This window comes from Microbacterium sp. NPDC058389, assembly GCF_042722305.1.
In the GTDB taxonomy this organism is placed as follows: domain Bacteria; phylum Actinomycetota; class Actinomycetes; order Actinomycetales; family Microbacteriaceae; genus Microbacterium.
Map to the genome: position 1 here is coordinate 134,496 of NZ_JBHXJQ010000007.1, position 56,578 is coordinate 191,073.

Consider the following 56,578-nt stretch of genomic DNA (forward strand, 5'->3'; position numbering starts at 1 on the left):
GCACCGCCCGGGCGCGGGGCGCCGGGACGCGGGGCGCCGGGACGCGGAGCCTGCGGACGCGGGATGTTGCCGGGCGACGGGCGCTGGCCCATGCCCTGCGCCGACGCGAACGGGTTGTTGCCCGGACGCGGGCCGGCGGGACGCTGACCCATGCCCTGCGACGAAGCGAAGGGGTTGTTGCCGGGGCGCGGCGTGCCACCCGGACGCGGCGCCTGCGGCGTCGCGCCGGCGGGGCCGGGCTTCGGGGCGCCGGGCTTGGCACCCGGGGCAGCAGGAGCCGCGGGAGCGGCCTTCGCCTCGGGGGCGGCCGGAGCCGCCGGTGCGGCGGCAGCCGGAGCCGCGGGAGCCTCGGCGGCCGGAGCCGCCTTCGCCGCGGGAGCGGCCGGTGCGGCCTTCGCCTCGGGGGCGGCGGGCGCCGCCGGGCGCGCCGGACCGGGCTTGACGGCCGGGCCGGGCTTGGCCGCGGGACCGGGCTTGGCAGCCGGGGCGCCGGGCGTCGCGGCGGGGCGCGCGCCGGGCTTGGCAGCCGGAGCGGCCGGAGCCGCTGCGGACGCGCCGGAGCCGTCGGCTTCGAGCGCAGCGCGAAGCTTTCGCGCCACGGGGGGTTCGATGGTGGACGAGGGGCTCTTGACGTATTCGCCGAGCTCCTTCAGCTTCTCGAGCGCGACCTTGCTGTCGACGCCGAGCTCGGAAGCGATCTCGTGCACGCGTGGTTTGGCAGCCACAAATTCTCCTGTCTGGGGTCTGCCCAGACAGGGCAGACCGTTATCGGCGGACGGGTCTCATTTCGAGCCGTTCACTTTGTTTCCATAGCCGTTCAGCCTTTTCGCTGGATGTGCTCTTCGATGGTCTGCGTGTCAAGCGGGCCTGACACACGCAATGCCCGTACGAAGGCGCGGCGCCGGATGGCGGCATCCACGCATTCCCGCGTCTCGTGCACCCACGCGCCTCTTCCGGGCATCGATGCGCGCTCGTCGACGACGAGAGCGGAATCAATGGAGACCACCCTGAGGAGGGTGGACCGGAGAGCACGCGTGCGGCATCCGACGCACGTTCGTACGGCTTCCATCCTACACCGACTCGCTGCGCGGCCGCGCCGCGGGGCTCAGCTGTCCTCGAGGATCGAGTCGGGCTGGATGTCGATCTTGGCACCCGTGAGCTTGGCGGCCAGACGCGCGTTCTGCCCCTCCTTGCCGATGGCGAGCGACAGCTGGTAGTCGGGCACAAGCGCGCGGACGGCCTTGTTCGAGGCATCCAGGATGAAGCTCGACGTCACCTTCGCCGGCGACAGCGCGTTGGCGACGAACTTCGCGAGCTCCGGGTCGTAGTCGACGATGTCGATCTTCTCGCCGCCGAGCTCCTCGGTGACGGCGCGCACGCGGCGGCCGAGCTCGCCGATGCAGGCGCCCTTCGCGTTGATCGACGGGTCGTTGGCCTTGACGGCGATCTTGGTGCGGTGGCCCGCCTCGCGCGCGAGCGAGACGATCTCGACGAGACCCGCGGGGATCTCGGGGACCTCGAGCGCGAACAGCTTGCGGACGAGGCCCGGGTGCGTGCGCGAGACGGTGATCTGCGGGCCCTTGGTGCCCTTGGCCACCGACGTCACGTACACACGCAGGCGTGCGCCGTGGGCGTAGTCCTCGCCGGGCACCTGCTCCTCGGGAGGCAGGATCGCCTCGACCGAGCCGAGGTCGACGTGCACCATGCGCGGGTTCGGGCCCTGCTGCACGATGCCTGCGACGATGTCGCCCTCCTTGCCGCGGAACTCGCCCAGCACGGCGTCGTCGGCGATGTCGCGCAGACGCTGGCTGATGACCTGCTTCGCGGCGAACGCGGCGATGCGGCCGAAGTCCTCGGGGGTCGACTCCTCTTCGCCGACGACCGCGCCCTCGTCGTCGAGCAGCGGGATGAACACCGCGACGTGACCGGTCTTGCGATCGAGCTCGGCACGCGCACCCTCGGGCAGCTCGCCGGTGGGCGACGTGTGCTTGGCGTAGGCGGTCAGGATCGCCTGTTCGATGATGTGCACGAGCTCGTCGAAGGGGATCTCCTTCTCGCGCTCGACGGTCCGCAGAAGTCCGAGATCGATGTCCACAACAGCCTCCGTATTCAGCTCTCACCGGAGCGTCTACGCGCGCCGGAACCCTCCAACATTACCGGATGCCGCGGCCCGCCGCCCTGGGAGTCGCCTGACGCCCCTCTCCGCGAGAGCGTGGGGCCCTCATCCAGCGCCGCAGTCGTCCACGTGGGTGTCGGCGTGGCGGAACCTCGCGTCGGTCCAGGTGAGCAGCACCGGGATGAAATGCGACCCGGGCAGGAGCGTGCGCAGGTGGTCGTAGCCCTGGTACTGCAGACTGCGCACCTGCTCGCCCTGCGCGCACAGGGTATCGACGAACTCCCGCTGCAGGTGCGGCGGGATGACTTCGTCCTCGCTCCCCCAGGCGATGAGGATCGGGGTGCCCCACGGTCCGTTCGGCGTGTTGTCGGCCAGGCGCTTGCCCAGTGCCCCGGCGGTCAGATCGCCGACGTACAGCGGACGGTCCTCCGAGACGCCGAGTGCTGCGGCGACCGACACGATCACGCCCGGCTCCGTGGGGCAGCGCTGGGTCATCTCGCGCACGATCGACTCCGCCCCGGGAGCGATGTAGTCGGTGAGCTCCACGTCGTCGTACGTGTCGGCGTAGGGCACGAGCACCCACGAGATGAGGATCGACAGCAGCGCGTTCGCGTCGCCCGTCGTGAGCTCACGCGCCAGCTTCACCGGCTCCGCGGCGGGCGCAAGCACGGCGGTGCCCCGGATGTCGAGGTCGGGCGCGTAGTCCGGCGCGAGCTGCGTGGTCCACAGTGCCGCGTGGCCGCCCTGAGAGTGACCCCACACGACCGTGTGCGCAGAGAGCGTGAGACCCTCGAGCTCACGCGCGGCGATGACGGCGTCGAGCGACGAGCGCGCCTCGCCGCGGCCGATCAGATAGGGGAACTCGCCGGGCGCGCCCTGCCCCGAGTAGTCGGAGGCGACGACCACCCATCCCTTCTCGATCGCCTGGTCGAGGCCCGGGATCGCCCATTTCGTCGCCGACGCGTCGCGCAGGCTCGGCGCGCAGCCGCGCGCGACGCCCGTCGTGCCGTGGTTCCAGATCACGACGGGGCGCGGACCGGGCGGGGGGTCGTGCGGCACGATGACCAGTCCGCTGGCGACGGCGGGCTGCCCGTTGGCGTCGCGGGTGGTGTACAGGGTGCGGTAGACGTCCGCGTTCGCGGGCTTCTGCCCCGTGAACTCGTCCCACCGGATCAGCTTGCCGTGGTCGTACGGCACCACCGCGGGCGGGTCGTAGAAGGCGTCGACGACCTGGGCGCCGTCCTCGAACCACGAGTTCGCCCACCATCCCCCGGCGGCCAGCACGATGAGCAGCACCGACAGCGCGTAGCGCCCCGCCGCCAGCCACGCCGCACGGGCACGGCTCGGCCGCGCCAGGACGACGTCAGGGGATGCCGGCGGCCGAGGCGCCGCCGGATCCTCGCCCTCGGCGAGTCCTGGCGACGCGGCGGCGTCAGGGTCCGGGGCGGGAACGGCCGCCGGCTCTTCGCTCGGGGCGGGCTGGGCGGTCGCGGGCACCGAGCGCCGACCTTCGACGTAGGCGCGCACGGCGCGCACCAGCAGGGTGGCGCCGAACACGATGGTGCGCACACCGAAGACGAGCGCGACCACCAGCACCGTCACGTCGGGCCAGGCGTACGACAGCACGCCGAACGCGACCTGCGCCGCGCCCCACACCGCCGACAGCACGCGCTGGCTCACTCGGCCGCGCGAGAGCGCGTCGTACAGCGAGGCGAGGCCGCCGAGCACGAGCAGCACGGCGATCAGCTCCGGAAGCAGCTCCAGCGTGCGCCCGAGGCCGACGAGGACCGCGAGACCGAGCGCGATCCACAGCCCGCCGAACGTCACGCGCGACCACAGCGGCGTCTCGGGGGCGGCGAGCATGCGGGCCAGGCCCGACAGGATCGCGCTGATGCCCACGTAGATCGTGAGCACGAGCAGCGACGTCAGCGGCCGCGTGACGATCAGCAGGCCGACCAGGAGCGAGAGCGCGCCCACGACGACGAGCACGACCGGCGGGGCTCCGCGGACCAGTCGCGGCACGATGCTCCATCCGGCCGTGGGCCGGCGCGTGCCCTCGCGGATCATCCGGCCCATGTTAGGCGGCGTTCCCGTGCGTCCGGTCAGAGCCGGCAGCGTGCGGCGCGGCGCCGCAGCACAGCGCGACGCGGCGGCGCAAGCCCCTCGGCGCCCTGGACGGGCATCGCCTAGCGTGGCTCTCATGTCGTCCGACACCGGTTCCGCGGCGCGCGCCGAGGTGCGCGGCGCCGCCCGTCGCGCCGAATCGAACCCGGTGTTCGAGACGCTCGCGCGCGCCGGCTTCGTCGCCGACGGCGTCGTCCACATGCTGATCGGCGTGCTCGCGATCGTGGTGGCGTTGGGCGGCCAGGGCGAGACCGATCAGTCCGGTGCACTGCTGACCATCGCCGGGGCGCCGCTCGGCTTCGTGGTGCTGTGGGTCGCCGCCCTCGCCCTGGCGGCCCTCGGCGTCTGGCAGCTGTTCGACGGCATCCTGGTGCGCCGCGATTCGCCGGCGCGCACGTGGGGCGCGCGGCTGATCGAGTGGGCCAAGGCCGCCGTGTTCTTCGCGCTGGCGATCGTCTCCGCCGCGGTAGCCGTGGGCGCACGCCCCGACCCCGACGACAGTGTGCAGGAGGCGAGCCGGGGCGTCCTGTTCGTCCCCGGCGGTCCGATCGTGCTCGGCATCGTGGGCGTGGCCATCGGAGCGGGCGGCGTCGGGTTCGCCGTCATCGGTCTCACGCGCCGTTTCGTCCCGCGGCTCTCGCTGCCCTCGGGGCGGCCCGGCAGCATCGTGACCGGCATCGCCGTCGTCGGCTACATCGCGAAGGGGCTCGCCCTGCTGGCGGTCGGAGTGCTGCTCGTCGTCGCCGCCGTCAAGGTCGATCCCGGCGACACCGGCGGTCTCGACGCCGCGCTGGACGGCCTGATCGCACTCCCCCTCGGTCCGCTGCTGTGCGGGGCCATCGGGGCGGGGCTCGTCGCGTACGGCGTGTACCTCGTGCTGTCGGCGCGCTACCGCCGCCTCTGACGGACGGCGCGCGGTGCGGCATCCCTCCGCTCTTCAGTCGCGCGGTGCGGACCCCAGCGCGTTCACGGCGCGGATGAGGCGGTACAGGTCACCCACCCGGAACTGGTTGAGCCGCAGCACCAGCCGCGGCAGCGCGACGGCGTCGTCGTCCTCGCGTTCGGCCGTCAGCGCGCCGCGGCTCTCGATGCGGCCCTCGGCGACGAGATCGGCGAAGCGCTCGTTGAGCTCGTCGACCTCGGCCTCGGTGGGCTCGGCCTTCAGCCGCAGCACCAGGCGCTTGCCCACCCAGCGCAGCGAGTCGTAGTTGCGGTAGAACCCGGTGATCTCGTCGACCGCCGCCTCGACCGAGTCTGTGACGAGCACACGATCGAAGTCGCCCTTCGAGATCACCCCCGACGGCAGCAGGTGATCGTCGACGAACCGCTGCAGCCCCGCCCAGAAGGTGCCGCCGGGAGCATCCAGCAGCACGATGGGCGTCGGGTCGGCCTTGCCCGTCTGCTGCAGCGTCAGCAGCTCGAACATCTCGTCGAGCGTGCCGAAGCCCCCGGGGACGCACACGAACCCCGCGGACTCCTTGACCAGCATGAGCTTGCGCGTGAAGAAGTACTTCATGGCGACGTTGCGCGCGTTCGCGCCGACGATCGCGTTCGGCCTCTCCTCGAACGGCAGCCGGATCGACACCCCGAGCGAATGGTGCGGACCGGCGCCCTCGGCCGCCGCCTCCATGATCCCGGGGCCTGCCCCGGTCACGACCATCCAGCCGCGTTCGGCGAGCACGGCGGCCGTCTCGGACGCCTGCCGGTACAGCTGGTCCTCGGAGCGCGTGCGCGCCGACCCGAAGATCGTGACCTTGGGGATGCCGCGGTACGGCGCGAACAGCCGGAATGCGGCGCGCATCTCGCTCAGCGCCGCCGACGTGATCTTCAGGTCGAGGCGGTCGGTGTCGTCGAGCCCCAGGCCGATGCCGGTGGCGAGGATGCGTGCGATGAGGTCCGCGTCGTGCGAGATGCCCGCGGCGGCCATGGTGGCACGCAGCTCCTCGGTGACGGGGTGCGGGATGGTTCCGGTGTCGCTCTGGCCCATGACGCCAGCGTGCCACGTCACGCCGCCGTCCGGTGACCGGAACGTGAACGGTGGATGCCGCCGCCTCCGCTTCGCCGCCGACCCGGGGACGTGCCGACGCAGGATGGCACGATGCGCCGCACCCTCGGCATACTGGGCGGGAACGACGCGGGCGGGCACGGCGCACGGGAAGAGGCTTCGCATGACCGACGGCACCACGAACATCGCGATCACCGACGCGATCCGCGTCCCCCGCACGGGTGGCCTGCGCGTCGCGGACCCCGGTCTCATCGGCCTGCTGGGGTTCGTGATCGCCACCGTGATCGCCCAGCTCGCGCACCTGGGCCTGCAGGACGACGCGCCGGTGTTCTGGATCGGGGCCGCCTTCGGCGGCGTCGTGCAGGTGACCGCGGGCATGCTGTCGTACTTCGCGGGCGACAACTTCCACTTCATCGTCTACAACGCGTTCGGCTGGTACTGGATCGTCGTACCCGGATTCCTGCTGGGAGAGGAGCTCGGTTTCTTCGAGGTCACCGCGTCGGCGCGGGGCCTGTTCTCGCTCGTGTTCGCGATCCTGGCGCTGCTGTTCGTCCCCGCCGGAGCCGCGCACAACACGGTGCTGCCGATCACGCTGCTGTGCGTGTCGTTCGGGCTGGGCTTCCAGGCGATGGGTGCCTTCACCGGCGCGGAGGGCCTCGCGATCACCGGCTCGATCGTGCTCATCGTGGCATCGGCGCTGGCCGCCTACATGCTCGTCGAGAAGTTCTACTGGCGCACGATCGGCCGACGCATCGTTCCCCTCGGCCCGCCCTGGCTGGACGCGGACCCCAACCCGGAGTCCTGACGCGCGGCCACCCGTGCCGACGCGTGGTCCACCGTTCTCAGACCATGCCCTCGATGAGCTCGGCGGCACGCGCGGCGCCCCCGAGCGTGCGCAGCTCGGCCCCGACCCGCCCGGCCGCTTCACGGAACGACGGCTCGGCGAGCACCCGGTCCGCCGCCGCCTGAACCGCGGACGCCGTGGGCCTTCCGGTGCGCAGATTCACGCCCGCTCCGCTCCACGCCACCCGCGCGGCCACCTCGGGCTTGTCGAGATCGCCGCCCGCGATGACGAGCGGGATCCCCTGGCCCAGCATCGCGATCGTGCCGCCCCAGCCGCCGTTGGTGATCGCGAGATCGACACGGGGCAGCAGGGCGCCGAACGGCGCGAATCCCATGACACGCACGTTGGCGGGCACCGGGAACGGGAACTCGTCGCGGCCGGCCACCCCCGTCGTCGCGACGACGAGGACGTCGCGCCCCTGCAGTGCCGCCAGCGCGGGTCGCACCAGATCGTCGGGGTCGATGTTCTGCGTGCCCTGCGTCACCAGCACGACACGACGTCCGTCGAGGTCGCCCCACCAGGGCGGCAGTTCCGCGGCGGTGCCGGGCGCGGCCTGCGCGGCCACTTCGCCGACGAAGTGCACGTGCGCCGGCCGGTCTGTGCGGCCGTAGTCCAGCAGAGGCGAGCCGCTCGCGGCGATGAGAGTCGGTGAGAAGACGATGCGGTCCATGCTGCGGCCTCGCGTGGAGAGCCCGATGGCCGCCTGCGCCCTGTCGAGCGCGGTGACCAGCGGCCGCGAGATGAGGGGCACGAGTCCGCGCAGCGCCGCGTCACGCGTCCTCATGATCGGATTGGTGCCCGGACGCAGGCCCATTCCGCTCGGCGGTCCGCCCGGGCCCACCAGATTCAGCGGCACCACCGAGACCGTGGCCCACGGCATCCCGGATCGCTCACTGAACAGCACGGCGCCGATCGACACCTCGTCGGCGGCGAGTGCGTCCCACGGCTCGCGCTCCCACTCTGCGGAGAGGTCGGCGACCTGCGCCGGGGCGGTGGCGATGAAGCAGTCGACGACGTTGACGAGCATCTGCTGCATGCCCTTCTTGCCGACGAGGCGCGGGAACGTCGCGGCCAGGTCGTTCTCGTCGAAGTCGGGAGCCTGCTGCCACGGGATCAGCCGGGCCCCGGCCGCCTCGACCTTCGCCCGGAACCGTGACCCCGTGTAGAAGCGCACGTCGTGGCCCCGATTAACGAGCACGCGGGCGACCGCAGCCAGCGGTGCGACGTGACCGGTGAAGGGCATGGCCGTCAGCAGGTATCGACCCATGCGCGACATCCTCTCCTACCCGGATTCCGGTAGGCCAGAGGACGGACACGCGAGCTCTGATACTTCACCGGCTGTCTCGCACGGTGCTCGACGCTCGGTGCGTTCCCCTCGCCGCCGCTCGATCGCAGGGAGCCGTCCCGCAGCCCCGGAACGTGCGGGCTAGGCGCGCAGACGCGCGACGGCCTCCGCCGCGGGCACGACCTCGCGGTCGCCGGTGCGGCGGTCCCACAGCTCGACCTGACCGTCGGCGGCACCGCGGCCGACGACGACGATCTGCGGCACGCCGACGAGTTCGGCATCGCCGAACTTCACGCCAGGCGACACCTTCGGGCGGTCGTCGTAGAGCACGTCGAGCCCGGCAGCCTCGAGGTCGGCCGACAGCTGCGCGGCCACCTCGAACGCGACGGCGTCGCGGCCCGCGGCCACGACGTGCACGTCGAACGGCGCGACGGCGGCCGGCCACACGAGGCCCTTGTCGTCGTTGTTCAGCTCGGCGAGGTTCGCGAGGATGCGGGTGACGCCGATGCCGTACGAGCCCATCGTGACGGTCACGAGCTTGCCGTTCTCGTCGAGCACCTTGAGCCCGAGGGTCTCGGCGAAGAAGCGGCCGAGCTGGAAGACGTGTCCGATCTCCATGCCGCGGGCGAGCTCCACGGGGCCGGAGCCGTCGGGCGCGGGGTCGCCGGGGCGCACGTTCGCGACCTCGACGAAGCCGTCGCCCGCGAAGTCACGGCCCGCGACGAGGGTGTGCACGTGCTTCTCGTCGATGTTGGCGCCGGTGACCCACGAGGTGCCGTCGACCACACGCGGGTCGAGCAGGTACCGTATGCCCGTGGCCGACTCCTCGCCGAGGATCGCCCCGGTCTCGGACCAGGGCCCGATGTACCCCTTCACCAGCAGCGGGTTCTTCTCGAAGTCCTCCGCCGTCGCGGCCTCGACCGCGGCGGGCGCGAAGGCCACCTCGGCGCGCTTGTCGTCGACGTCGCGGTCGCCGGGGATGCCGACGATCACGAGTTCGCGCGTGCCGTCGAGGTGCGTGAGGGCGAGCACCACGTTCTTCAGCGTGTGCGCCGCGGTCCACTCACTCGCATCGGCCGTCGCGGGACCGGCGATGCCCGGTGCCGGCGCGTCGAGGTGCGCGTTGGAGTGGTCGACCAGCGTCTGGATGGTGGGCGTGTTCGGCGAATCGAAGATCACCGGGGCGCCCAGTCCGTCGAACGGGAGCGCGTCGGGCACGACGGTCGTGAACGCCTCGACGTTGGCGGCGTAGCCGCCGGCGGAGCGCACGAAGGTGTCCTCGCCGACGGGGGTCGGGTGCAGGAACTCCTCGCTGCGGGCGCCGCCCATGAGGCCGTTGTCGGCGGCGACGATGACGTACTCGAGACCGAGACGCTGGTAGATGCGCTCATAGGCGTCGCGCTGCGCCTGGTACGAGGCATCCTGGCCCTCGTCCGTGTAGTCGAACGAGTAGGCGTCCTTCATCGTGAACTCGCGGCCGCGCAGGAGGCCGGCACGCGGACGCGCCTCGTCGCGGTACTTGTCCTGGATCTGGTAGATCGTCAGGGGCAGGTCCTTGTACGACGAGTAGAGGTCCTTGACGAGGAGGGTGAACATCTCCTCGTGCGTGGGCGCCAGCAGGTAGTCGGCGCCGCGGCGGTCCTGGAGGCGGAAGATGCCGTCGCCGTACGAGGTCCAGCGGCCGGACGCCTCGTAGGGGTCGCGGGGCAGCAGCGCCGGGAAGTGCACCTCGAACGCGCCCGCGTTCGCCATCTCGTCGCGGATGATCGCCTCGATCTTCGCCTTGACCTTCAGCCCCAGTGGCAGCCACGTGAAGATGCCCGGCGCGGCGCGGCGGATGTAGCCGGCGCGCACGAGCAGCCTGTGGCTCGTGACTTCGGCGTCGGCGGGGTCTTCACGGAGGGTGCGGAGGAAGAAGTTCGACAGACGGGTGACCACGATCGTCAAGTCTAGGGCCCGTGCCTACACTGATCGGGTGCCCGCCCGCCGCCCTCGACTCGCTCCAGACCGTGCGCACGACGAGCTGATCGACTCTCTGGCGCGGCTGCGCGTCGACCTCGGTCTGCCGACCGCCTTCCCGGAGGAGGTGGATGCCGCGGCCGCCCGCGCCGCCCGGTCGGTGCCGACCGACCCGGCCCTCGCCGGACGGGACGACCTCCGTGACCTCGAGTTCCTGACGATCGACCCGGCCGGCTCGACGGACCTCGATCAGGCGATGCACCTCGAGCGCACCGCGACCGGCGGCATCCTCCACTACGCGATCGCCGACGTCCCGGCCTTCGTCGAGCCGGGCGGTCCGGTCGACGCGGAGGCGCGCCTGCGTGGGCAGACGCTCTACGCGGCGGACAGGCGCATCCCCCTGCACCCCGTCGTGATCAGCGAGGATGCCGCGTCTCTCCTTCCGGATCGCGACCGGCTCGCGTACGTGTGGCGGTTCGAGCTCGACGACGGCGCACGTCCGGTCGCGACGACGCTGCGGCGCGCGGTCATCCGGTCGCGGGCGCAGTGGACGTACACCGGCGCGCAGGTGGCGATCGATGCCGGCGCCGCGCCGCCTACGCTGCAGGCGCTGGCGTGGTTCGGGCCGCAGCGGCTGGAGCGCGAGGCCGAGCGCGGCGGCGCGAGCCTCAACGTGCCCGAGGCACGCGTGGTGCCCGGCGACGACGGCGGGTACCGGCTCGAACGCGAGGCGCCCCTGGTGGTCGAGGACTGGAACGCCCAGGTGTCGCTGCTGACCGGCATGGCCGCCGCCGAGCTCATGCTGCGCGGCCGCGTGGGCATCCTCCGCACGATGCCGGCGGCCGAGCCCGACGACGTCGCGGCGTTCCGCGCGCAGACCGTGGCGCTCGGCCTGCCGTGGCGCCTGGACGTCGCCTACGGCGACTACCTGCGCGCGCTCGACCGCCACGATCCGTCGGCGCTCGCGATCCTGGATGCCGCGACCGGCCTCTTCCGCGGTGCGGGGTACGTCGCCTTCGACGGCGAGCCGCCGACCGACCCCGTCCAGTCCGCGATCGGGGCGCCCTACGCGCACACCACCGCGCCGCTGCGCCGGCTCGTGGACCGCTGGTCGCTCATCGTGTGCGAGGCGATCGCGAACGACCGCGAGGTGCCCGGATGGGCGCGCGAGAGCCTGCCGTCGCTGCCGAAGATCATGGGGCGCAGCGATGCTCTCGCCAGCCGGCTCGAGACCGGGACGCTCGACCGGGTCGAGGCCGCTCAGCTGGCGGGCAGGGAGGGCCGGACGTTCGATGCGGTCGTGCTGGGCAGGCGCAACGGCACCGCCCGCGTGCAGCTGACGGATCCGCCCGTCGCCGCGCGGGTCGAGGGCCTGGATGCGGCCGCGGGGACGACCGTGCGGCTGCGCCTCACGTCGGCCGACATCGCGACCGGCGAGATCGCCCTGGCACCCGCTCCCGCGCCTTGACTGCATAGCCTGGAGGCATGACGACCGTCCTCCTCACCGGCTTCGAACCGTTCGGCGGCGACGCCGCCAATCCGTCCGGCGAGGCGGTGCACCTCGTCGCGTCGCGCTGGACGGGTCCCGAGGTGCTCGTGACCGCCGTCCTGCCGGTGACGTTCGCAGGCGCCGCGGAACGTCTGCGCGAGCTGATCTCCGAGCATCGGCCGGACGTCGTCATCGCCGCCGGGCTGGCCGGCGGCCGCGCCGCGATCGGCGTGGAGCGCGTGGCCGTCAACCTCGTCGACGCCCGCATCCCCGACAACGCCGGCGAGCAGCCGGTCGATGTGCCGAGCGTTCCGGGTGCGCCGGCGGCGCACTTCGCGACCCTCCCCGTCAAGGAGATCGTCGGGCGCATCGCGGCCGCGGGGATCCCCGCCGAGCTGTCGTACTCGGCCGGGACGTTCGTGTGCAACCACGTGTTCTTCACGGCGCTGGAGGCCGCGGCATCCCCGGTCCGCGCCGGATTCGTGCACGTGCCCTGGTCGACCGAGCACGCCCCCGCCGACGCGGCGACGCTCCCGCTGCGCGAGATCGCCGACGCGCTGGAGATCGCGGTGCGCACGAGCGTCGAGGTGACCGAGGACGCCGTCGTACCGGGCGGCACTCTGCACTGACGCGGCCCCCTGCGCGGAGGCGCGGTCCGGACGTCAGTCGCGGGCGGCATCGATGGCGGCGGCCGCCGCCGCCGTCACCGTGGCGACGATCGCGGCGCGTCGCGCGGACGCCCGCGTCGCGGCAGCGGCCGGAACCATGAGCTCGTCGAGCTGCGGCAGTACCGGCCAGGCGTTGACGAGGCTCACGATGGTGAGGAGCAGCTCCCCCGCAGCCTCCCGGCCGACGCCGGGCAGCATGGTCTGCAGCCGCGTGACCTTCTCGGCATGGTAGGCGACGCGGGCCGGGTTCTCGGCGGCCGCACGGCCGCGCTCGAGGCCCTCCCAGAAGATGAGCCGCGGGATGACGCCGTCCGCGAGGTGGTGGTCGAACAAGCGCCCGGCGTAGTCGCCGGCGGCCTCGGGGCCGCTGCCCACCGGGGCGACGGCATCCATCGACTCCCGCAGCACCTCGGCGAGGACGGTCGCGAACAGCTCGTCCTTCTTGCCGAAGTACTGGTAGATGCGCTCCTTGTTCACGCCCGCGGCCGCCGCGATGCGGTCGACGCGGGCGCCGGCGAGGCCGTGCTCGCTGAACTCCGCCGTCGCGGCGTCGAGCAGCAGCTGCTTGGTGCGTTCGGTGTCCCACGCCATGTCGCCATGCTATCCCGGATTCCAACTGAATGGTTGCGGAATACTCGACGGCGTGATTCACTTGCAACCAACCAGTTGCAACCATTCGGTTGGATTCTTGGAAGGATGCCGCACATGCCCGCTTCGACCACCTCCACGCCCACCCGGGCCGACGCCTCCGCCACTCCCGCACCTGTTCCCGCTCACGTCCCCTCCATCCACGTCCGCGCCGCGATCACGTGGCTCGCCATCTTCCCCCTCGTCTCGGTCGGCATGCTGCTGCTCGCCCCGGTCTCGGAGTCGTGGCACCCGGTCCTGCGCGCGCTCGTGCTCACCGCCGTCGTCGTCCCGCTCGCGGTGTACGTCGTGGTTCCTCGGCTGCTGCGAGTGCACGGAGCGATCGTGCGCCGGCGGCGCGCTCGCTGACCTGCGAGGACGTCGTGGGTCGGCGTCGCTCGGTGTGAGGTCAGTGTCCTCCGGCCTCAGCCACGGCGTCGGCCCAGGTGCAGCACCTCACGGACGACCAGCCCGGCAACGAGTGCCCAGAACGCCGCGCTCACACCGGCGATCGCCACTCCGGACGCCGCGACCAGGAACGTCACGACCGCGGGCAGCCGCTCCCCCGGGTCGTCGATCGCCTGCTGCACCGCCGAGCCGAACGCCCCGAACAGCGCGATGCCGGCGACGGCCGGGATGACGGCATCCGGGGCCACCACCACCAGCGCGACGAGCGCTGCCGACAGACCGCCGAGGACGATGCCCGAGGCGCCCGTCGACACCCCCGCCACCCACCGGCGCTTCGGATCCGGATCCGCGTCGGGAGCGGCGGCGAGCGCGGCGCTGATGGCGGCCAGGTTGATCGCGTGCCCGCCGGCGGTCGCACCCAGCGCCGTGCCGACTCCGGTCACGAGCATCGCGGGTCGCCACGGCACCTCATAGCCGAAGCTGCGCATGATCGCGACGCCCGGGACGTTCTGCGACGCCATCGTCACGAGGAACAACGGCAGCGCGAGACCCACCACAGCGCCGAGGGTCAGGGCGGGCGCCGTGAACTCCAGCCGCGGCACCAGCACCCCCGGGTCGATCGAGGCGCCCGTGACCACGACGTCCACGCCGACCACGACGGATGCCGCCACGAACGCCAGCGGCACGGCCCAGCGCGGGGCGAACCGCACCCCGATGAGCCACACGATCACGACCGGAGCGACGCCCCACGGGTTCGCGACGATGCCGGTGACGGGCGCCAGGCACAGCGGCAGCAGCACGCCGGCGAGCATCGCCTGCGCGATCGACGGCGGGATCCGGGCGATGAGGCGGCCGAGCTGGGGCCACAGCGCGGTCAGCAGGATCAGCCCCGCCGTCACGAGGAACGCGCCGACCGCGGCCGGCCAGCCCCCGTCGACGGCGCCCGTCGCCGCGAGCACCGCGGCTCCGGGGGTCGACCACGCCACCGTGATCGGCATGCGGTAGCGCCACGCGAGGACGATGGATGCCGCACCCATCGTGAGGCACAGCACGAGCAGTCCGCTCGCCGCCTGCGCCGGGGTCGCGCCGACGGCGTCGAGCCCGGTGAGCACGACGGCGAACGAGCTCGTGACCCCGACGAGCGCCGTGACGATGCCGGCGACGATGGGGCGCGAGAGCGGCGCACGAGGCGGAGGGGCATCCCCGGCGCCGGCGTCCGCCCGCGGCTCGACGGCGTCGCTCATGCGGCCTGCCGCCCGCGGTAGACGGCGGTGCGCAGCTCGACGGCCCACACGTCGGCGCGAGGCATCCCGAGCTGCTCGGCGACCGCGATCTCGGACTCGACGTCGTACGGCACGCGCACGAACCGCACCTCGAACGGCGCGGGGCCGACCGCATCGGGCACCCCCTCGAGGATCACGTAGCTCGGCGTCGGCTCGTCCAGCGGATTGCCGACGCTGCCGACGTTGAAGAGGGTCCGGCCGTCGCGGGACTCGATGTAGGCGTCGTGGATGTCGGCGTACCCGACGACGGTCGGCTGGGGCCCCTCACCCGTCATCGCCGTGGCCCGGAACATGCCGTCGAACTCCTCGTCGGTGTGGTGGAAGTGCACGCGGACGTGGGGGCTCTCGGCCGAGGCGTGGAAGAGCCGCACGCGCCGGCCGCTCAGCGTCACGTCGTGGCTGAGCGGCAGCGTGCGCAGCCACGACCGCTGCGCAGGCGACAGCTCATCGCGCCACCACCGCATCTCCTCGGGCTCGTCGTCTCCGATCCCGTCGAGGAAGTCGTCCCAGTTGCCGCGGATGTTCACCTCGCACACCTCGCGCACGCGGTCGACGACCGCACCGCCGCGGGGTCCCTTGCCGGCGTTGTCGCCGAGGTTGACGATGCGCGTGATCCCCCGGCGCGCGATGTCGTCGAGCACGGCCTCGAGCGCCGTCAGGTTGCCGTGGACGTCGGAGATGAGGGCGATCCGTTCGAGGGGCACTCTCGTGATCCTGCCACGTCCGCGAAGCCGGGATGCCTCTAGTGTCGGGGTGTGCGTCGCCTGCTGCTGATCCTGACCGCCGTGGCGGCGGGCGCCGCCGCGGGCCTCCTGGCGTGGGCCGAGGCGGTGGACCGGCGCACGTCGCGCGCGGCGCTCGGCGACGCGTCCGTGCCCGGCGGGCGCGAGGCCGTCGTCGTGCTCGGCTACCGCGACGCGGGACCGCGCGCGAACCTCGTCAACCGGTACCGCGTGCGGGTCGGGCTGCGATCGCAGAGCTCGCAGGCGTCCGAGAGCGTGCTGGTGCTGTGCGGAGGCGCTGTCGGCGGCGCCGTGCCCGAGGCCGAACTCATGGCGCGGTACGCGCGCGAGCGCGGGTACACCGGCCCAGTGCGGCTCGAGACGGCGAGCCGCACGACGGCCGAGAACATCCGCAACGCGATCCCGCTGATCTCCGACGCCGACACGATCAAGGTCGTGTCGAACGCGCCGCACGCCGTCGTCGGCCGCGAGTACCTATGGGAGCTGCGTCCCGACCTCGCCCGCCGCCTCGCCCGCGGCGACGACGCCCGCCTCGGCGAGGCTCCGATCCTCAAGGTCGCCGCCGCGATCATCGCCGCGCGGCACCGCGCCGCGCAGCGCCGCTGAGCCTCGACGGTTGCGCCGCACGCACCGCGAATGGTGGGATGACCAGCGGAACATCTTCCTCGGGGGTCCGGTGCGTGCGCCGGAAGGACGGAGAATCGGATGCCGAAGCCTGCCTCGCGCGTGCTGCTGCTGTCGACCGCACTGGCGCTCGCGGGCGTCGTCGTCCTGGCGCCGGGCGCCGGCGCGGTCGAGCCCGGCCAGGTCGGGGTCTTCCCGACCTGGAGCGTCTCGGGGTCCGCCGGCGCATACACGGCGACGCCGACGTTCCCCGCCTCAACCGGCTTCCCCGCCACGACGGTGACGTCCACCGGGTCGACGCTGGGCTCGCCGTCCGGCGTCACGGCCTTCCTCGGCGCCGGCACGGACTTCGGTGCGGAGTTCGGCACGAGCCGATCCCAGCCCTATCTCACGCTGTCTCCGGCGGGGACCGACAGCTCCGCGACGACGATCTCGTTCGACGCCGCGCCTCCCGCGGGGTGGGGCTTCGCGTTGGGCGACATCGACGCCGACTGGGCGTACATCCAGGCTTTCGCGGACACCGCCCAGACCTCGCCGCTGCCGCTCTCAGCGCTCGGCTTCCAGTCCGCGGGCAACTACTGCGCCGCGACCCCGAAGCCCGGCACCTGCGGGAGCGCGCCGTACACGGACGCACCGGTGTGGGTCACGGCACCCGAGCTGTTCGACGGCATCAACTATCTGCCGGGGACGCTGCGCGGCAACAGCCTCCCCGGCGCGCCCGCCGCCACCCGTGACACGTCGGGCGCGTACGGCTGGTTCCAGCCGGACGCCTCCGTGCGCAGCATCCGGATCCTGTTCGGCATCCGCGACGGCTTCCCGACCGCGCAGCTGTGGCTGGCGAGCCCGGCGCCGAAGGTCGTGATCACCGGCACGGTGACGACCCCCGACGCTCCTGCCGGAGCGGCGGTACCGGACGGGACCATGGTGCAGGTCGAGCAGCCAGATGGCCAGCCGCTCCTCGACATCGAGGACCAGCCGCTCACGGTGCCCGTCGACCCCGCGACCGGCACATACACGATCGAGCTCCCGCAGGCCGAGGAGGGCTACATCGCGACCGTGATCGTGCCGCCGGACTTCGTCGCGCCCGATCCGGTACCCCTGCCCGGGCTGCCCGACGACCCCGAGACGCTGGTGGCGACGGCACCGCCCGTCGTCATCGTGCCGGTGGCCGTCACGCCGCCCCCGGAGCCGCCCGCGCCACCGGCCCCTCAGCCACCTGCACCCGCGCCCGCGCCGGCCGTCGGACCGCAGCTCGCGGAGTCCGGCGTCACCGTCGATCCTGTGCTCCTCGGCCTCGCCGGCACGCTCCTCGCCGCAGGGCTCATGCTCGCCCTCGGCACACGATCCCGCGCCACCCACTGACCTTCGCCTTCGGGTGTCCCGATTCGCGGCGTCAGCTCGCCTCGTACTCGGCGAGCGCGTCGGCGATCATGCGATGCCCCTGGGCCTCGAACGCGACGTCGCCGACCTGGTGCGCCCACGCGGCGGTGCCGATCGCCTCGCGCAGCCGCATGAGGAGCCAGTGCGAGGGATGCCGGGGGTCGCTGCCGTAGCCCTCGAAGAACGCCGCTTCGCACGCGGGGCTCTCGCGCCACTCCTGCACCGACAGGCGTGCGAAGTCCGTCGCCGCGGGCCGGAACGCGAAGCGGCCGAAGTCGATGATCCGCACCTCGTCGCCGTCCACGAGCCAGTTGCGCGGCTGCCAGTCTCCGTGTGTCGGCACGAGGTCGGCCTCCACGGGCTCGAGCGCCGCGAGCACGGCGCGCAGGCGCGCTTCGATATCGGGCGAGATCGCGTGCGGGGCGTCGAGCCAGCGCAGCGCTCGGGCGGTGGCGGCGGCATCCACCCCGTCAGACGGACGCGCCGCCTGCCCGTGGAAGTCTCGCAGCAGGCGGCCCGCCCGACGATGCACCTCGGGGTCGAGCCCCGCCGGCGTGCGGTACGCGAGCGCGCCCGGCAGCCACCGCGTCACGAGCACGCGGGCGTCGCGGTCGTGATGACGCAATACTGCCGCGTGGCCGGTCCGCGCCCACGTGTCGACGAAGCCGCCGAGGTGCGCGTCGAGCTCACGCCCGAAGTGGTGCCCGTCGGGTCCGGCCGCCTTGACGACGAACTCCTCGCCGCCGCTGCGCACCCGCAGCACGAGCGTCTCGACCTGGTTCCAGCTCAGGTCGGCGACGAACTCCGCCTCGGGCAGCCACGTGTCGACGAGCGACCGCTGACCGGTCGACAGCCGGCCGAGCGTCATCAGGACGTGATGACCTGTGCGGTGCCGACGGCGGCGTCCGGACCCATCTCGTCGGCGATGCGGTTCGCCTCCTCGATGAGGGTCGCGACGATCTCGGACTCGGGCACGGTCTTGATGACCTGGCCCTTCACGAAGATCTGGCCCTTCCCGTTGCCCGACGCCACACCGAGGTCGGCCTCGCGCGCCTCGCCGGGGCCGTTCACGACGCAGCCCATGACCGCGACGCGCAGCGGGACCGTCATGTCCTTGAGGCCCTCGGTGACGTTGTCGGCCAGCGTGTAGACGTCGACCTGGGCGCGACCGCACGACGGGCACGACACGATCTCGAGCTTGCGCTCGCGCAGGTTGAGCGACTGCAGGATCTGGTGGCCGACCTTGACCTCTTCGGCAGGCGGCGCCGACAGCGAGACGCGGATCGTGTCTCCGATGCCCTCGGACAGCAGGATGCCGAAGGCGGTGGCGGACTTGATCGTCCCCTGGAAGGCGGGACCGGCCTCCGTCACGCCGAGGTGCAGGGGCCAGTCGCCCCGCTCGGCGAGCAGCCGGTAGGCCTTCACCATGACGATCGGGTCGTTGTGCTTGACCGAGATCTTGAAGTCGTGGAAGTCGTGCTCCTCGAAGAGGGATGCCTCCCACACGGCGCTCTCGACGAGCGCCTCCGGCGTCGCCTTGCCGTACTTCTCCAGCAGACGCCGGTCGAGCGAGCCCGCGTTCACGCCGATGCGCAGCGACACGCCCGCGGCCTTCGCGGCCGCGGCGATCGCGCCGACCTGGTCGTCGAACTTGCGGATGTTCCCCGGGTTCACGCGCACCGCGCCGCAGCCGGCGTCGATGGCCTGGAAGACGTACTTCGGCTGGAAGTGGATGTCGGCGATCACGGGGATCTGGCTCTTCGCCGCGATGATGTGCAGCACATCGGCGTCGTCCTGCGACGGCACGGCGACGCGCACGATCTCGCAGCCCGAGGCCGTCAGCTCCGCGATCTGCTGCAGCGTCGCGTTGATGTTCGTCGTCGGCGTCGTCGTCATCGACTGGACGCTCACGGGGGCGTCGCCGCCCACCAGCACCTTGCCCACCTTGATCTGGCGGGTCTTGCGACGGGGGGCGAGCGTTTCGGGGACCTTGGGCATCCCGAGATTCACGGCTGGCACGCTCCCAGCCTACGCGGGTGGCGGTGCCCGGGCGTCGGTAACCGGGCGGGAGGCGGCATCCCGGGTCTGCTAGGGTGACCGCATGTCCGCGCGACTTCTTTGGTGGCCCACCGCATAGGCGGTGGGTTCGCGCGACCGACGACCGCCCCCGGGGCGGTCTTCTTTTTCGTAAGGGACGCCTCCCCCACGACGAAAGAACTGCAGCCATGACCGGCCTCGCCCACCGCTCCCTCCGCGAGATCGCCCAGAGCGGCCTCCCGTTCGCCCTCATCGCCCGCGACGGCACCACCGTCGAGGTGCTCGCCGGCGACGTCGTCGACGTCGACCTGCTGGGCGACATCCCGCTCGTCGACGCCGGCGGCACGCCGCGCGAGGTGCTGGCGCTCGTGCCCTTCCGCCAGGTGCGCGAACGCGGCTTCGAGTGCCACGACGACGGCGCGCCGCTGCGCTGCCTCGTCGTGACCGAGCGCGCCTCCATCCCCCGCGACGACGCCCTCGCACAGCTGCCCGCCGAGCCGATCGCGCTCGACGGAGCCGGCTTCGACATCGCCGACGAGGACTACGCCGACATCGTGCGCCGCGTCATCGCCGACGAGATCGGCCGTGGCGAAGGCGCGAACTTCGTCATCCGCCGTGACTTCACGGCGGGAGTGTCGACGGATGCCGCCACCGCCGCGCTCACGTGGTTCCGGGCGCTGCTCGAACACGAGCGGGGCGCGTACTGGACCTTCGCGGTCGTCACCCCTGGTCATGTCGCCGTGGGAGCGAGTCCCGAGGCGCACGTGAGCGCGCGCGACGGCGTCGTGACCATGAATCCCATCTCGGGCACCTTCCGTCACCCCGCGGGCGGCGCGACCGTCGAGACGCTCACCGAGTTCCTGCGATCGACGAAGGAGACCGAGGAGCTCTTCATGGTCGTCGACGAAGAGCTGAAGATGATGAGCGCCGTGTGCTCCGACGGCGGCCGCATCACCGGCCCGCACCTGAAGGAGATGTCGCGCCTCACCCACACCGAGTACGTGCTGCGCGGCCGCAGCAAGCTCGACCCACGCGACATCCTGCGCGAGACGATGTTCGCCCCGACGGTCACCGGATCGCCGATGCAGAACGCGTGCACGGTGATCACGCGCCACGAGACCACTCCGCGCGGGTACTACTCGGGGGTGGCGGCGCTGTTCACGCCCCGTGAGACCCTCCTCGCCGACGAGCCGACCCACGATCTCGACGCACCCATCCTGATCCGCACCGCGTACCTGCAGGACGGGCGCCTGCGCGTCCCCGTCGGCGCGACACTGGTGCGGCACTCCGACCCGTACGGCGAGGTCGGCGAGACGCACGGCAAGGCGGCCGGAGTCCTCGGCGCGATCGGCGCCGTGCCCCGCGACGTCGCCGCCGAGCAGGCCGCCGGCAACGCCCCCGAGGCGGGCGGTGCGGCCGTGCTCGACGCGGTCGCGGGCGGCACCGCAGAGATCGACGAGGATGCGCCGGCCGCCGCTCCCCGGCGCCTCGCCGACGACCCCGCGATCGCCCAGCTGCTCGCGTCGCGCAACGCCCGTCTCGCCGAATTCTGGCTGAACCCGCAGGGCACGACGGGCCCGGCACCCTTCGCCGGCCGCTCCGCCCTGGTCGTCGATGCCGAGGACCGCTTCACGACGATGCTGGCGCACCAGCTGCGCCACCTCGGACTCGACGTCGCGATCGTCCCTTGGAACGAGGTCGGCGACGAAGAGATCGCCACTGCCGAGCTGCTCGTGTCGGGTCCGGGGCCGGGCGATCCCCGGGATGCCGCGAACCCCCGTATCCGGCGCATGCGCGAGGTCGTCGCGCGGCGACGGGCGGCCGGCGCGCCGCTGCTCGCGGTATGCCTCAGCCACCAGATCCTCGCCGACTCGTTCGGCGTCGAGCTCGCGCCCCTCGACGCGCCGCACCAGGGCCTGCAGAAGACGGTCGACGTGTTCGGCGCTCCGGCCTCGATCGGCTTCTACAACACGTTCACCGCACGCGTCCCGGCCGGCACGACGCGCGCCGGCGAGGCCGAGGTGGCGGCCGACGGCGCCGGCGACGTCTACGCGCTGCGCGGACCCGGCTTCGCCTCGGTGCAGGGCCACCTCGAGTCGATCCTGTCGCGCGACGGCATGACGACGCTGCAGCGCCTGGTCGAGCAGGCCTTCGCCTGACGCCCCGGTCCGGCACCGGGCGGGCAGGATCGCCCGGGTTGCGCTTCGTCTCGCTCGTTCCTCGCTCGCTCAGCGACCGGAACAGCAACACCCGCACGCTGAGCGAGCGCCAGCGAGACGAAGCGCATGCACGGAAACGCCCAGGGCTGCCACTGATCAGCGGCCGGCGCGGGTCGCGAGCAGACGCCGCTCAGCCTCGTTGGCGGTCAGCTCCAGAGCCCGCAGATCGGCGGCGAGCGCTTCGTCGTCGCGGCCCAGGTCGCGCAGCAGCGATGCGCGAACGGCGTGCCACAGGTGCGAACGTGAGAGCGGGTCGGCGAGAGCGTCGACTTCGGTGAGCGCGACGTCAGCACCGTCGACCCGGGCAAGGGCCACGGCGCGGTTCAGGCGCACGACCGGCGTGCGGTCGTACGCGAGCAGCATGTCGTAGAGGGTGAGCACCTGCAGCCAGTCCGTCGTCGCGGCGTCCGGGGCATCGGCGTGGCACGCGGCGATGGCCGCGTGCAGCTGCCAGCGCCCGGGCCGGCGCAGCCGTGCCGCGCGTTCGAGCTCGTCGCGTGCGCCCGAGAGCAGCGCAGGGTCCCAGCGGGAGCGGTCCTGATCGGCGAGCAGCACGAGCTCGCCGTCGACGGAGCGCGCCGACTCGCGCGCCCGGTGGAACCGCAGCAGCGCCAGCAGTCCATGCGCCTCTGCAGCCCGCGGGAGCGCCCGGGCGATCACCTCGGCGAGCCACAGCGCGTCGTCGGCGAGATCGCGGTCTGCGGCGGCATCCCCTCCCGCGACGAAATGCGCCTCGCTGTACATGACCGACACGATCGTGAGCACGAGGTCCAGCCGGGCCGCCGCGTCGGGACCCGACGGCACGCGCAGCGGGATGCCGCTGTCGGCGATCTTGCGCTTCGCCCGAGAGATGCGCTGCCCGGTCGCCGGCTCCGTCGAGAACGTGGCTCGCGCGATCTGCGCGGTCGTGAGGCCGCACACCGCGCGGAGCGTCAATGCGAGCTGCGCCTCGGGGGCGAGGGCGGGGTGGCAGCAGCCGAACAGCAGCGGCAGCCGCTCGTCGGCGGCGGCCGAGCCGTCCTGGGGTGTCGGGTCCGGCAGCAGGGCGACCTTGTCGCGCAGGACCCGCGCGCGCCTCACCCTGTCGAGTGCGTTGTGCCGCGCCGCCTGCATGAGCCAGGCACCGGGCTTCGGCGGGATCCCGCGCCCCCGCCACTGCGTGAGAGCCTCCTCGACCGCCTCGGCGACGGCCTCCTCTGCCACGTCGAAGCTCCCGAACGAGACCGTGAGGGCCGCCGTGATGCGGGCGGACTCCTCGCGCACGACGCTCGCGAGAAGACGATCGGATGCCGCGACCCCGGCCGATCCCGAGGCCACGGGGCCACCCGCGGCATCGGGACCGCCGCGGGCCGCGGCATCCGCCTCGCTCACTGCTCGAACTGGCTGTAGTCGGTCACCATGGGGCGGATCTCGATCGCGATGCCCGGCAGCTCCATCGACGGCCACGTCTTGACGAGCGCGATGGCGGCGTCCAGGTCGGGGACGTCGAGCACGCTGAAACCGCCGACGACCTCCTTCGCCTCCGAGAACGGTCCGTCCACGACGACGGGACCGTCCGGGCCGTGCTTGACCGTCGTGGCCGTGTCGACGGGCAGCAGCTCCGCGCCGCTGTCGGCGATGTGGTCGGAGTTGGTCTGGAACCACTCCCATATGCGCCCGTAGACCGCCTGGGCGCGCTCCTCGGGCACAGCCGCGTCGAGCTCCGGCGTCGAGGTGAACATGATGACGTACTTCATGGCCCGTGTCCTTTCGTCAGGGGAACCGTTTCATCCCCACAGCGAACGGACAAGGGCGTTTTCGACAGCCTCGCCGAAAATCGCGACGAGCGTGTCAGCCGAGCGTCACCGGATTGAAGAGGTCTGCCAGCACGAGCACTGCTCCCATCGCGATCAGGGCGATCACGACGATGAACGTCAGCGGCACCAGCTTCGTCGCGTCGACGGGCTTCGGCGGAGGCCGGCGGAAGACCTTCGCCCATACGCGCTTGATGCCCTCCCACAGCGCGACCGCGATGTGTCCGCCGTCCAGCGGCAGCAGCGGGATGAGGTTGAAGACGAACAGCGCGATGTTCAGCGATGCCAGCAGCGACAGGAAGCCGGCGATCCGGTTGAGCACCGGGGCGTCCGCCGCCGCGACCTCGCCCGACAGCCGGCCCGCCCCGACGATGCTGAGCGGCCCGTTGGGGTCGCGCTCCGCGCCGGTCACGAGGTCGACGGCCGTGTCCCACACCTTCGCCGGCAGCTGCCAGATGATCCCGGCGACCGCGCCGACGTTCTGCACCGCCGCCTGCGGGCCTGCCCAGATGGGCTGCGTGACGTACTCGACGGTGGGGCCGATGCCGACGAAGCCGACCTCCTCGGTCGTGGTCGATCCGTCGGCCGCCGTCACGGTGGTCTCGATGGTGGCCGGCGTGACCTGGATGGTGTGCTGCTCGCCGTCCCGTTCGATCACGAACCGCAGCTGCTCACCGGGAGCCGAGCGGATGATGGCCGATGCCTCGGCGAAGTCCGCGACCGGCTCCCCGTCGATCGACACGATCGTGTCGCCGGGCTCGATCCCGGCCGCGGCCGCCGGGGCGGTGGGATCGGCGGACGTGCACTCGCTCGTCGTCGTGGACGGCACGCACTCCGACAGCCGCGAGACCGTCGTGGTGGCCGTCTGCAGCCCGATGCCCGAGAACAGGATCGTGAACAGGACGACCGCGAACAGGAAGTTCATGAGCGGGCCGCCGAGCATCACGATGATGCGCTTGTAGATCGGCAGGCGGTAGAAGACGCGCGTATCGCCCTCGCCCTTGAGGGTGTCGTCGTTCGCGTCGCGGGCGTCCTGCACCATCGTGGCGAAGAAGCCCCCCGCAGCGCGACCGCTGCGGCTGGTCGCCTCCTGGAGTGCAGGAGACGGCGGGTACATGCCCGCCATCGAGATGTAGCCGCCCAGCGGGATCGCCTTGAACCCGTACTGCGTCTCGCCTCGACGGCGCGACCACAGGGTGGGCCCGAACCCGATCATGTACTGCCCGACGCGCACGCCGAACTTCTTCGCCGGCCACAGGTGGCCGAGCTCGTGGAGCGCGATCGACACCGCCAGGCCCACGACCATGAGCACGACGCCGATCACGAACGCAAGGATCTCCACACGATCACGGTACCCGCGCCAGCCTTTGAGTTGGGTGTGACGGTGTCGCGTAGGCTCGGCTGGGGGCAGCCTGTCGACAGAAGCGAGGAGCCGTGACGCCACGCCACGTCCGCGCGCTGCGCGGCACCGCAGCTGCGTGGGTCGCGACCGTCGTCGCCGCCACCGCCCACACGCTCGCGGGCGGCGGTGCGCCCGCACCGTTGCTCGTCGCCGCCGTCGGGATCCTGGCCGCGCCCTTCGGTGTGGCCGTGGTCGGGCGCCGCCTGTCGGCCTGGCGCCTCGGGGCCACGGTGCTCGCCAGCCAGAGCCTCTTCCATCTCGCGTTCGCCCTCACCGCGGGCGCCGACCCGTCCGCCGCCCACAGCCACCACGTGACGGTGCTCGCCGGCGGCATCACCCCGGTCGCGCTCCCCGACGTCCCGATGCTGGTGGCGCACGTTCTCGCCGCGATCGCCACCGTCGCAGGTCTCTACGGCGGCGAACGGATGCTGCGCGCCCTGGGCCGCGGCATCCGCTCGGTGCTCGCGCGCGCCCGCGTCGTCGTCCCCTCGCCGCCCGTCCCCGCGCTCGTCGCGGCGGAGCGGGAGCGCACGATCCGCCCGGCGCGGACCGTGCTGTCGGGCCTGTCCCGCCGCGGACCGCCGGCTTTCGTCACCGCGACGCACTGAGCGTCGCTCGCCACCGCTCGAGCACCCGTTCGGGCGGTGATCTCCGCCGTGCGCACGGCGGCTCCGCCGCGCGCCGAAGACGAAAGACGAAAGACATGAACAGCACCACCACCCGCTCCCCCCGCCGCGCGCTCGCCCTCGGCGCCGTCGCCCTCGGCGCCGGCCTCACCTTGGCCCTCGGCGCGCCCCTGGCCGCCTCCGCACACGTGCACGTCGACCCCGAGACGGCCGCAGCCGGCGCCACCGAGACGATCGGCTTCTCGTTCGCGCACGGATGCGACGGCTCCCCAACGACGGCGCTCGCGATCGACATCCCCGAGGGCGTGGCCAACGCCACCCCCGTCGTGCAGGGCGGCTGGACCATCACGCGCGAGCTCGGGACGAACGGCGTGCCGACCCGTGTCGTCTACACGCCGGACACGCCCGTCGAGGACGGCCTGAAGGCCTCCGTCGCGATGGACGTGCTGTTCGCGGAGTCGGCCGCCGACTCCGCGCTGGCCTTCCCCGTGACGCAGACCTGCGCGGTCGGCGAGACCGCCTGGACGCAGATCGCCGCGGACGACCAGGATCCGGAGGAGCTCGACGCCCCCGCGCCCGTCGTCACGGTGGGCGCGATGGCCGACGCGGACGCGGACGGCGACCACCACGGAGGTGCGTCGGAAGCCGCTGACCACGACGACACGGCGGCCGCGGCATCCACCGATGCGGCCGACCCGGTGGCACGCTGGCTCGCCGCCGGCGGCCTCGTCGCGGGCGTCGCCGCGCTGATCGTCGTGCTGGTGCGGGGTCGCCGCCGCGCCTGATCGCCCGGAGCATGGCGCCCGCCCGCGCACCGGGCGGGCGCCATGCGAAGATGGATGCGCCATGCCGACCGACGCGCCTTCGAACCTGCCCCCGGTACTCCGCCCCGACGCGCCGCCGACCCACTCCGTCGCGGATCTCGCGACGCGCTTCGCCGCCGACGTGCGCGGCGACGTCGAGGGCGCGATGCTGACCGGCCTCACCCTCGCGACCGCGGACCTGCGTCCCGGTGACGTGTTCGTCGCCGTGCAGGGGGTGAATCGACACGGCGCCGAGTTCGCCCCCACCGCGGCCGAGAAGGGTGCCGTCGCGGTCGTCACCGACGCGGCAGGCGCCGACGCCGCCGCCGCGACGGGGCTGCCGGTGCTCGTCGTGGAGAACCCGCGGGCACTGCTGGGCGACCTGTCGGCATGGGTGTACAGCACCGGCCGCGACGACCACCTGCCGACGCTGTTCGGCACCACCGGCACCAACGGCAAGACGAGCGTGTCGCACCTGCTCGAGGGCATCCTCGGCCAGCTCGGCGTGACGACCGGCCTGTCGTCGACCGCCGAGCGGCACATCGCCGGGCAGATCATCGTGTCGCGCCTGACGACGCCCGAGGCGTACGAGATGCACGCCCTCCTCGCCCTCATGCGCGAGCGCGGCGTCGAGGCGGTCGCCGTCGAGGTCAGCGCCCAGGCGCTCAGCCGTCGTCGCGTCGACGGCATCGTGTTCGACGTCGCCGGGTTCACGAACCTCACCCACGACCACCTCGATGACTACGCCGACATGCGCGAGTACTTCGAGGCGAAACTGCCGTTGTTCCGCGCCGACCGCTCTCGTCGCGCCGTCGTGTGCGTCGACTCGGCCGCCGGCGCCGAGGTCGTCAGCCGCAGCGAGGTGCCGACCATCACGGTCGGGACGCCCGCGCTCGCCTCGGACCCGGATGCCGCGGCCGCCGCGGACTGGGTCGTCGAGATCCTCGACGAGCGCCAGGTGGGCACGGAGTTCCGCCTCACCGCCCGCGACGGGCGCACGCTCACCACCCTGGTCCCCGTGATCGGACGCCACATGGCCGCCAACGCGGGCCTCGCGATCGTCATGATCCTCGAGGGCGGCTACGCGTGGGAGCGTCTCGTCGACGCGCTCGACGGCGACCGCATCGAGGCGTACCTGCCCGGACGCACCGAGCTCGTGTCGGGCGAGACGGGCCCCGCCGTGTACGTCGACTTCGGCCACTCCCCCGACGCGTTCGAGAAGACGCTCGCCGCGGTCCGCCGCGTGACGCCCGGCAAGGTCGTCATGCTGTTCGGCGCCGACGGCGACCGCGACGCCACGAAGCGGCACGACATGGGCCGCACCGGGGTCGAGGGCAGCGACATCCTCGTCATCACCGACCACCACCCGCGCCACGAGGACCCGGACTCGATCCGCGCGACGCTCGTCGAAGGCGCACGCCGCGCCCGCCCGGAGGCCGAGATCCACGAGTTCTCGCCGCCCGAGCGCGCGATCATCGAGGCCGTGGCGCTCGTCGGCGACGGCGACGCGATCCTGTGGGCCGGTCCCGGACACCAGGACTACCGCGACATCCGCGGTGTCCGCACGCCGTACTCCGCCCGGGAGCTCGCCCGCCGCGCGCTGCGCGCGGCCGGCTGGCCCGTCCCCGAGCCGCACTGGCCGGTGCCCTACCCGGAGCACGAGACACCGGTATCCGACCCCCTGCGTCCGGTCTACCCGCAGGCCTGACGCCGGCGGGCGGGCTCAGGACGCCCGGGCGATCGCCTTGTCGGCGGTCCGGCGCGCCCACGCCTCGGCGTCGGCGAGCGCTTCGCGGGTGAGAGTGTCGGGCGCGTCGTGCGCGTCGACCACGCGGGCGATCGTGTCGACGATGCCGAGGAAGCTCAGCCGGCCCTCGTGGAACGCGTCGACGGCCTGCTCGTTGGCCGCATTGAACACGGCGGGGTAGGTGCCGGCGGCGCGTCCGACCTGCTTCGCGAGACGCACCGACGGGAAAGCGGCATCGTCGAGCGGCTCGAACGTCCACGCCGTCGCCTTCGTCCAGTCCAGCGGCGCGCCCACGCCGGCGACCCGGTTCGGCCAGTCCAGGCCGAGCGAGATCGGCAGCCGCATGTCGGGGGGCGACGCCTGGGCGATCGTCGACCCGTCGACGAACTCGACCATCGAGTGCACGATCGACTGCGGGTGCACCACGACGTCGATCTCGGCGTACGGGACGCCGAACAGCAGGTGCGCCTCGATCACCTCGAGGCCCTTGTTGACGAGCGTCGCCGAGTTCGTCGTCACGACGCGGCCCATGTCCCACGTGGGGTGCGCGAGGGCCTCCGCGGGGGTGACGTCCTCGAGGGAGGCGCGGCTCCGGCCGCGGAAGGGCCCCCCGGATGCCGTCAGCACGAGCCTGCGGACCTCGTGACGCTCCCCCGACCGCAGCGCCTGCGCGAGTGCGGAATGCTCGGAGTCCACGGGCACGATCTGGCCGGGCCGCGCCAGCGCGGTGACGAGATCGCCGCCGACGATCAGCGATTCCTTGTTGGCCAGCGCCAGGGTGCGGCCGGTCTCGAGCGCGGCGAGCGTCGGACCGAGCCCCACGGAGCCGGTGATGCCGTTGAGCACGACGTCCGCCTCGACGTCACGCACGAGCTGCTCCGCCTCGACGGCGCCGAGCGCCGTGCTCTCGACGCCGAACTCGGCCGCCTGGGCCTCCAGTCCGGCGCGGTCGGAGCCCGCGGCGAGTCCGACGATCTCGAACCGCCGGGGATTGGCCCGCACGACGTCGAGCGCCTGCGTGCCGATGGATCCTGTGGAACCGAGGATGAGGACGCGCCGCATCCGGCCAGCCTACCCGCGAGGCCGGATGCGGCTGCCGACTACTGCTGCGGCGTGTGCTGCACGCCGAGGATGTCGACGACGAAGATCAGCGGCGAGTTCGCGGGGATCTCACCCTGCGCCTGGTCGCCGTAGCCCTCGGCCGCCGGGATGACGGCGACGACCTGCGAACCGACCGTCTGGCCTTCCAGGGCCTTCTGGAAGCCCTGCACCACGCCGGTCGTCTGGAACGAGGTCGGCTCTCCGCGGCTCCAGCTGGAGTCGAACTCGGTGCCGTCGGGGAGGACGCCCAGGTACTGCACGAAGACCTGGTCGCCCGAGTTCACGGTCGGACCGTCGCCCTTCTTGAGGACCTCGATCTGCGTCGTGTCCGGCGCGGTGAAGTCGTCCGCGACGGTGATGGTGGGCTTGCCGTCCTCGTCGAGCGCGACTTCCGGCATTCCGGCGACGGGCTCCTGGTCGGCGCCCGTGGCGATCGTCGGCAGCTGCTCGACCGTCTGCATCACCACGACGACGTTCGAGGCGCCCTCGCTGAGCATCGAACCAGGGATGGTGAGCGACGTCGTCGAGCCGAGCGGAGTGCACAGCACGCCGGTGCCGAAGATGCTGCTGGCGTTGACGATGATCGGGACGAGCCCCGAGTCGTCGGGGGACGTCGTGGCCGAGTCCATCGCGACCTCGCCGGTCGACGGGTCCAGCACGATGTACTGGCCCGACACGAGCTGACCGGAGGCGAGGTCGTCGCCGTCGCCCTTCGTCGCCGTCGTGCGCTGCAGTTCGGTGAAGGCGAGATCGGTGGGCGCCTGGGCGGTGAGCGACGGGGCGCTGCCCGACACGGTGATCGCGTCAGAGTCCGAACCCGACTTCGGGTCGAGGCCGCAGTCCGAGGACGTCGCGGTCGGCGTGGGCGTCGAGTCGGCATCGGGCGTGTTCGACGACGAACAGCCGGCGAGCAGGACGGCCGACAGCGCGGCGACGGAAAGAGCGGCGAGCGGACGAATGCGCACGGAACAACCTCGAGTAGATGACAGGGGAACCTCCATCTTTTCGCATCTTTGCTCCGCCCGTGCTGAATGTTCGCTATGTCGGGCGGGAACGCGCCATGCCGTTACCGGAATGCAATCAGGAGTACCCTCTACGGGTGACTTCCGACCTCGTTCCCGGCGCCGACCACACCGCAGACGAAGTCACCCCCGAGCAGGAGTCGCCCGAGCCCTCGGAGGCTCCCGCCCGTCGGATGGGCTTCACCTACGTGTTGGGCCGCATGATCATCACGCCTCTCGCGCGCATCGTGTACCGTCCGCGTGTCGAGGGCAAGGCGAACGTGCCGAAGTCCGGACCGGTCATTTTCGCGAGCAATCACCTGTCGTTCATCGACTCGATCGCGATCCCGGTGGCCGCGCCACGGCCCGTCCACTTCCTCGCCAAGGCGAGCTACTTCGAGAAGCCGGCATCCCGCTGGTTCTTCACCGCCATCGGGGCGATCCCGGTGCAGCGCGGAGCCGGCCAGGCCGCACTCGACGCGCTCGATCAGCAGCGCGAGCTGCTCGACGAGGGCAGCACGGTCGCGCTTTACCCCGAGGGCACGAGGTCGCTCGACGGCCGCCTCTACAAGGGCCGCACGGGCGTCGCGTTCCTCGCGCTGCAGACCGGTGCCCCGGTCGTGCCGGTCGGCCTGATCGGCACCGACAAGGTGATGCCGGTCGGAGCGAAGATGCCCTCGACGACGCACCGGGCGACCGTGAAGTTCGGCGCGCCGCTCGATCTTTCGCACCACGGCCCCGCGACCTCGGGCAAGGCGCGACGGCTCGCGACCGACGAGATCATGGCGGCGATCCACGCCCTGTCGGGCCAGGAGCTCGCCAACGCCTACAACGAGGTGCCGGCGCAGAATACGATCGACCGCATCAAGCAGGTGCTCCCGCACGAGCGCCGCTGACCCTTCGGCAGGCTCAGGGACCGGGCGCGGAGCCACCGGTCAGGAGTCTGCGACGACGACCGTCGGCTCGTGGCGGACCGGGAAGTTCACCGAGTTCGCGATGAAGCACCACGCGTTCGCCTGCGCGTGCGCGGCGGTCGCGGCCTCGGTCATGGACGCATCCGCCACCGTGACGCGCGGACGCAGCACGACCTCGCGGAACGCGCCGCCGCCGCGACCGTCCTCGACCATGAGGCCGGATGCCTCGTCCTCGTACCCGACGACCACCACACCCGCCTGCACGCACGCGTGCAGGTACGACAGCAGGTGGCACTCGCTGAGCGAGGCCAGCAGCAGGTCCTCGGGGTTCCACCGGGAAGGGTCTCCCCGGAACGGCTTGTCGGACGACGCGAGCACCGTCGGCTTCCCGGCGATCTCGAGCGTCACGGCACGGTCGTAGTCGCGGTAGCCGGAGGTGCCGCTCCCGCGGTCGCCGGTCCACGTGCTCCGGACGGTGTATCGGTGCTCACCCAGCATGCGGACAGTCTGACATGACGGGCGAGGCCGAGGACGGCGGTAGGCTTGCGGGGTGCCGCAGACCTTCGCCGCAGCCGACGCCGTGGAACTTGCCGTCGTCGAGCGCAGTGGATTCGTCGAGTCGCGGCATTCCGGCATCGCGATCGTCCTGGCCGCTGACGGCACCGTCAGCGAGAAGCTCGGCGACCCGACGGCGCTGATCCTCCCCCGCTCCAGCCTCAAGCCCCTCCAGGCGCTCGCGTGCCTGTCGGCGGGTGCGCCGCTGGAGGGCGAACGTCTCGGCCTGTCGACCGCGAGCCACGCCGGGACCGACCGCCACGTCGCCGTCGTGCGCGAGATCCTCGCATCCGCCGAGGTGGGCGAGGATGCGCTGGGGTGCCCGCCGGCCTGGCCGAGCGACACCGCGACGCGCGACGAACTGGTGCGCGAGCTCGGCCAGCCGCAGCGCATCCGTATGAACTGCTCGGGCAAGCACGCCACGATGCTGCTCACGAGCGTCGTCAACGGGTGGGACACCGAGGGCTACCTGTCCCCCGAGCATCCCGTGCAGCTCCTCATCCGCGAGACGATCGAGCGGCTCATCGGCGAGAAGGTCGCCGCGACGGCCGTCGACGGCTGCGGTGCGCCGGTGTACGCGATGACGCTTTTCGGCCTCGCCCGCGCGATCCACCGCATCGGCAACTCGTCCACCACGTCGCCCTTCGCACTGCACCGCAGCGCCGGGGCGCTCGTCGAGGCCGTGCGCGCGAACCCGTGGACGATCGACGGCCCCGGCCGCGCCGACACCATCGCGATCGAGAGCCTCGGCGTCTTCGCCAAGGGCGGGGCGGAAGGCGTCATGGTCATGGTCGCGCCCGACGGCACGACGGTCGCCCTCAAGATGCTCGACGGCAGCGGCCGCGCCGCCACCGCCGTCGCCCTGCGCCTGCTGGAACGCCACGGCGCATTGGACTCGTCCGCCGTCACCGAGACGATGTCGCGGCTTCCGCTCGCGGTCTCCGGCGGCGGACAGGATGTCGGGGCCATCCGCCCCGCTTTCTAGAGGCGCTCCCAAGAGGAGCCCGAGCGCTCCAAAGGCGGAGCGGAAAGGATCGCGCGATGAGGATCAGTGTCCCCACCGAGGTCAAGAACAACGAGTATCGGGTCGCCCTCACGCCGGCGGGCGTGCACGACCTCGCCTCGGCCGGGCATGAGGTGTTCGTGCAGCGAGGCGCCGGCGACGGCTCGTCGATGCCCGACGCCGAGTACGAAGCGGCCGGTGCCGTGCTGCTCGACGACGCCGCAGAGGTGTGGGCGCGTGCCGAGCTGCTGCTGAAGGTCAAGGAGCCGATCGCGTCGGAGTACGGATACTTCCGTGACGACCTGGTGCTCTTCACCTACCTGCATCTCGCCGCGGACCGCCCGCTCACCGATCGGCTGGTGGCCGACGGCGTCACGGCGATCGCGTACGAGACGGTGCAGCTCCCCGGCGGCGGGCTGCCGCTGCTCGCCCCCATGAGCGAAGCGGCCGGACGCCTGGCCCCCATGGTGGGCGCGTCGACGCTCATGCGCTCGGCGGGCGGCCTCGGCCTCCTGATGTCGGGTGTCCCCGGAACCCGCCCGGCGACCGTGACGGTCATCGGCGGCGGCGTCGCGGGAGCGAACTCGGCCTACATCTCCGCCGGAATGGGCGCAGACGTGACGATCTTCGACACCAACATCCAGCGCCTGCGGTTCCTCGACGACCACTTCCAGGGTCGGGTCAAGACGGCGGCTTCGAATCCGCTCGATCTCGACCGCGCGGTCGTCGCCTCGGACCTCGTGATCGGATCGGTGCTCATCCCCGGCGCCAAGGCTCCGAAACTGGTGACGAACGACATGGTGTCGCGCATGCGGCCCGGCTCGGTGCTGGTCGACATCGCCGTCGACCAGGGCGGCTGCTTCGAGGACACGCATCCGACGACCCACGACGACCCGACGTTCCGCGTGCATGACACGGTGTTCTACTGCGTCGCGAACATGCCGGGGGCCGTGCCGAACACGTCCACGTCGGCGCTCACGAACGCGACGATGCCGTACATCCGCCAGATCGCGCGCCACGGCTGGCGCGAGGCGCTGCGCGCGGACGCCGCCCTCGCCGCAGGCCTCAACACGCAGGGCGGGCGCATCGTGAACCCCGGCGTGGCGACCGCGCACGGCCTCGACCTCGCGCCTCTGGAGTCCGCACTGGCCTGACCTCCGACGACGGGATGCCGCCTTCCCGGGCTCTGCAAGAGCCTGGGCAGGCGGCATCCCTCGTTGCGGGGTCCGCCGTCAGCTCAGCCCGCCGTCGATCGAGCGGGTGAACTCGGCAGGGTCCTCGGGCACGAGCACGGGCGTCTCGCGGTTGAGGCTCTCGCCGCGGAAGAACGGCTTGGCGCCCGGGAACATCCACCACACCAGCATCAGGACGACGCCGAGCAGGAGCGAGCCGATGCCGAGGACGAACGTCCCGCCGATGCCGAACAGCACCGTGTAGCCGTAGTCGACGTCCCACATGTCGATCGCGGACTGGACGAAGGCGTACGTGAGCATGAGCGCGCCGAGCAGCGGGAAGATGCCCTTGAACCACAGGTTTCGCGCTGAGGTGAACAGGTCCTTGCGGAAGTACCACACGCTCGCGTACCCGGTGATGCCGTAGTAGAACGCGATGGCGAGACCGAGCGAGAGGATCGAGTCCTGCAGGATGTTGTCGCTGATGAGCGTCATGCCGATGTAGTAGACGCTGGCCACGATGCCCATGACGATCGTCGAGAACGACGGCGTCTTGTACTTCGGGTGCACGTTCATGAACCTGCGCGGCAGCGCGCGGTACGCCGCCATCGCGAGCGTGCCACGGGCCGTCGGGAGGATCGTGGTCTGGGTCGACGAGACCGCCGAGATCAGCACCGCGACGACGAGGACCCAGCCGAAGGGGCCGAGCAGGCCGTCCTTGATGGACAGGAAGAAGTCGTCGGCGTTCGCCTCGTTGCCCAGGCCCGTCCCGGTGTCGCCGAGTCCGGCGTACATCATGGCGGCCACCGTCACACCCACGTAGGTGACGAGGAGGATGACGCACGTCAGGAGCGCCGCGCGACCGGGGATGCGCTTGGGGTCCTTCGTCTCCTCGTTGAGCGCGAGGCACGTGTCCCAGCCCCAGTAGATGAACAGCGCCAGCAGCACGGCCTCCGTGAAGCCGTGCCAGTCGGTGAACGCCGCCGGGTTGAACCACGACCAGTCGATGGGGGTGGGGTTCGGCGCCGTGCCGGTGAAGTACTGCCACACCGCGGCGATCACGAAGATCACGAGCGCGAGGTACTGGATGCCGAGCAGCACGTTCTGGATGCGTTCGCCGATCTCGACGCCGCGCCAGCTGATCCAGGTCATCGCGAGGATGAACACGACGCCCGTCGCCGTCACGAGCGGGACGTTGTCGGACAGAAGGGCGTCCTCGGGGCTGCCGATGATCCCGTCGACCAAGGCCCACAGGTAGATGCCGCCGATCTGCGCGAGATTGGCCAGCACGACCATGCCGGCCACGGCGACGCCCCAGCCGCCCAGCCAGCCGGTGATCGGACCGAACGCCTTGGTGCCCCACGTGAACGTGGTGCCGCAGTCGGGGACGTCGTTGTTGAGCTCGCGATAGGCGAAGGCGATGAACAGCATCGGGATGAACGCGATGATGAACGCGATCGGCGCCTGGGCGCCGACAGCGAGCACCACCCAGCCGAGCGTCGCGACGAGGGAGTAGACCGGTGCGGTGGACGCGAGGCCGATGACGGTGGAACCCCATAGTCCCAGCGTGCCGGCCGCGAGCCCCTTGCCGTCCGGTCGATCGAGATCGATGGGTGAAGTGGCCACAGTGCGACGTTAAGTGCCCGGAGAGGGCCCGGTCAACGCGGGGTCCTGACGGATCGGCTGGAATCGGAGGCGGGCAGGACGATGCGGACGGGGTCGGCGCCCGCCGACATCAGCCATGCCCGGCCGCGCCCCGGCTCGCAGAACGGCGGCACGCCGCGGTACCCGGCGAGGATCCGCAGCTCGGCGGCGCACGACGTGTCGACGACGAGATCGTGGTCGCCACGCACGTCGGCGAGGAGGCGCCAGTGCCGTTGCCAGTCCTCGGGCTCGCCGATCAGCACGAGCCGACCGGTCGCCGCCGTGGAGGGATCGGCGGCGTACTCGTCGAGCGCACAGACCCGTGCTCCCCCTGCCTCCCACGTCGCGAGGGCCTGGCGGCTCGATGGTGACCGGCGGGCGACGACGCCCGTCAGTCGGGTCGACGGCTCCCACGGGGCGATGGCGGGGGCGGCTTCGTGGGACCCGCGCTGCATCGGGGACGCCAGCGCCACCTGGATCGTGCGGCCGTCGAGCCGACCGCGCCCGGCCGGTGCCCCCGCATCGAACGACGAAGGATCGCCGCCCGCCCCGGCGTGATCGATGCGGGTGGGGTACGGCAGCACCAGCCGCCGCGGGAACAGCTCGGCCAGCCGCGCCACCGCTCCGGGCATGCGGTGCGCCCCCGCGACGACGAGAGCGCCCGCGTCTCCTGCCCGCCGGATCGTGAGGTCGAGCCGCTCCCACACCGCCGCCGCGTAGTCGGCGGGGAACCGGCCGGAGATCGCGTCGAGGTCGTCGGCCACCACGAGTGTGCCGGCCGCCGGAGGCTGCTCGGCGAGCGCGGCGACGGCGTCCCACAGCCCCTCCGGGTCAACGGGCAGCCGCAGGGATCGCGCCGCCTGCGCGCACACGAGGTCGAGGACGTTCGACACGCCCGATCCCGGGCCGCCCAGCACGAGCAGCGCGCGATCGGCGGGGGTCAGCGCGACCACGGGCTGACGCTGACGTTCGGGCTCGTCGGCGACACCGAGCAGCACGGCGCCGGTCGGGGCGTCCGGGCGGTCGGCCAGCTCGGCGAGCGGCACTCGATCGGGCAGCTCGGGCAGCCACGGTCGACGTGGAGTCTCCTCGCCACCGCGCGCCGAGGCGGCTGCGACATCCTCCGGTCCCGACAGCGCGATGCGCACGGGAACGGGCTGCGCGTCGGCGGAGCGCCGGATGAGGGCGCTGCCACGGCCGGCTGCACCGCCCGGCAGCAGCGCGGCGTCGTCCACTCCGAGGAGAGCCCGGCTGTCGGCCGCGTCGGTGACGCGCAGGCTGAGTCGCAGCGGGCAGTTCGCCAGCAGGTTGTCTCGGATCACTCCGGCCGCCCGCTGCGTTCCGAGCACGAGGTGGATCCCCAGCGCCCGCCCCCGCGCCGCCAGATCGGCGAACACGGCGTGCAGCTCGGGGTGGTCGGCCAGGAGTGCCGCGAACTCGTCGACGACCACCACGAGCCGCGGCAGCCGCACGCGCGGGTCGAGGATGTCGCGGGCACCCGCCGTGGCGATGGCCGACTCGCGTCGACGCAGCTCGGCCCGCAGGCTCTCGATCGCCCGGCGCGCGCCCGCGCCGTCGAGGTCGGTGATGACTCCCGTGACGTGCGGTACACCCGCCAGCGCGTCGAAGGCGGTGCCGCCCTTGAAGTCCGCCAGCAGGAAGGTCACCTCATCGGCCGACCGCGTCGCGCACAGCGACAGGATCCACGTGATCAGCAGCTCGCTCTTGCCCGAACCGGTGACGCCGGCGACGACCGCGTGCGGCCCGTCCTGCACCAGGTCGACGACGAACGGCTCGGCGCCGACGCGACCGATGACGGCGGGCAGGCCTCCTCGGGTCTGGCCGGGCGTCGGATGCCCCGCCCGCAGCGCGGCCAGGAGGATCGGCTCGGACGCGCCACGGGCGATGCCGAGGCTGTGCTCGGCACGCGCGGCGAGTCCGGTGGCGACCGCCACCGCCTGCGCGAGCGACACCGCCTCGACCGCCAGCGGAACCTCCTCGCCCGAGAACTCGAGTCGCGCAGCGCCGGGCGAAGCGACGGTCACCACCGCGGCGCAGCGCGGCGGCAGCGGGTCACCGGGCCGGCAGCGGGCCACGGCGATGTCGGCATCCGCGGGGACTCGACCTCCTGGCCCGACGATCGCGAGCCGGACGCCGGAGCTGGCCGAGCCGTGCGGGAGCACGGCTGCCCGCTCCTGCTCGCCGTCGCACGGACCCACGATCCGCAGGTCGCCGGGAGCATGCGCGAGACACAGCTGCAGCACGAGGGCGCGCTGCACGGCAGCGGCGACCGTGTCAGGGCCGACCACGACGACCCCTCCCTCGGCGGGCACGGTCACCGGTGCCGATGCGAGGCGGGCGGCCCGGCGACGCAGGGCCGCGGCATCCACGTCCCCGTCGCCCCCGGTGATCCTCACGCCGCTCGCCCGTTCGCCCGCGCCGACCACGATCGATCCGACCGCGCCGCCGCGCCACACATCGTCCTCGCGGACGTCGAACCGTGCGACGTCGGGATGGCGCACCCACAGCTGGGCGCGCTCGGCGTCGTGGCGCACGGTCACCGTGGCCGCCACGCGCGCACGGGCCCGCGCCGCATCGACCGCGGCGCGTCGCCCGTCGCGACGTGCGACTCGCCGTGCATCGAGCAGCGTCGCTGCCGCGATCAGGGGGCCGAGCAGGGCGAACCACAGCGAGAAGGCCGAACCGGTGAAGAGCCACAGGGCGACGGCTCCGACGACCGGCACGACGGCGGCGACGAACGGCAGCGGAGGGCGGGCGGGGGCCGTCCACGCTGCAGGAAGCGTCAGCGCCTCATCGTCCGGCAGGCTCGCGGGGAAGCCGTCGCGCGGCACGACGTCGACGGGCGAGAGGGAGCGGGGAGTCGGTCGCACCCCCACAGTCCACTCCCCGGCCGGCGACCGCGGGCAGCACGAGCGCGGTCCTGGGGAGAACCCGCGTCAGTCGTCGTCTGTGGAGGAGGCCGCGCCGTCCGCGGCGGCGGCGGCCGCGGCATCCACGTCGATGGGTCCGGTGTCGGCGTCCGCTGCGTCGGCCGCGTCGTCGCGCTCGCGGGCCGCGGCAGGGTCTTTGACGTCGAGCACGACGATCGTGATGTTGTCGCGCCCGCCGTTCTCGAGCGCGGCCTCGAGCATCGCCGTCACGGCGGCGGCCGGGTCGGCGTTCTCGTCGAGGAAGTGCCGGATGCCGTAGTCGGTCAGCTCTTTGGTCAGGCCGTCGGAGCAGATCACGAAGCGGTCGCCGTCGGCGACGTCGAGGCGGACGTAGTCCGGCTTCACGCCGTCGCTCGGCCCGACGGCACGCGTGATGACGTTGCCGTACGGGTGGTTCTCGGCCTCTTCGGGACTCAGGCGGCCGGCGGCGACGAGCTCCTGCACGACGGAGTGGTCGGTCGTGATCTGCACGATCGCGCCGTCGCGCACGAGGTACACGCGGGAGTCGCCGATGTTGAGCGTCACCCAGTGGGCCGCCTCGCCGGTCGTGTCGAGGAAGACGCCGGTCACCGTCGTCCCGGTGCCGTCGTCGGTCGCCTCCGGATGCGACGCGATGTCCTTCACCGCACGGGCGAGCGCCTTCTCGATCGTCTTCGGGTTCACGAGGCCCGCATCGGCGACCGCCGTGAGGCGCTCGATGGTACTCGCGCTCGCGATCTCGCCGCCGACGTGCCCGCCCATGCCGTCGGCGACGACGAACAGCGGGTAGTCCGCGAAGAACGCGTCCTGATTCACCTCTCGGCGACGACCGGTGTCGGTCGCCGCGGCCCATGAGAGCTCGAGCACGCCACCGGGAACCGGGACGGTGCGCGATTGGGTGGATACCTCAGGCACGCCCTGTCCTCCCGATCGACGGCATCGAGACCGGGCGGCCCCGCGTCTTCACATACTAGTGGGTCACTCCGTCGCGTCCTCGGACTCGGCGAGTGCGTCGACGACGATCTGCGTCGTGGTCGGCGGCGGGCCGAGCGGCACCGTGGCGACCGCGAGCGGCTCGTCCTCGTCGATGGCGCCCTCGAACTGCGCGTTGTACAGGCGCCAGTAGGCGCCCTTCGCAGCGAGCAGCTCGTCATGCGAGCCCTGCTCGACGATCGCGCCGTTCTCCATCACCAGGATGAGATCGGCATCGCGGATCGTCGAGAGCCGGTGGGCGATGACGAACGCGGTCCGGTCCTCGCGCAGCCGCGACATCGCACGCTGGATGAGCAGCTCGGTGCGCGTGTCGACCGACGACGTCGCCTCGTCGAGGATCAGGATGCGCGGATCGGCGAGGAACGCGCGCGCGATCGTGACGAGCTGACGCTCGCCGACGCTGAGATTGGTGGCCTCGTCGTCGAGCAGCGTGTCGTACCCGTCCGGCAGCGCGTGCACGAACCTGTCGACGTAGGCGGCGGTCGCGGCCGCGACCAGCTCCTCCTCGGAGGCGTCGGGTCGTCCGTAGAGGATGTTCTCGCGGATCGTGCCGGCGAACAGCCACGTGTCCTGCAGCACCATGCCGGTGCGGCGGCGCAGGTCGTCCCGCGTCATGTGCAGCGTGTCGACGCCGTCGAGCGTGATGCGCCCCGAATCGACGTCGTAGAACCGCATGATGAGGTTCACCAGCGTCGTCTTGCCGGCACCTGTCGGACCGACGATCGCGACCGTGCTCCCCGGGCGCGCCGCGAGGGTCAGCCCGTCGATCAGCGGCTTGTCGTCGACGTACCGGAACGAGACGTCCTCGAACTCCAGTCGGCTCGCGGTGTCGCCCACGGTCTGGGCGTCCTCGTCGTCGGGAGTCTGCTCGTCCTCGTCGAGCAGCTCGAACACGCGCTCGGCGCTCGCGACGCCAGACTGCAGCAGGTTCGCCATCGACCCGAGCTGGCTGAGCGGCTGCGTGAACTGGCGCGAGTACTGGATGAACGCCTGCACGTCGCCGATCGTCATGAGTCCCGCGGCCACCTGCAGGCCGCCGACGACCGCGATCGCGACGTAGACCAGGTTGCCGATGAACATCATGGCGGGCATGATCACGCCCGACAGGAACTGCGCGCCGAAGCTCGCACGGTACAGTTGCTCGTTCTCGCGCAGGAAGTCCGCCTCGACCTCCTGCTGGTGGCCGAACACCTTCACGATCGAGTGGCCGGAGAACGTCTCCTCGACACGGGCGTTGAGCACGCCCGTGTGCGCCCACTGCTGCACGAAGAGCTTCTGCGACCGTCGCGCCACCAGCACCGTGATGAGGAGCGTCAGCGGGATCGTGACGAGCGCGATGACCGCCAGGAGCGGCGAGATGACGAACATCATGACCAGCACGCCGATGACCGTCAGCAGCGAGATGACCAGCTGCGACAGCGTCTGCTGCATCGTCTGCCCGATGTTGTCGACGTCGTTGGTGACGCGGCTCAGCAGCTCGCCGCGCTGCACGCGGTCGAAGTACGACAGCGGCAGGCGGTGGATCTTGTCCTCGACCTGCAGGCGCAGCCGGTGCATCGCGCGCTGCACGATGCCGTTGAGGATGCGGGCCTGCAGCCACCCGAACACACTCGAGAAGAGGTACACCGCGAGCACGGCCGAGAGGATCCACGCCAGCTGGTCGAAGTCGATCCCCGCGCCCGGCACGAAGTCCATCGCCGAGATCATGTTCGCCTGGTCCTGGTTTCCCGACGCGACGAGCTGGTCGATGACCTGCTGCTTGGTCACCCCCGCCGGGACCTGGAGCGAGATGAACCCGGCGAACACCACGTTCGTGCCCTCGCCGAGGAGCTTCGGACCGATCACCGACAGCGTGACCGACAGGATGCCGAGCACGAGCACGCCGATCAGCCGCGGCGTGTCCGAGCGCAGCGTGCCGAGCAGGCGCTTGGCACTGGGGCCGAAGTTCTGGGCCTTGGCCGCGGGGGCGCCCGCGCCGCCGCCGAAGGGACCGCGACCACCGGGGCCGGCCGGACGCGCCGGCGCCGAACTCTGCTGGCCGCTCATGCCGCCGCCTCCGCCGCGAGCTGCGATTCCACGATCTCGCGGTACGTCTCGCACGTCTCGACGAGGTCGTCGTGCACGCCGATCCCGACGATCCGACCGTGGTCGAGCACCACGATCTGATCTGCGTGCTGGATGGTCGACACGCGCTGCGCGACAACGAGCCGTGTCGCGTCGGGCAGGTGCGTGTCGAGCGCACGCCTGAGGGCGGCATCCGTCCGCAGGTCCAGCGCCGAGAACGAGTCGTCGAAGATGTAGACCTCGGGACGCTTGACGAGCGCCCGCGCGATCGCCAGCCGCTGCCGCTGACCGCCCGACACATTCGTGCCGCCCTGCGCGATCTGCGACTCGAGGCCGTCGGGCATCGCCCGCACGAAGTCGGCGCCCTGCGCGAGCTCCAGCGCATCCCACAGCTGCTCGTCAGTCGCGTCGTGGTCGCCGTACCGCAGGTTCGACGCCACCGTGCCCGAGAACAGGAACGCGCGCTGCGGCACGAGTCCGACGCGCGTCCACAGCTCGTCCGGGTCGTACTCGCGCACGTCGACGCCGTCCACGCGCACCGCGCCGGAAGTGACGTCGAACAGTCGGGGCACGAGGCTCACGAGAGTCGTCTTGCCCGACCCGGTCGAGCCGATGATCGCTGTCGTCGTACCGGGCTCGATCGAGAAGCTGAGGTCGTGCAGCACCGCGTCCTCAGCACCCGGGTAGGCGAAGTCGACGTGGTCGAACTCGACGCGGCCGACAGGTGCGGGAGCGGATGCCGCCACCGCCGGCGCCGACACCGACGGCTCGGTCTCGAGCACCTCGCCGATGCGGTTCGCACACACGGCCGCGCGCGGGATCATCACGAACATGAACGTCGCCATCATGACGCCCATGAGGATCTGCATGAGGTAGTTGAGGAAGGCGAACAGCGTACCGATCTGCACCCCGTTGTCCTGGACCTGGAACGCACCGAACCAGATCACCGCGACGCTCGAGAGGTTCATCACGAGCATGACCGCGGGGAACATCAGCGCCATCAGGTTGCCGGCTCGCAGCGCCGTGTCCTTGACATCGTCGCTGGCCTTGGCGAATCGCGCGCGCTCCTCGCGCTCGCGCACGAAGGCGCGCACGACGCGGATGCCCGAGAGCTGCTCCCGCATGATCTGGTTGACCCGGTCGATCCGCTTCTGCATCTGCGTGAAGGCCGGCACCATGCGGGTCACGATCAGCCCGACGATGATGAGCAGCACCGGGATCGACACCGCCATCAGCCACGACAGCCCGACATCCTGTCGGATCGCCATGATCACGCCGCCGATCGCCAGGATCGGCGCCGAGACCATGAGCGTCGCCGACACCTGCACGAGCATCTGCACCTGCTGCACGTCGTTCGTGTTGCGCGTGATCAGCGAGGGGGCCCCGAACTGGCCGACCTCGCGCTGCGAGAAGGCGACGACGCGATGGAAGAGATCGCCGCGCATGTCGCGGCCGATCCCCATGGCCAGGCGCGATCCGAAGTACACCGCGATGATCGAGCAGATCACCTGCGCGAGGCTCACGAGCAGCATGACGCCGCCCGTCCGCCAGATGTACGGGATGTCGCCCTGGACGACTCCCTGGTCGATGATGTCGGCGTTCAGCGTCGGCAGCCACAGCGATGCGATCGACTGGGCCAGCTGGAACACCACCACGGCCACGATGAGCAGCCAGGCGGGGCGGAGATATCGCCCCAGGAGCTTCCCGAGCACGGCGGTCCTTTCCGGCGCGCGGCTTCGCCCGCTTCACGGACCGCGCACGAGAAGTGGCGCTACGCCTGCCCGCGCATCGCCGACAACCCGGCGCGTACGCCGTCGGCGAACTCCGCGACAGCGCCCGCGCACCGCGCCCCGGCGGGCCCCGGCGGCCGTGACACGGCCGCCGGGAGACGGCTCAGGCCGCGGCCTCCGGCGGGGGGAACAAGCCGTCCAGCAGCTGCAGATCGGCCTCGGTCGGCGTCCACGCGGTGGCCGCCTCGGCGTTCGCGCGCACCTGCTCGGGCGTGGTGGCGCCGGCGATGACGCTCGACAGCGACGGATGCGACAGCAGCCACCCGAACGTGGCCTGGAGCATCGTGATGCCGCGCTCGTCGCAGAACGCCTGGTACGCCTCGAGGTCGTCCCAGGGCGCCTCGTAATAGAGGTTCGCGCGCTGGCGCATGATGCGGGAGTCGACCGGGGCGTCGTCGCGCGTGAACTTGCCGGTGAGCAGTCCGTTGTGCAGCGGGAAGTAGGGGAAGAACCCGAGGCCGTATCGCTCGACCGCCCGCAGCACGTTGCGCTCAGACCCGCGCGACAGCAGGCTGTACTGGTTCTGCGCCGAGATGTAGGGCACGCCGCGGCGCATGAGGGCGGTGAAGTGCGCCTCGGCGATCTGCCAGCCCGAGAAGTTCGAGTGGCCGATGTAGCGCACCTTGCCCTCGCGCACGAGGTCGCCGAGGGTGTCGAGGGTCTCCTCCATCGGCGTGTCGTTGTCGGGCACGTGCAGCTGGTACAGGTCGATCCAGTCGGTCCGCAGGCGGGTGAGGGATGCCTCGACCGCGCGTCGGATGTACGACCGCGAGCCCTTTGCACCCGACAACGGGTAGCCCATGTCGCGCCCCGGATGCCCGAACTTCGTCGCGAGGATCACCTGATCGCGACGCCCCTGCAGCGCCTCGCCCATGAGCGTCTCGGACAGTCCCGGCTGCCCGCCGTACATGTCGGCGGTGTCGAGGAACGTGATGCCGGCGTCGATCGCGGCATCGAGGACGGCGCGCGTGCCCTCGAGCGTCTCGGTGCGGGTGCCTTCACGGCCGAAGTTGTTGCAGCCGAGGCCGACGGCGGACACGAGCAGGCCGGACGCGCCGACACGGCGCAGCGGAACAGTGGGGGTCATGCCTCCACGTTATCCCCGCTGCGGAGGGCTCTCCGCCGGGGTCCGCCGAGGCCGCGAGCACGGAACAGCCCCTCACCCGAAGGCGAGGGGCTGTTCCGTCGAGATCACTCCTTGGGTGCCTCGGGGGCTTCCGGCGCGGCTGGCGGCTCGGTCGCCGGCGGCTCGGTGGCCGCGGGCGCCTGGGGCGCGGCGGGCGGAGCCGGAGGCGTGACCGGCGGCTGCGCGGCGGGCGGAGCCGGAGGCGTGACCGGCGGCTGCGCGGCGGGCGGAGCCGGAGGCGTCACCGGCGGCTGCGCGGCGGGAGCCGCGGGCGGAGCCGGCGGAGGCGTGTAGCCCGCCGGCGGCGCAGGCGGCGCGGTGTAGCCCGCCGGCGGCTGGTAGCCGGCCGGGGCGCCCGGTGCGGTGGCGGGGTTGGCCGGGTAGCCGGCCGCGGGAACCTGGCTGGGCACACCGGCCCAGACGGTCTTGTCGGCGAGGAAGTTGCCCGCCCACGGAGCGGCGGGGATCGCGGTGTTCCAGCGGGAGCGGTCGAAGGCGTTGATACCGAGCCACACGATCGCGAGGAAGAAGTAGAGGATCAGCCAGACGGCCTCCTTCTGCAGCTTCAGTCCGATGCGCCAGGCCGCGGCGAGCGAGTACAGGAAGGCCGCGAGGCCGATGAGCCAGCCCAGGACCGGCACCCAGCCGAGAACGGCTGTGCCACCCCACAGGATCAGCAGCCACCACGGGTTGAGGTCGCCGAGCTTGACGAAGATCAGCGTGTTGTAGAACGGCACCCAGGCGCGCCACTTGCCCTGCACTCCCGCCTTCTCGAAGATCTTCATGAGGAACCAGGAGCCGATGATGTAGGCGGCTACGGCGAACAGGAAGAAGAGCGGAGCGAGGATCAGGAACGCCCAGACGCTCCCATACCCGCTGTCGTCGTACGAATCCATGGTGCGACCTCCAAGAGAGTCGGGTGGGCGCATTGTCGGCACGCCCGCGGGGCACCTGCCCCGCTCGACACATGCTATCGACGCTCTCAGCTTCCTGTCAGCATTCGTGACGTAAAGGGGGGATAGCCCCTCTGGGCGACGGTGGATAGCCTGAGCACAATTCCCCGACCGAAGGGCCATCCATGACCGACCCGACCCCGTCCGCCGCCACTCCCCCGCCGCTGCCCGACCAGTCCGCAGCAGCCGCCGCCGCGAGTGCGCCGGCCCCGGCGCCCGCCGCCACGGCCTCCGACCCGGACGACACCGGAGTCCCGCCGGTCGTCGGCGAAGCCGCCGACGTCGGCCGTGGGTTCTTCGCGGCGCTGTTCGACCTGTCGTTCCGCACGTTCATCACACGGCGCCTCGCGAGCGTGTTCTACCTCGTCGGCCTCATCGCGATCGGCATCGGATTCGTCGTGTACTTCGTGGGCGGCATCCTGAGCGGCATCTCGATGATGTGGTTCAACCCCGGAGCCGGCATCAGCGCGCTCATCGCGACGATCATCGTCGTGCCGGTGCTGACGTTCCTCGCGATCATCCTGCTCCGGTTCATCATCGAGGGCGTGGTCGCCCTGATCGCGATCGCCGAGAACACCGAGCGCACCGCCCAGCACACCAAGCGCTGACGCCTCGACGGGCTCGGCGACCGGCGCCTGGGCCCGGCGACGCGTCAGGCGAACAGTTCGAGCTCGCCGACGGCGGACTCGCGGACGCGCAGGCCGGCGGCATCCGCCCATCGCACGAAGCCCGCGGCGGACGAGATGCGCGGACGCTCGTCGGCGAGGCGGCGAACCAGCGCGCCCTTCGCGTGCTTGTTGAAGTGGTTGAGGGCACGCACCGCGCCGTCGGTCGCCTCGCTCACGACGCGCACGTAGCGGGTCGGGATGCCGTCGGGCACGGGTCCGAGCGCGACGTACGCCTCGGAGCGCAGGTCGAGAACGAAGCGCGGGTCGCGGTCCCCGAGCGCGGCCGACACCGCCTCGGCCCACACCCGTCGGAGCGCCGGCACGCCGGGCAGCGAGGTGCCTGCACCCAGCCGGTAGGCGGGGATCGGGTCGAGCGCCCCCACGGGCCCGAACGGTGCCGAGTGGACGAGGACGTGCGCTCCCAGCCAGCGGCGTGAGGCGGACGGGAGGGATGCCGCATCCAGCGCGTCGAAGAGCACACCGGTGTAGCGGTCCACCGCGGCCATCGTCGGGGCGTCGCGCAGCGCGGCGTTCACGGCCACCTCGCTCCGCTGCTTCGGCCCGAGCTTCAGCACGCGCGCGGCGGCGTCCTCGTCCGCCGACAGCGCGATGAGCGCGTCGACGACGGCGCTGCGCTGCGGCGCGAGCGCCGGCAGGGCGAGACCCGACGCGTCGAACGGGCGCCCGGCGCCGCCGGGACGCTTGGTCTCGGACGGCGGCAGCAGGATCAGCATGGGCTTCTCGGATTCTCAGGCGAAGGGCGGTCTCTGCGGCAGAAAACGACTCGGCCGATCCCCGAAGGGACCGGCCGAGTGCGGTTGTCGCTGTGCGATCAGGAGATCAGCGCGGCGTTCCCCGCGACGATGGTGAGGTCGTCGCCCTCCATCGAGAGGAAGCCGTCCTGCGCGTTCGCGATGATCTTCGTGCCCGAGGTCTCGGTGATGCGCACCTGACCCTCGGCCAGGATCGCGAGCACCGGCTCGTGTCCGGTCATGAAGCCGATCTCGCCCTCGACGGTCTTGGCGACCACGAGCGAGGCTTCACCCGACCAGACCTCCGCGTCCGCGGAGACGAGGCTGACGTTGAGCGGCATGTCAGCCGTTCTCCTTCTGGATGCGCGCCCACTGCTCCTCGACGTCGGAGATGCCGCCGACGTTGAAGAACGCCTGCTCGGCGACGTGGTCGAACTCGCCCTTGACGATCGCGTCGAACGACTCGATGGTCTCCTTGATCGGAACCGTCGAACCCTCGACACCGGTGAACTTCTTCGCCATGTAGGTGTTCTGCGAGAGGAACTGCTGGATGCGGCGCGCGCGGGCGACGACGATCTTGTCCTCTTCCGAGAGCTCGTCGACACCGAGGATCGCGATGATCTCCTGCAGCTCCTTGTTCTTCTGGAGGATCTGCTTCACGGCGGTGGCCACGCGGTAGTGGTCCTCGCCGATGTAGCGCGGGTCCAGGATGCGGCTCGTCGAGGTGAGCGGGTCGATGGCGGGGTACAGACCCTTCGACGCGATCTCACGCGAGAGCTCGGTGGTGGCATCGAGGTGCGCGAACGTGGTCGCCGGCGCCGGGTCGGTGTAGTCGTCGGCGGGGACGTAGATCGCCTGCAGCGAGGTGATCGAGTGACCGCGCGTCGAGGTGATGCGCTCCTGGAGCACACCCATCTCGTCGGCGAGGTTCGGCTGGTAGCCCACGGCGGAGGGCATGCGGCCGAGCAGCGTCGAGACCTCGGAACCGGCCTGCGTGAAGCGGAAGATGTTGTCGATGAACAGCAGCACGTCCTGCTTCTGGACGTCGCGGAAGTACTCCGCCATCGTCAGCGCCGACAGGGCGACGCGCAGACGCGTCCCCGGCGGCTCGTCCATCTGGCCGAAGACGAGAGCGGTCTTGTCGAAGACGCCCGCCTCCTCCATCTCACCGATGAGGTCGTTGCCCTCACGGGTGCGCTCGCCGACACCGGCGAACACCGACACACCACCGTGGTCCTGCGCGACGCGCTGGATCATCTCCTGGATGAGGACCGTCTTGCCGACGCCGGCACCGCCGAAGAGGCCGATCTTTCCACCCTGCACGTACGGGGTGAGAAGGTCGATCGACTTGATGCCGGTCTCGAACATCTCGGTCTTGGACTCGAGCTGGTCGAACGACGGCGCCTGGCGGTGGATGCCCCACCGCTCGGTGACCTCGACGGTCTCGCCCGGAGCGGCGTTGAGGACGTCACCCGTGACGTTGAACACCTTTCCCTTGGTGACGTCGCCGACGGGGACCGTGATGGGGCCGCCGGTGTCGCGCACTTCCTGGCCGCGGACCATGCCGTCGGTGGGCTTCAGCGAGATGGCGCGGACGAGGTCGTCGCCGAGGTGCTGGGCGACCTCGAGCGTGATCTCGCTCGACTCGTCGCCGATGGTGATCGTGGTCTTCAGCGCGTTGTAGATGTCGGGGATCGCGTCGTGCGGGAACTCGATGTCGACGACCGGGCCGGTGACGCGCGCGACGCGTCCGACCGCGGTCGCGGTCTTCTCAGCGGTGAGGCTCATGGCTTCTTCTCTTTCGTGTGGTCTTTGCGCAGCGGGTCACTTGCCGGAGGACAGAGCGTCGGCGCCGCCGACGATCTCGGCGATCTGCTGCGTGATCTCGGCCTGGCGCGCGTTGTTGCGCAGGCGCGTGTAGTCGGTGATGAGCTTGTCGGCGTTGTCGCTCGCGGACTTCATCGCCTTCTGCGTCGCGGCGTGCTTCGCGGCCGACGACTGCAGCAGGGCGTTGAACACGCGGCTCTGGATGTACACCGGCAGGAGCGCGTCGAGGACCGTCGCGGCATCCGGCTCGAACTCGTAGAGCGGGTAGACCTGGGCCGAAGACTCCTCTTCGGCCTCGACGACCTCCAGCGGCAGCATGCGGACGGTCTCAGGAGACTGCGTCATCATGCTGACGAAGCGGTTGTAGACGAGGTGGATCTCGTCGACGCCGCCGCTGTCGCCGCCGCGGTCGTACGCGTCGAGCAGCGCCGCCGCGATCTCTTCCGCGGTGGAGAAGTGCGGCGTGTCGGTGTCGCCCGTCCACTCCCCCGCACTCTCCATGCGACGGAACTGGAAGTACCCGACGGCCTTGCGGCCGACCAGGTAGAACACCGGCTCCTTGCCCTGCTCGCGCAGCAGCTGTGCGAGCTCGAGGCCCTCACGGAGGATCTGCGAGTTGAACGCGCCCGCCAGACCACGGTCGGACGAGAAGATCACGACGGCGGAGCGGCGGATCGTCTCACGTTCGACGGTCAGCGGGTGGTCGACGTTGGAGTGCGTCGCCACGGCGGAGACGGCCCGCGTCACGGCACGCGCGAAGGGCGACGACGCGCGCACACGCGCCATCGCCTTCTGGATGCGCGAAGCCGCGATGAGTTCCATCGCCTTCGTGATCTTCTTGGTCGTCTGAGCAGAACTGATCTTCTGCTTGTAGACCCGGAGTTGTGCGCCCATGGTTGTTAGCCCAGGCCCGCCTTAGCGGCGGCCCTTGACGATCTTCTCCTGGTTCACGTCTTCGGCCTCGGCCGCCGCGACCTCTTCGTGGCCGGGCTTGCCGATCGCCTGGCCCTTGCCGGCGCGGAACTCGAGGATGAACTCGTCCGTCTTCTTGCTGAGCTCGGCGACCGTGTCGTCGTCCAGGACGTTCGTCTCACGCAGGGTGTCGAGGATCGTCGTGTTGCGACGCAGGTAGTCCAGCAGCTCGCGCTCGAACGACAGCACGTCCTCGACCTCGATCGTGTCGAGCTTGCCGTTGGTGCCGGCCCAGACCGAGACGACCTGCTCCTCGACCGGGTACGGCGAGTACTGCGGCTGCTTGAGCAGCTCGGTCAGGCGCGCGCCACGGGCGAGCTGACGACGGGATGCGGCGTCGAGGTCCGAGGCGAACATCGCGAAGGCCTCGAGCGAACGGTACTGGGCGAGCTCGAGCTTGAGCGTGCCGGAGACCTTCTTGATCGACTTGACCTGAGCGTCACCGCCGACGCGAGAGACCGAGATGCCCACGTCGACCGCGGGACGCTGGTTGGCGTTGAACAGGTCGGACTGCAGGAAGATCTGGCCGTCGGTGATCGAGATCACGTTGGTCGGGATGTACGCCGAGACGTCGTTGGCCTTGGTCTCGATGATGGGAAGACCCGTCATCGAACCGGCGCCCAGCTCGTCCGACAGCTTCGCGCAGCGCTCGAGCAGACGCGAGTGCAGGTAGAAGACGTCGCCGGGGTACGCCTCGCGGCCCGGCGGGCGGCGCAGCAGCAGCGACACGGCACGGTAGGCCTCGGCCTGCTTCGACAGGTCGTCGAAGATGATGAGGACGTGCTTGCCCTCGTACATCCAGTGCTGGCCGATGGCCGAACCGGTGTAGGGCGCGAGGTACTTGAAGCCGGCGGGGTCCGAGGCGGGAGCGGCGACGATGGTGGTGTACTCCATCGCGCCGGCGTCCTCGAGGGCGCCCTTGACGGCGGCGATCGTGGAGCCCTTCTGGCCGATCGCGACGTAGATGCAGCGGACCTGCTTGTTGACGTCGCCCGACTCCCAGTTGGAGCGCTGGTTGATGATCGTGTCGATCGCGATCGCCGTCTTGCCGGTCTGGCGGTCGCCGATGATGAGCTGGCGCTGGCCGCGGCCGACCGGGATCATCGCGTCGATGGCCTTGATGCCGGTCTGGAGGGGCTCGTGCACCGACTTGCGTTGCATGACGCCGGGCGCCTGCAGCTCGAGGGCGCGACGGCCGACGGTGGCGATCTCGCCGAGGCCGTCGATCGCGTTGCCGAGCGGGTCGACGACGCGGCCGAGGTAGCCGTCGCCGACGGCGACCGACAGCACCTCACCCGTGCGGGTGACCTGCTGACCGGCCTCGATGCCGGCGAAGTCGCCGAGCACGACCGTGCCGATCTCGTGCTCGTCGAGGTTGAGGGCGAGGCCCTGGGTGCCGTCCGCGAACGTCACGAGCTCGTTCGCCATGACACCCGGCAGGCCCTCGATGTGCGCGATGCCGTCTGCGGCGTCGATGACGGTGCCGACCTCGGTGGCCGCAGCCCCCGAGGGCTCGTAGGCGGCGACGAAGTCCTTCAGCGCGTCACGGATGACGTCGGGGCTGATAGAGAGATCTGCCATTGTTTTCCTTCGTTCATGGGGCCTCGGCCCCGAAATCTCCGCCGGTGGCGGGAAGTCTGTGTCAGCCGGCGAGCCGCTGACGGAGGTCGGCCAGACGCGACGAGACGCTCGCGTCGATCACGTCGTCCGCGATCTGGACGCGCAGGCCGCCGACGACGGTCGGGTCGACGATCGTGTTGAGCGAGACCCGCGTGCCGTAGCGCTTCGTCAGCGCGGCGGTGAGCCGGTCGCGCTGCGCGGCGCTCAGCGGCGCTGCGGCCACGACCGTCGCCACGGAGCGGCCGCGCTGGTCGGCGACCAGCTTGGTCGCGCGCGACAGCAGCTGCCGCACGCGGCGCTCACGGGGCTGGCGGATGAGGGATGCCGCGATCAGCGTCGCCTCTTCGCTCGCGCGGCCCTTCAGCAGCGACTCGACGAGCGTGGCCTTCGCGGCGGAGTCGCCGAGACGGCTCCCGAGCGCGAGCTCGAGCTCGGGGTTGTCTGCCACGGTCCGCGAGAAGGCGAACAGCTCGGCTTCGACGTCGGCGTTCGCATCGGCCACGGCCGCCGCGCGCACCGCGAGCTCTTCGATGCCGTCGATCAGGTCGTCGGCGTTCGACCAGCGCTGCGCGACGGCGGTCGTCAGCAGCGACGCCGTCGTGGGCTTCACGGCAGGGCCGAAGACGGCGGCCACGACCTGCCGGCGAGCCTCCGCCGGTGCGGCGGAGTCGGCCAGCGCGCCGCTCAGCTGCGACGAGTCGCCCACGGCGCGTGCCGCGGCGAAGAGCTCGCGGGCGACGTCGAGGTCGACGCCGGTCGCGGCGTCGAGCGCCGCGGTCGTCGCCGCGAGGGCCTGAGTGGTCGCGCTGCCCATTACGCCTTGGCCCCTTCGGACTCTTCGAGCTCCGCGAGGAAGCGGTCGACGACGGCCTGGGCCTTCGCGTCGTCCGACAGGGTCTCGCCGATGACGCCGCCGGCGAGGTCGAGGGCGAGCGTGCCCACCTCGCTGCGCAGCGACACGAGCGCGGTCTGGCGCTCGGCCTCGATCTGAGCGTGTGCGGTCGAGGTCAGGCGTGCGGCTTCCGCCGAAGCGGTCTCCTTCGCCTCGGCGACGATCTTCTTGCCGTCCTCACGGGCGGCGTCGCGGATCTCACCGGCCTCCTTGCGCGCCTCGGCGAGCTGCGAGGTGTACTCCTCGAGCGCGGCCTCGGCCTTGCGCTGGGCCTCGTCGGCCTTGGCGATGTTGCCCTCGATCGCCGCAGAGCGCTCGTCGAGCAGCTTCTTCATCCGGGGAAGGGCGACCTTCCAGAAGATGAAGAGGATGATGACGAAGCAGACGGCAGACCAGATGATGTCGTACGGCGCGGGCAGCAGGGGGTTGTGAGTCTCCCCCTCTTCCGCCGCGTACGCGACAAGAGCGTTCAGCATCCTGTCTCCTTAGGACTGTGTATCGGCGATCAGACGAAGATGAAGTAGGTCGCGATGCCGATGAAGGCGAGCGCCTCGGTGAAGGCGATACCGATCCACATGAGCACCTGCAGGCGACCCGCGAGCTCGGGCTGGCGGGCGACGCCCTCGATCGTCTTGCCGACGACGATGCCCACGCCGATGGCCGGACCGATCGCCGCAAGGCCGTAGCCCATCGTCGCGACGTTGCCGCTGAGCTCTGCGAGAACCGTAGTTGCGTCCACGGGGGTGTTTCCTTTCGGTTGTGGGCGGCCTTCCGGCCGTCCCGCTTTCAGTGCTCTTCGGCGACCGCGAGCTGGATGTAGACCGCGGTGAGAAGAGCGAAGACGTATGCCTGGAGGACGGCCACCAGGATTTCGAACAGGGTGAAGACGAAACCGAACGCGAGGCTTCCCGCGCCGAGGGCGATCCACCAGCCGCCGAGCTCGACGACGAAGAACTGCGTCGCGGCGAAGAAGAGGACCAGAAGGAGGTGGCCGACCATCATGTTCATGAGCAGTCGGAGCGTGAGCGTGACCGGACGGATGATGAACGTCGAGATGAGCTCGATCGGCGTCACGATGATGTAGATCGGCCACGGGACGCCCGACGGGAAGAGCGAGTTCTTGAAGAAGTTCTTCGGGCTCTTCTTGATGCCGGCGTAGATGAAGGTCACGTAGCTCACGACCGCGAGCAGCAGCGGCACCGCGATGATGCTCGTCCCGGCGATGTTCAGGAACGGGATGATGCCCGTGATGTTCATGAACAGCACCATGAAGAAGATCGTGGTGAGGATCGGCAGGAAGCGCTGGGCATCCTTCTTGCCGAGCAGGTCCTCGCCGATGTTCACCCGGACGAAGTCCAGGCCCATCTCGACGAGGCTCTGGAAGCGGCCCGGCACGACCCGCATGCGACGGGTGCCCAGCCAGAAGATCAGCACGATGGCGATCGTCGCCAGGAACTGGATCAGGTGGATGCGCGTGACGGGGATGACACCGAACGCTTCGAAGAGGACCGGAGGGAAGAACTCGTCGATCGACGGACCGTGGAACACGGGCGGTTCATCCGTGGCAAAGGGGGCGATCAGGGTCGCAGCATGAATAGACAGCGCTGGCTCCAGCTTCGGGGCACCGGTGAGAACCGTTGCGACGATGGTCGGTGAGCGTCACTCCGCCGCCACCACTCTCCACCAATTCAGGCAGGTGAGGGGCACGCGGGCGGGCGCGTGTTCAGCCTATCAAACTTGAGAGCTCGCTGAATCCGCTCGGGCCCTTTTACGCCTGCATTGGACGAACGTCAAGCACCCGCGCCGGAATCGTCCGTGCGCTCCCCCGCCTCGGGGTCGGTCGGAAGCTCCACGTCGACGACCGGCACGCGCATGCGCATGAGCACGACGACGTCGATGACGAGCGATGCGAGCACGCTGGCGACCAGCGCGACGAAGAAGACCGGGCCGACGATCCAGGGCTGGTCGCGCAGCACGAACAGCGCGATCAGGAACACGACGAACTTGAGGAGCCAGCCGCCGAGGACGATGCCGAAGAAGATCGGGACGTACAGGGCGTCGCCGAACCACCGGTTCGCGATGAGGATGCTGGCGGCCGTGATCCCGAGGAACACCGCCGCGATGACCACGCCGGCCAGTGCGCTCCACAGGCCGTCCACCCCCGCGACGAGGTAACCCACGATCGCGCCGACGACGGCGAGTGCGGCGGTGACCGAACCCGACCACACCAGGACGGTGCGCAGGATCGGTGTGCTGGAAACGGGACTGGCGCTCATCGGGCGGCCTCCTCGGTCGCGGGAACGGGCGTGGTCGGATGGTCGGGGGTGGGCGCAGAACCGGGCTCGGGTGCCGGTTCGGGCGTGGGATCGGATGCCGCGGCCACCGGCCGGCGGCGCGAGGGCGTGAACGTCACCGCGAGGCACGCGGCGATGCCGACGACGCCGTACACGACGCCGAACAGGTAGTCGCCGGGCCACTCGAGCGTGGTGCCGATGTACATCAGCAGCACGGACAGGCTCACGAGGGCCGTCCACGCGTAGAAGATCAGCACGGCGTCTCGGTCGGAGTGCCCCATGTCGAGCATGCGGTGGTGCAGGTGCTTGCGGTCGGGCGAGAACGGGGACTTGCCCTTGCTCATGCGCCGCACGACGGCGAGCCCGAAGTCCAGCAGCGGCAGGAGGACGACCACCACCGGCAGCAGGATGGGGATGAACGCACCCAGGAGCTGCGAGCGGCCGAACTCGTCGTTGTCGCCCACCATGGCCGGCGTGAAGTTGCCGGTGAGGGCGATGGCGGAGCACGCCATGAGGAGCCCGAGCATGAGAGCCCCGGCATCCCCCATGAAGAGCTTCGCGGGGCTCCAGTTCATCGGCAGGAAGCCGATGCAGGCGCCCACGAGCACGGCGGCTATGAACGAGGCCAGGTTGAAGAACGTGCTGGCGCCGGTGTCGCGCACCACCATGTACGAGTACGCGAAGAAGACGCCGTTGGCGATGAGGCACACGCCTGCGACGAGCCCGTCGAGCCCGTCGATGAAGTTGACCGCGTTCATCACGACCACGATCGAGAAGACCGTGAGGGTGAAGCTCACCCAGCTCGATCCGATCGCGAGCCCGCCGATCGGCAGCGAGTAGATCTGCAGCTGTCCGAACCAGGCGATCACTCCGGCGGCGAGGAACTGCGCGCCGAGCTTGATCATCCAGTCGAGGTCCCACAGGTCGTCGGCCACGCCGATGATGACGATCAGCGCCGTCGCGCCCAGCAGCGCGTAGATCTGCTGCGGCTGCGCCCACACGATGTCGAAGAAGGGATGCTGCGCCGACACCGCGAACGCGGCCACGACGCCCAGGAACATGGCGATTCCGCCCAGGCGGGGCGTCGGCGTCTTGTGGACGTCGCGCTCACGGATGCCGGGGTACAGCTTGTACCTGAGGCTGAGCCGCCACACCGCCCACGACAGGATGAAGGTGACGGCGGCGGTCAGGATGATCGTGAAGACGTACTGCTTCACGAGCCGTCCGGCTCCGGCTGCGCGTCCGGATCGGGCTCGAGCAGATCGCCGAGCACGCCACGCAGCTGCGCACGCGTGACTGCGCCGTCGCGCAGCACCTTGACGCTCGGCACGGGCCGGGCGTCGGCGTCGTCGCCGGTCGCCGGCGCTGCCGACCCCACCAGGCTCGTCGCGTCGATGATGGTCGAGGGGATGCCGTCCTTGGACGGGCCGTCGCCGAGGTACACCGCGACGCTGTCCTGCAGCATGTCGCGGGCGTCCTCGGGCGTGATGCCGGCCGCCATGCCGGTGAGGTTGGCGCTGGACACCGCGAGCGGGCCGGTCTCTTCGAGCAGCTCGAGCGCGATCCGGTGCGCGGGCATGCGCACCGCGACGGTGCCACGGGTCTCGCCGAGATCCCACGACAGCGACGGCTGCGCGGGCAGGACGATCGTGAGCCCGCCGGGCCAGAACTCCTCGACGAGCCGCTCGATGGGCTCCGGCACCTCGGCGACCAGCGCCCGCAGCGTCGCGACGCCGGCGACGAGCACCGGCGGCGGCGACTGCCGTCCGCGGCCCTTCGCGGCGAGGAGCCGGGCCACGGCCTGGTGGTCGAAGGCGTCGGCGGCGACGCCGTACACGGTGTCGGTGGGGATCACGACGAGCTCGCCGCGGCCGATGGCCTGGCGGGCCTGGCGCATGCCGCTGAGCAGCTGCGCCTCATCACGGCAGTCGAAGATGGGGGACATATCGCCGGATAGTTTAGCCGCGCCCGCTCCGAGAACTCCGCGCGATCCGGCGGCCGTTCATGGTCGCAGCGCCGTCGTGGCGCGGTCGCGCATCGTGAGGTCGGGATGCGTCGCGGCGGCCCGCCAGCCGTCGGCCTCGAGGATGCCGCGGATGGCCTCCCCCTGCCACTCGCCGTGCTC

General features: G+C 71.4%; 53 protein-coding genes (2 of these 53 only partly in view). 15 read left to right on the top strand and 38 right to left on the bottom strand.

The features are described 5' to 3' along the window. The 4 genes from infB to ACFWJ8_RS11740 form a co-directional block, all read right to left on the bottom strand. On the bottom strand, positions 1-725 hold the 5' end (the start) of the coding sequence (gene infB, locus ACFWJ8_RS11725) for a translation initiation factor IF-2 (RefSeq protein WP_378811534.1). It extends 2,131 nt beyond the left edge of the window; the window shows 725 of its 2,856 coding nt (coding positions 1-725); it begins with the start codon at positions 723-725; its stop codon lies beyond the left edge, outside the window. A 92-nt stretch (positions 726-817) separates the two neighbouring features. Then, on the bottom strand, positions 818-1,069 hold the full coding sequence (locus tag ACFWJ8_RS11730) for a YlxR family protein (RefSeq protein ID WP_378811535.1): 252 nt from the start codon (positions 1,067-1,069) through the stop codon (positions 818-820). Positions 1,070-1,105: 36 nt separating this feature from the next. After that, on the bottom strand, positions 1,106-2,095 hold the full coding sequence (nusA, locus tag ACFWJ8_RS11735; protein ID WP_378811536.1) for a transcription termination factor NusA: 990 nt from the start codon (positions 2,093-2,095) through the stop codon (positions 1,106-1,108). A gap of 126 nt (positions 2,096-2,221) precedes the next feature. After that, positions 2,222-4,183, bottom strand: a complete 1,962-nt coding sequence (locus ACFWJ8_RS11740; RefSeq protein WP_378811538.1) for a lipase family protein — start codon at positions 4,181-4,183, stop codon at positions 2,222-2,224. A 133-nt stretch (positions 4,184-4,316) separates the two neighbouring features. On the opposite strand from ACFWJ8_RS11740, the gene ACFWJ8_RS11745 reads away from it, so the two are divergent. Beyond that, entirely contained in the window at positions 4,317-5,144 is an 828-nt protein-coding gene (locus tag ACFWJ8_RS11745) for a DUF1206 domain-containing protein (protein ID WP_378811539.1), read from the top strand. A 33-nt stretch (positions 5,145-5,177) separates the two neighbouring features. On the opposite strand, the gene ACFWJ8_RS11750 is transcribed toward ACFWJ8_RS11745, so the two are convergent. Further along, positions 5,178-6,227, bottom strand: a complete 1,050-nt coding sequence (locus ACFWJ8_RS11750) for a TIGR00730 family Rossman fold protein (RefSeq protein ID WP_378811540.1) — start codon at positions 6,225-6,227, stop codon at positions 5,178-5,180. A gap of 181 nt (positions 6,228-6,408) precedes the next feature. Between ACFWJ8_RS11750 and ACFWJ8_RS11755 the strand changes: the two genes are divergently transcribed. Next, complete coding sequence (locus ACFWJ8_RS11755) at positions 6,409-7,050, top strand: acetate uptake transporter family protein (protein WP_378811541.1); 642 nt, start codon at positions 6,409-6,411, stop codon at positions 7,048-7,050. A gap of 37 nt (positions 7,051-7,087) precedes the next feature. On the opposite strand, the gene ACFWJ8_RS11760 is transcribed toward ACFWJ8_RS11755, so the two are convergent. Together ACFWJ8_RS11760 and ACFWJ8_RS11765 are read right to left on the bottom strand one after the other, a co-directional pair. Continuing rightward, positions 7,088-8,356 (bottom strand): glycosyltransferase, encoded by a 1,269-nt coding sequence (locus ACFWJ8_RS11760; protein WP_378811543.1) that lies wholly within the window; start codon positions 8,354-8,356, stop codon positions 7,088-7,090. A gap of 159 nt (positions 8,357-8,515) precedes the next feature. Then, positions 8,516-10,312 (bottom strand): proline--tRNA ligase, encoded by a 1,797-nt coding sequence (locus ACFWJ8_RS11765; RefSeq protein ID WP_378811544.1) that lies wholly within the window; start codon positions 10,310-10,312, stop codon positions 8,516-8,518. A 37-nt stretch (positions 10,313-10,349) separates the two neighbouring features. Between ACFWJ8_RS11765 and ACFWJ8_RS11770 the strand changes: the two genes are divergently transcribed. Together ACFWJ8_RS11770 and pcp are read left to right on the top strand one after the other, a co-directional pair. Beyond that, positions 10,350-11,801 carry an RNB domain-containing ribonuclease gene (locus ACFWJ8_RS11770; protein WP_378811546.1) on the top strand — a complete coding sequence of 484 codons (1,452 nt, stop codon included), beginning with the start codon at positions 10,350-10,352 and terminating at the stop codon, positions 11,799-11,801. A 17-nt stretch (positions 11,802-11,818) separates the two neighbouring features. Then, positions 11,819-12,451 (top strand): pyroglutamyl-peptidase I, encoded by a 633-nt coding sequence (gene pcp / locus ACFWJ8_RS11775; RefSeq protein WP_378811547.1) that lies wholly within the window; start codon positions 11,819-11,821, stop codon positions 12,449-12,451. 33 nt (positions 12,452-12,484) lie between these two features. On the opposite strand, the gene ACFWJ8_RS11780 is transcribed toward pcp, so the two are convergent. Further along, complete coding sequence (locus tag ACFWJ8_RS11780) at positions 12,485-13,081, bottom strand: TetR/AcrR family transcriptional regulator (protein ID WP_378811548.1); 597 nt, start codon at positions 13,079-13,081, stop codon at positions 12,485-12,487. A 114-nt stretch (positions 13,082-13,195) separates the two neighbouring features. Between ACFWJ8_RS11780 and ACFWJ8_RS11785 the strand changes: the two genes are divergently transcribed. Beyond that, the gene (locus tag ACFWJ8_RS11785; protein ID WP_378811549.1) at positions 13,196-13,486 is read left to right on the top strand and encodes a hypothetical protein; all 291 of its coding nucleotides are present in this window, start codon (positions 13,196-13,198) and stop codon (positions 13,484-13,486) included. 56 nt (positions 13,487-13,542) lie between these two features. Here the strand turns inward: ACFWJ8_RS11785 and ACFWJ8_RS11790 are convergent, their stop codons facing one another. Beyond that, entirely contained in the window at positions 13,543-14,769 is a 1,227-nt protein-coding gene (locus ACFWJ8_RS11790; RefSeq protein WP_378811551.1) for a benzoate/H(+) symporter BenE family transporter, read from the bottom strand. Continuing rightward, positions 14,766-15,512: a metallophosphoesterase family protein gene (locus ACFWJ8_RS11795; protein WP_378811552.1), complete on the bottom strand. Its 747-nt coding sequence runs from the start codon at positions 15,510-15,512 to the stop codon at positions 14,766-14,768. The genes ACFWJ8_RS11790 and ACFWJ8_RS11795 overlap by 4 nt, the downstream gene beginning before the upstream one ends. 51 nt (positions 15,513-15,563) lie before the next feature. On the opposite strand from ACFWJ8_RS11795, the gene ACFWJ8_RS11800 reads away from it, so the two are divergent. Next, positions 15,564-16,157, top strand: a complete 594-nt coding sequence (locus ACFWJ8_RS11800; RefSeq protein ID WP_378811553.1) for a YdcF family protein — start codon at positions 15,564-15,566, stop codon at positions 16,155-16,157. 99 nt (positions 16,158-16,256) lie between these two features. Beyond that, the gene (locus ACFWJ8_RS11805; protein WP_378811555.1) at positions 16,257-17,537 is read left to right on the top strand and encodes a hypothetical protein; all 1,281 of its coding nucleotides are present in this window, start codon (positions 16,257-16,259) and stop codon (positions 17,535-17,537) included. Between the two features lie 31 nt (positions 17,538-17,568). On the opposite strand, the gene ACFWJ8_RS11810 is transcribed toward ACFWJ8_RS11805, so the two are convergent. Further along, positions 17,569-18,423: a phosphotransferase gene (locus tag ACFWJ8_RS11810; RefSeq protein ID WP_378811556.1), complete on the bottom strand. Its 855-nt coding sequence runs from the start codon at positions 18,421-18,423 to the stop codon at positions 17,569-17,571. After that, complete coding sequence (gene ispG, locus ACFWJ8_RS11815) at positions 18,423-19,574, bottom strand: flavodoxin-dependent (E)-4-hydroxy-3-methylbut-2-enyl-diphosphate synthase (protein ID WP_378811557.1); 1,152 nt, start codon at positions 19,572-19,574, stop codon at positions 18,423-18,425. Before ispG ends, ACFWJ8_RS11810 begins: the two co-directional genes overlap by 1 nt. A gap of 206 nt (positions 19,575-19,780) precedes the next feature. On the opposite strand from ispG, the gene ACFWJ8_RS11820 reads away from it, so the two are divergent. Continuing rightward, positions 19,781-21,751 carry an anthranilate synthase family protein gene (locus ACFWJ8_RS11820; RefSeq protein ID WP_378811559.1) on the top strand — a complete coding sequence of 657 codons (1,971 nt, stop codon included), beginning with the start codon at positions 19,781-19,783 and terminating at the stop codon, positions 21,749-21,751. A 156-nt stretch (positions 21,752-21,907) separates the two neighbouring features. Here ACFWJ8_RS11820 and ACFWJ8_RS11825 read toward each other — a convergent pair whose 3' ends face one another. The 3 genes from ACFWJ8_RS11825 to ACFWJ8_RS11835 all read right to left on the bottom strand — a co-directional run bounded on the left by ACFWJ8_RS11825 (position 21,908) and on the right by ACFWJ8_RS11835 (position 24,946). Further along, positions 21,908-23,182: an RNA polymerase sigma factor gene (locus tag ACFWJ8_RS11825; protein ID WP_378811560.1), complete on the bottom strand. Its 1,275-nt coding sequence runs from the start codon at positions 23,180-23,182 to the stop codon at positions 21,908-21,910. Continuing rightward, positions 23,179-23,547, bottom strand: coding sequence for a YciI family protein (locus tag ACFWJ8_RS11830; protein ID WP_378811561.1), 369 nt, complete (start codon positions 23,545-23,547; stop codon positions 23,179-23,181). Before ACFWJ8_RS11830 ends, ACFWJ8_RS11825 begins: the two co-directional genes overlap by 4 nt. Before the next feature lie 94 nt (positions 23,548-23,641). Continuing rightward, positions 23,642-24,946, bottom strand: coding sequence for a M50 family metallopeptidase (locus ACFWJ8_RS11835; RefSeq protein ID WP_378811562.1), 1,305 nt, complete (start codon positions 24,944-24,946; stop codon positions 23,642-23,644). 92 nt (positions 24,947-25,038) lie between these two features. Between ACFWJ8_RS11835 and ACFWJ8_RS11840 the strand changes: the two genes are divergently transcribed. From ACFWJ8_RS11840 to ACFWJ8_RS11850, 3 genes are all read left to right on the top strand, one after another. Next, positions 25,039-25,614, top strand: a complete 576-nt coding sequence (locus ACFWJ8_RS11840) for a hypothetical protein (RefSeq protein ID WP_378811563.1) — start codon at positions 25,039-25,041, stop codon at positions 25,612-25,614. 95 nt (positions 25,615-25,709) lie between these two features. After that, positions 25,710-26,417 carry a YcnI family protein gene (locus tag ACFWJ8_RS11845; RefSeq protein ID WP_378811564.1) on the top strand — a complete coding sequence of 236 codons (708 nt, stop codon included), beginning with the start codon at positions 25,710-25,712 and terminating at the stop codon, positions 26,415-26,417. A gap of 61 nt (positions 26,418-26,478) precedes the next feature. Then, entirely contained in the window at positions 26,479-28,143 is a 1,665-nt protein-coding gene (locus ACFWJ8_RS11850) for a Mur ligase family protein (protein WP_378811566.1), read from the top strand. Between the two features lie 15 nt (positions 28,144-28,158). Here ACFWJ8_RS11850 and dxr read toward each other — a convergent pair whose 3' ends face one another. Then, on the bottom strand, positions 28,159-29,244 hold the full coding sequence (gene dxr / locus ACFWJ8_RS11855) for a 1-deoxy-D-xylulose-5-phosphate reductoisomerase (protein WP_378811568.1): 1,086 nt from the start codon (positions 29,242-29,244) through the stop codon (positions 28,159-28,161). 38 nt (positions 29,245-29,282) lie between these two features. Beyond that, complete coding sequence (locus ACFWJ8_RS11860; RefSeq protein ID WP_378811569.1) at positions 29,283-30,248, bottom strand: FKBP-type peptidyl-prolyl cis-trans isomerase; 966 nt, start codon at positions 30,246-30,248, stop codon at positions 29,283-29,285. A gap of 230 nt (positions 30,249-30,478) precedes the next feature. Here ACFWJ8_RS11860 and ACFWJ8_RS11865 point away from each other — a divergent pair, with 230 nt between their 5' ends. Next, positions 30,479-31,180 carry a lysophospholipid acyltransferase family protein gene (locus tag ACFWJ8_RS11865; RefSeq protein WP_378811716.1) on the top strand — a complete coding sequence of 234 codons (702 nt, stop codon included), beginning with the start codon at positions 30,479-30,481 and terminating at the stop codon, positions 31,178-31,180. Positions 31,181-31,219: 39 nt separating this feature from the next. On the opposite strand, the gene ACFWJ8_RS11870 is transcribed toward ACFWJ8_RS11865, so the two are convergent. Further along, a complete protein-coding gene (locus ACFWJ8_RS11870; RefSeq protein WP_378811571.1) occupies positions 31,220-31,696 on the bottom strand; it encodes an OsmC family protein in 477 nt (158 codons plus the stop codon). 52 nt (positions 31,697-31,748) lie between these two features. Here ACFWJ8_RS11870 and ACFWJ8_RS11875 point away from each other — a divergent pair, with 52 nt between their 5' ends. Continuing rightward, positions 31,749-32,738, top strand: coding sequence for an asparaginase (locus ACFWJ8_RS11875; RefSeq protein ID WP_378811573.1), 990 nt, complete (start codon positions 31,749-31,751; stop codon positions 32,736-32,738). Positions 32,739-32,794: 56 nt separating this feature from the next. Beyond that, the gene (ald, locus tag ACFWJ8_RS11880) at positions 32,795-33,910 is read left to right on the top strand and encodes an alanine dehydrogenase (RefSeq protein WP_378811575.1); all 1,116 of its coding nucleotides are present in this window, start codon (positions 32,795-32,797) and stop codon (positions 33,908-33,910) included. Positions 33,911-33,988: 78 nt separating this feature from the next. Here ald and ACFWJ8_RS11885 read toward each other — a convergent pair whose 3' ends face one another. The 7 genes from ACFWJ8_RS11885 to ACFWJ8_RS11915 form a co-directional block, all read right to left on the bottom strand. Next, the gene (locus tag ACFWJ8_RS11885) at positions 33,989-35,554 is read right to left on the bottom strand and encodes an APC family permease (RefSeq protein WP_378811577.1); all 1,566 of its coding nucleotides are present in this window, start codon (positions 35,552-35,554) and stop codon (positions 33,989-33,991) included. A gap of 32 nt (positions 35,555-35,586) precedes the next feature. Next, the gene (locus tag ACFWJ8_RS11890; RefSeq protein ID WP_378811579.1) at positions 35,587-38,463 is read right to left on the bottom strand and encodes an FtsK/SpoIIIE domain-containing protein; all 2,877 of its coding nucleotides are present in this window, start codon (positions 38,461-38,463) and stop codon (positions 35,587-35,589) included. Positions 38,464-38,529: 66 nt separating this feature from the next. Beyond that, complete coding sequence (locus ACFWJ8_RS11895; protein ID WP_378811580.1) at positions 38,530-39,417, bottom strand: PP2C family protein-serine/threonine phosphatase; 888 nt, start codon at positions 39,415-39,417, stop codon at positions 38,530-38,532. Positions 39,418-39,480: 63 nt separating this feature from the next. After that, positions 39,481-41,541 carry an ABC transporter ATP-binding protein gene (locus ACFWJ8_RS11900; protein WP_378811582.1) on the bottom strand — a complete coding sequence of 687 codons (2,061 nt, stop codon included), beginning with the start codon at positions 41,539-41,541 and terminating at the stop codon, positions 39,481-39,483. Next, positions 41,538-43,271 carry an ABC transporter ATP-binding protein gene (locus ACFWJ8_RS11905; protein WP_378811584.1) on the bottom strand — a complete coding sequence of 578 codons (1,734 nt, stop codon included), beginning with the start codon at positions 43,269-43,271 and terminating at the stop codon, positions 41,538-41,540. Before ACFWJ8_RS11905 ends, ACFWJ8_RS11900 begins: the two co-directional genes overlap by 4 nt. Positions 43,272-43,452: 181 nt before the next feature. Beyond that, positions 43,453-44,436, bottom strand: a complete 984-nt coding sequence (locus ACFWJ8_RS11910) for an aldo/keto reductase (protein ID WP_378811585.1) — start codon at positions 44,434-44,436, stop codon at positions 43,453-43,455. Between the two features lie 104 nt (positions 44,437-44,540). Then, positions 44,541-45,371, bottom strand: coding sequence for a large exoprotein (locus tag ACFWJ8_RS11915; RefSeq protein WP_378811586.1), 831 nt, complete (start codon positions 45,369-45,371; stop codon positions 44,541-44,543). A gap of 182 nt (positions 45,372-45,553) precedes the next feature. Between ACFWJ8_RS11915 and ACFWJ8_RS11920 the strand changes: the two genes are divergently transcribed. Next, on the top strand, positions 45,554-46,036 hold the full coding sequence (locus tag ACFWJ8_RS11920) for a DUF4282 domain-containing protein (protein WP_378811587.1): 483 nt from the start codon (positions 45,554-45,556) through the stop codon (positions 46,034-46,036). 44 nt (positions 46,037-46,080) lie between these two features. On the opposite strand, the gene ACFWJ8_RS11925 is transcribed toward ACFWJ8_RS11920, so the two are convergent. The 13 genes from ACFWJ8_RS11925 to prmC all read right to left on the bottom strand — a co-directional run. Next, on the bottom strand, positions 46,081-46,830 hold the full coding sequence (locus ACFWJ8_RS11925; RefSeq protein WP_378811589.1) for a YaaA family protein: 750 nt from the start codon (positions 46,828-46,830) through the stop codon (positions 46,081-46,083). A 98-nt stretch (positions 46,831-46,928) separates the two neighbouring features. Continuing rightward, positions 46,929-47,189, bottom strand: a complete 261-nt coding sequence (locus ACFWJ8_RS11930) for a F0F1 ATP synthase subunit epsilon (protein ID WP_378811590.1) — start codon at positions 47,187-47,189, stop codon at positions 46,929-46,931. A 1-nt stretch (position 47,190) separates the two neighbouring features. Then, the gene (atpD, locus tag ACFWJ8_RS11935) at positions 47,191-48,636 is read right to left on the bottom strand and encodes a F0F1 ATP synthase subunit beta (RefSeq protein WP_378811591.1); all 1,446 of its coding nucleotides are present in this window, start codon (positions 48,634-48,636) and stop codon (positions 47,191-47,193) included. A gap of 36 nt (positions 48,637-48,672) precedes the next feature. Continuing rightward, positions 48,673-49,569 carry a F0F1 ATP synthase subunit gamma gene (locus ACFWJ8_RS11940; protein WP_378811592.1) on the bottom strand — a complete coding sequence of 299 codons (897 nt, stop codon included), beginning with the start codon at positions 49,567-49,569 and terminating at the stop codon, positions 48,673-48,675. A gap of 21 nt (positions 49,570-49,590) precedes the next feature. After that, complete coding sequence (atpA, locus tag ACFWJ8_RS11945) at positions 49,591-51,228, bottom strand: F0F1 ATP synthase subunit alpha (protein ID WP_378811594.1); 1,638 nt, start codon at positions 51,226-51,228, stop codon at positions 49,591-49,593. 61 nt (positions 51,229-51,289) lie between these two features. Then, positions 51,290-52,081: a F0F1 ATP synthase subunit delta gene (locus ACFWJ8_RS11950; protein ID WP_378811596.1), complete on the bottom strand. Its 792-nt coding sequence runs from the start codon at positions 52,079-52,081 to the stop codon at positions 51,290-51,292. Next, on the bottom strand, positions 52,081-52,635 hold the full coding sequence (locus ACFWJ8_RS11955) for a F0F1 ATP synthase subunit B (RefSeq protein WP_378811597.1): 555 nt from the start codon (positions 52,633-52,635) through the stop codon (positions 52,081-52,083). The genes ACFWJ8_RS11950 and ACFWJ8_RS11955 overlap by 1 nt, the downstream gene beginning before the upstream one ends. Positions 52,636-52,664: 29 nt before the next feature. Further along, a complete protein-coding gene (atpE, locus tag ACFWJ8_RS11960; RefSeq protein ID WP_045274135.1) occupies positions 52,665-52,898 on the bottom strand; it encodes an ATP synthase F0 subunit C in 234 nt (77 codons plus the stop codon). A gap of 47 nt (positions 52,899-52,945) precedes the next feature. Then, on the bottom strand, positions 52,946-53,707 hold the full coding sequence (gene atpB / locus ACFWJ8_RS11965; RefSeq protein WP_378811598.1) for a F0F1 ATP synthase subunit A: 762 nt from the start codon (positions 53,705-53,707) through the stop codon (positions 52,946-52,948). 242 nt (positions 53,708-53,949) lie between these two features. Beyond that, a complete protein-coding gene (locus ACFWJ8_RS11970) occupies positions 53,950-54,435 on the bottom strand; it encodes a hypothetical protein (RefSeq protein WP_378811600.1) in 486 nt (161 codons plus the stop codon). After that, positions 54,432-55,670, bottom strand: a complete 1,239-nt coding sequence (locus ACFWJ8_RS11975) for an undecaprenyl/decaprenyl-phosphate alpha-N-acetylglucosaminyl 1-phosphate transferase (RefSeq protein ID WP_378811602.1) — start codon at positions 55,668-55,670, stop codon at positions 54,432-54,434. Before ACFWJ8_RS11975 ends, ACFWJ8_RS11970 begins: the two co-directional genes overlap by 4 nt. After that, entirely contained in the window at positions 55,667-56,398 is a 732-nt protein-coding gene (locus tag ACFWJ8_RS11980) for an L-threonylcarbamoyladenylate synthase (RefSeq protein ID WP_378811603.1), read from the bottom strand. The genes ACFWJ8_RS11975 and ACFWJ8_RS11980 overlap by 4 nt, the downstream gene beginning before the upstream one ends. A 57-nt stretch (positions 56,399-56,455) precedes the next feature. Continuing rightward, positions 56,456-56,578: the 3' end of a peptide chain release factor N(5)-glutamine methyltransferase gene (gene prmC / locus ACFWJ8_RS11985; protein ID WP_378811605.1), read on the bottom strand. Its footprint extends 756 nt past the window's final position; only the last 123 of its 879 coding nucleotides appear in the window; its start codon lies off the right edge, out of view; it ends in the stop codon at positions 56,456-56,458.

Bases quoted from the DNA above. Each gene is read 5' to 3' on its own strand.
- ACFWJ8_RS11730 (WP_378811535.1), bottom strand. From the start codon at position 1,069: ATGGAAGCCGTACGAACGTGCGTCGGATGCCGCACGCGTGCTCTCCGG.
- ACFWJ8_RS11740 (WP_378811538.1), bottom strand. From the start codon at position 4,183: ATGATCCGCGAGGGCACGCGCCGGCCCACGGCCGGATGGAGCATCGTG.
- ACFWJ8_RS11745 (WP_378811539.1), top strand. From the start codon at position 4,317: ATGTCGTCCGACACCGGTTCCGCGGCGCGCGCCGAGGTGCGCGGCGCC.
- ACFWJ8_RS11750 (WP_378811540.1), bottom strand. From the start codon at position 6,227: ATGGGCCAGAGCGACACCGGAACCATCCCGCACCCCGTCACCGAGGAG.
- ACFWJ8_RS11755 (WP_378811541.1), top strand. From the start codon at position 6,409: ATGACCGACGGCACCACGAACATCGCGATCACCGACGCGATCCGCGTC.
- ACFWJ8_RS11760 (WP_378811543.1), bottom strand. From the start codon at position 8,356: ATGGGTCGATACCTGCTGACGGCCATGCCCTTCACCGGTCACGTCGCA.
- pcp (WP_378811547.1), top strand. From the start codon at position 11,819: ATGACGACCGTCCTCCTCACCGGCTTCGAACCGTTCGGCGGCGACGCC.
- ACFWJ8_RS11780 (WP_378811548.1), bottom strand. From the start codon at position 13,081: ATGGCGTGGGACACCGAACGCACCAAGCAGCTGCTGCTCGACGCCGCG.
- ACFWJ8_RS11785 (WP_378811549.1), top strand. From the start codon at position 13,196: ATGCCCGCTTCGACCACCTCCACGCCCACCCGGGCCGACGCCTCCGCC.
- ACFWJ8_RS11790 (WP_378811551.1), bottom strand. From the start codon at position 14,769: ATGAGCGACGCCGTCGAGCCGCGGGCGGACGCCGGCGCCGGGGATGCC.
- ACFWJ8_RS11805 (WP_378811555.1), top strand. From the start codon at position 16,257: ATGCCGAAGCCTGCCTCGCGCGTGCTGCTGCTGTCGACCGCACTGGCG.
- ACFWJ8_RS11810 (WP_378811556.1), bottom strand. From the start codon at position 18,423: ATGACGCTCGGCCGGCTGTCGACCGGTCAGCGGTCGCTCGTCGACACG.
- ACFWJ8_RS11820 (WP_378811559.1), top strand. From the start codon at position 19,781: ATGACCGGCCTCGCCCACCGCTCCCTCCGCGAGATCGCCCAGAGCGGC.
- ACFWJ8_RS11830 (WP_378811561.1), bottom strand. From the start codon at position 23,547: ATGAAGTACGTCATCATGTTCACCTCGACGCCGGAGCTCGACGCGGCT.
- ACFWJ8_RS11845 (WP_378811564.1), top strand. From the start codon at position 25,710: ATGAACAGCACCACCACCCGCTCCCCCCGCCGCGCGCTCGCCCTCGGC.
- ACFWJ8_RS11850 (WP_378811566.1), top strand. From the start codon at position 26,479: ATGCCGACCGACGCGCCTTCGAACCTGCCCCCGGTACTCCGCCCCGAC.
- dxr (WP_378811568.1), bottom strand. From the start codon at position 29,244: ATGCGGCGCGTCCTCATCCTCGGTTCCACAGGATCCATCGGCACGCAG.
- ACFWJ8_RS11865 (WP_378811716.1), top strand. From the start codon at position 30,479: ATGGGCTTCACCTACGTGTTGGGCCGCATGATCATCACGCCTCTCGCG.
- ACFWJ8_RS11870 (WP_378811571.1), bottom strand. From the start codon at position 31,696: ATGCTGGGTGAGCACCGATACACCGTCCGGAGCACGTGGACCGGCGAC.
- ald (WP_378811575.1), top strand. From the start codon at position 32,795: ATGAGGATCAGTGTCCCCACCGAGGTCAAGAACAACGAGTATCGGGTC.
- ACFWJ8_RS11900 (WP_378811582.1), bottom strand. From the start codon at position 41,541: ATGAGCGGCCAGCAGAGTTCGGCGCCGGCGCGTCCGGCCGGCCCCGGT.
- ACFWJ8_RS11910 (WP_378811585.1), bottom strand. From the start codon at position 44,436: ATGACCCCCACTGTTCCGCTGCGCCGTGTCGGCGCGTCCGGCCTGCTC.
- ACFWJ8_RS11915 (WP_378811586.1), bottom strand. From the start codon at position 45,371: ATGGATTCGTACGACGACAGCGGGTATGGGAGCGTCTGGGCGTTCCTG.
- ACFWJ8_RS11920 (WP_378811587.1), top strand. From the start codon at position 45,554: ATGACCGACCCGACCCCGTCCGCCGCCACTCCCCCGCCGCTGCCCGAC.
- ACFWJ8_RS11925 (WP_378811589.1), bottom strand. From the start codon at position 46,830: ATGCTGATCCTGCTGCCGCCGTCCGAGACCAAGCGTCCCGGCGGCGCC.
- ACFWJ8_RS11930 (WP_378811590.1), bottom strand. From the start codon at position 47,189: ATGCCGCTCAACGTCAGCCTCGTCTCCGCGGACGCGGAGGTCTGGTCG.
- atpD (WP_378811591.1), bottom strand. From the start codon at position 48,636: ATGAGCCTCACCGCTGAGAAGACCGCGACCGCGGTCGGACGCGTCGCG.
- ACFWJ8_RS11940 (WP_378811592.1), bottom strand. From the start codon at position 49,569: ATGGGCGCACAACTCCGGGTCTACAAGCAGAAGATCAGTTCTGCTCAG.
- atpA (WP_378811594.1), bottom strand. From the start codon at position 51,228: ATGGCAGATCTCTCTATCAGCCCCGACGTCATCCGTGACGCGCTGAAG.
- ACFWJ8_RS11950 (WP_378811596.1), bottom strand. From the start codon at position 52,081: ATGGGCAGCGCGACCACTCAGGCCCTCGCGGCGACGACCGCGGCGCTC.
- ACFWJ8_RS11955 (WP_378811597.1), bottom strand. From the start codon at position 52,635: ATGCTGAACGCTCTTGTCGCGTACGCGGCGGAAGAGGGGGAGACTCAC.
- ACFWJ8_RS11970 (WP_378811600.1), bottom strand. From the start codon at position 54,435: ATGAGCGCCAGTCCCGTTTCCAGCACACCGATCCTGCGCACCGTCCTG.
- ACFWJ8_RS11980 (WP_378811603.1), bottom strand. From the start codon at position 56,398: ATGTCCCCCATCTTCGACTGCCGTGATGAGGCGCAGCTGCTCAGCGGC.